The sequence below is a fragment of the Microbacterium sp. JZ37 genome (assembly GCF_035188445.1).
Taxonomy (GTDB): domain Bacteria; phylum Actinomycetota; class Actinomycetes; order Actinomycetales; family Microbacteriaceae; genus Microbacterium; species Microbacterium barkeri.
The window spans coordinates 339,028-394,403 of record NZ_CP045253.1 but is presented as its reverse complement, the minus strand read 5'-3'; the positions used below and the strand labels follow the sequence as shown (position 1 = coordinate 394,403).

The 55,376-nt window shown below is 72.8% G+C and carries 55 protein-coding genes and 1 pseudogene (2 of these 56 only partly in view); 17 read left to right on the top strand and 39 right to left on the bottom strand.

The features are described 5' to 3' along the window. The 10 genes from hemL to hemE form a co-directional block, all read right to left on the bottom strand. On the bottom strand, positions 1-464 hold the 5' end (the start) of the coding sequence (gene hemL, locus GC092_RS01835; protein WP_324013764.1) for a glutamate-1-semialdehyde 2,1-aminomutase. It extends 859 nt beyond the left edge of the window; the window shows 464 of its 1,323 coding nt (coding positions 1-464); its start codon is at positions 462-464; the stop codon falls past the left edge of the window. Positions 465-657: 193 nt separating this feature from the next. Next, a complete protein-coding gene (gene hemB, locus GC092_RS01830) occupies positions 658-1,632 on the bottom strand; it encodes a porphobilinogen synthase (protein ID WP_324013761.1) in 975 nt (324 codons plus the stop codon). Continuing rightward, entirely contained in the window at positions 1,629-2,465 is an 837-nt protein-coding gene (locus tag GC092_RS01825) for a uroporphyrinogen-III synthase (protein WP_271172927.1), read from the bottom strand. Before GC092_RS01825 ends, hemB begins: the two co-directional genes overlap by 4 nt. Before the next feature lie 17 nt (positions 2,466-2,482). Then, entirely contained in the window at positions 2,483-3,475 is a 993-nt protein-coding gene (gene hemC, locus GC092_RS01820; protein ID WP_282978765.1) for a hydroxymethylbilane synthase, read from the bottom strand. After that, positions 3,472-4,149, bottom strand: coding sequence for a hydrogen peroxide-dependent heme synthase (gene hemQ, locus GC092_RS01815; RefSeq protein ID WP_271172929.1), 678 nt, complete (start codon positions 4,147-4,149; stop codon positions 3,472-3,474). The genes hemC and hemQ overlap by 4 nt, the downstream gene beginning before the upstream one ends. Before the next feature lie 80 nt (positions 4,150-4,229). Continuing rightward, positions 4,230-4,517, bottom strand: coding sequence for a hypothetical protein (locus GC092_RS01810; protein ID WP_271172930.1), 288 nt, complete (start codon positions 4,515-4,517; stop codon positions 4,230-4,232). Further along, complete coding sequence (locus GC092_RS01805) at positions 4,507-4,923, bottom strand: phage holin family protein (RefSeq protein WP_324013756.1); 417 nt, start codon at positions 4,921-4,923, stop codon at positions 4,507-4,509. The genes GC092_RS01810 and GC092_RS01805 overlap by 11 nt, the downstream gene beginning before the upstream one ends. Then, positions 4,923-5,252 (bottom strand): hypothetical protein, encoded by a 330-nt coding sequence (locus GC092_RS01800; RefSeq protein ID WP_271172932.1) that lies wholly within the window; start codon positions 5,250-5,252, stop codon positions 4,923-4,925. Before GC092_RS01800 ends, GC092_RS01805 begins: the two co-directional genes overlap by 1 nt. Before the next feature lie 112 nt (positions 5,253-5,364). Next, entirely contained in the window at positions 5,365-6,852 is a 1,488-nt protein-coding gene (hemG, locus tag GC092_RS01795) for a protoporphyrinogen oxidase (RefSeq protein WP_324013753.1), read from the bottom strand. A gap of 19 nt (positions 6,853-6,871) precedes the next feature. Further along, positions 6,872-7,906, bottom strand: a complete 1,035-nt coding sequence (hemE, locus tag GC092_RS01790; protein ID WP_324013752.1) for a uroporphyrinogen decarboxylase — start codon at positions 7,904-7,906, stop codon at positions 6,872-6,874. Positions 7,907-8,017: 111 nt separating this feature from the next. Here hemE and GC092_RS01785 point away from each other — a divergent pair, with 111 nt between their 5' ends. Continuing rightward, the gene (locus tag GC092_RS01785; RefSeq protein WP_416383302.1) at positions 8,018-9,313 is read left to right on the top strand and encodes a glutamyl-tRNA reductase; all 1,296 of its coding nucleotides are present in this window, start codon (positions 8,018-8,020) and stop codon (positions 9,311-9,313) included. A gap of 189 nt (positions 9,314-9,502) precedes the next feature. Then, positions 9,503-10,075: an HhH-GPD-type base excision DNA repair protein gene (locus tag GC092_RS01780; RefSeq protein WP_324013749.1), complete on the top strand. Its 573-nt coding sequence runs from the start codon at positions 9,503-9,505 to the stop codon at positions 10,073-10,075. A 99-nt stretch (positions 10,076-10,174) separates the two neighbouring features. On the opposite strand, the gene GC092_RS01775 is transcribed toward GC092_RS01780, so the two are convergent. From GC092_RS01775 to GC092_RS01760, 4 genes are read right to left on the bottom strand one after another with little or no spacing between them, the layout of a single operon-like run. Then, positions 10,175-11,530: an LLM class flavin-dependent oxidoreductase gene (locus GC092_RS01775; protein ID WP_324013747.1), complete on the bottom strand. Its 1,356-nt coding sequence runs from the start codon at positions 11,528-11,530 to the stop codon at positions 10,175-10,177. Further along, positions 11,527-12,288, bottom strand: a complete 762-nt coding sequence (locus tag GC092_RS01770; protein WP_416383285.1) for an ABC transporter ATP-binding protein — start codon at positions 12,286-12,288, stop codon at positions 11,527-11,529. The genes GC092_RS01775 and GC092_RS01770 overlap by 4 nt, the downstream gene beginning before the upstream one ends. After that, positions 12,264-13,127, bottom strand: a complete 864-nt coding sequence (locus GC092_RS01765; RefSeq protein ID WP_271172939.1) for an ABC transporter permease — start codon at positions 13,125-13,127, stop codon at positions 12,264-12,266. The genes GC092_RS01770 and GC092_RS01765 overlap by 25 nt, the downstream gene beginning before the upstream one ends. After that, positions 13,124-14,200, bottom strand: coding sequence for an ABC transporter substrate-binding protein (locus GC092_RS01760; RefSeq protein ID WP_324013744.1), 1,077 nt, complete (start codon positions 14,198-14,200; stop codon positions 13,124-13,126). The genes GC092_RS01765 and GC092_RS01760 overlap by 4 nt, the downstream gene beginning before the upstream one ends. 293 nt (positions 14,201-14,493) lie before the next feature. Here GC092_RS01760 and GC092_RS01755 point away from each other — a divergent pair, with 293 nt between their 5' ends. Then, positions 14,494-15,699 (top strand): MFS transporter, encoded by a 1,206-nt coding sequence (locus GC092_RS01755; protein ID WP_324013742.1) that lies wholly within the window; start codon positions 14,494-14,496, stop codon positions 15,697-15,699. Between the two features lie 72 nt (positions 15,700-15,771). On the opposite strand, the gene GC092_RS01750 is transcribed toward GC092_RS01755, so the two are convergent. Continuing rightward, positions 15,772-17,157, bottom strand: coding sequence for a glycine--tRNA ligase (locus GC092_RS01750; protein WP_324013740.1), 1,386 nt, complete (start codon positions 17,155-17,157; stop codon positions 15,772-15,774). Between the two features lie 76 nt (positions 17,158-17,233). Then, positions 17,234-17,911 (bottom strand): MerR family transcriptional regulator, encoded by a 678-nt coding sequence (locus tag GC092_RS01745; RefSeq protein ID WP_324013738.1) that lies wholly within the window; start codon positions 17,909-17,911, stop codon positions 17,234-17,236. 76 nt (positions 17,912-17,987) lie between these two features. On the opposite strand from GC092_RS01745, the gene GC092_RS01740 reads away from it, so the two are divergent. Further along, a complete protein-coding gene (locus GC092_RS01740) occupies positions 17,988-18,485 on the top strand; it encodes a DUF2306 domain-containing protein (RefSeq protein ID WP_324013736.1) in 498 nt (165 codons plus the stop codon). 12 nt (positions 18,486-18,497) lie between these two features. On the opposite strand, the gene GC092_RS01735 is transcribed toward GC092_RS01740, so the two are convergent. Beyond that, complete coding sequence (locus GC092_RS01735) at positions 18,498-19,166, bottom strand: YdeI/OmpD-associated family protein (RefSeq protein ID WP_324013734.1); 669 nt, start codon at positions 19,164-19,166, stop codon at positions 18,498-18,500. Positions 19,167-19,175: 9 nt separating this feature from the next. On the opposite strand from GC092_RS01735, the gene GC092_RS01730 reads away from it, so the two are divergent. Next, positions 19,176-20,081 carry an LLM class flavin-dependent oxidoreductase gene (locus tag GC092_RS01730; protein ID WP_324013732.1) on the top strand — a complete coding sequence of 302 codons (906 nt, stop codon included), beginning with the start codon at positions 19,176-19,178 and terminating at the stop codon, positions 20,079-20,081. Between the two features lie 10 nt (positions 20,082-20,091). Here GC092_RS01730 and GC092_RS01725 read toward each other — a convergent pair whose 3' ends face one another. Further along, complete coding sequence (locus GC092_RS01725; RefSeq protein WP_282978781.1) at positions 20,092-20,499, bottom strand: hypothetical protein; 408 nt, start codon at positions 20,497-20,499, stop codon at positions 20,092-20,094. A 52-nt stretch (positions 20,500-20,551) separates the two neighbouring features. On the opposite strand from GC092_RS01725, the gene GC092_RS01720 reads away from it, so the two are divergent. Continuing rightward, positions 20,552-21,985 carry an MFS transporter gene (locus GC092_RS01720; RefSeq protein WP_324013731.1) on the top strand — a complete coding sequence of 478 codons (1,434 nt, stop codon included), beginning with the start codon at positions 20,552-20,554 and terminating at the stop codon, positions 21,983-21,985. Between the two features lie 12 nt (positions 21,986-21,997). On the opposite strand, the gene GC092_RS01715 is transcribed toward GC092_RS01720, so the two are convergent. The 5 genes from GC092_RS01715 to GC092_RS01695 form a co-directional block, all read right to left on the bottom strand. Further along, positions 21,998-22,939: an alpha/beta hydrolase gene (locus tag GC092_RS01715; RefSeq protein ID WP_324013729.1), complete on the bottom strand. Its 942-nt coding sequence runs from the start codon at positions 22,937-22,939 to the stop codon at positions 21,998-22,000. A 101-nt stretch (positions 22,940-23,040) separates the two neighbouring features. Next, entirely contained in the window at positions 23,041-23,823 is a 783-nt protein-coding gene (locus GC092_RS01710) for an IclR family transcriptional regulator domain-containing protein (protein WP_324013727.1), read from the bottom strand. A gap of 268 nt (positions 23,824-24,091) precedes the next feature. Beyond that, on the bottom strand, positions 24,092-25,258 hold the full coding sequence (locus GC092_RS01705) for a thiolase family protein (protein WP_324013726.1): 1,167 nt from the start codon (positions 25,256-25,258) through the stop codon (positions 24,092-24,094). Then, on the bottom strand, positions 25,255-25,902 hold the full coding sequence (locus GC092_RS01700; protein WP_324013724.1) for a 3-oxoacid CoA-transferase subunit B: 648 nt from the start codon (positions 25,900-25,902) through the stop codon (positions 25,255-25,257). Before GC092_RS01700 ends, GC092_RS01705 begins: the two co-directional genes overlap by 4 nt. Further along, positions 25,899-26,642, bottom strand: coding sequence for a 3-oxoacid CoA-transferase subunit A (locus GC092_RS01695; RefSeq protein WP_324013722.1), 744 nt, complete (start codon positions 26,640-26,642; stop codon positions 25,899-25,901). The genes GC092_RS01700 and GC092_RS01695 overlap by 4 nt, the downstream gene beginning before the upstream one ends. Positions 26,643-26,940: 298 nt before the next feature. Here GC092_RS01695 and GC092_RS01690 point away from each other — a divergent pair, with 298 nt between their 5' ends. Further along, positions 26,941-28,149 (top strand): cobalamin-independent methionine synthase II family protein, encoded by a 1,209-nt coding sequence (locus GC092_RS01690; RefSeq protein WP_324013720.1) that lies wholly within the window; start codon positions 26,941-26,943, stop codon positions 28,147-28,149. Positions 28,150-28,200: 51 nt separating this feature from the next. Here the strand turns inward: GC092_RS01690 and GC092_RS01685 are convergent, their stop codons facing one another. The 6 genes and pseudogenes from GC092_RS01685 to GC092_RS01660 form a co-directional block, all read right to left on the bottom strand. After that, positions 28,201-29,151, bottom strand: a complete 951-nt coding sequence (locus GC092_RS01685) for a fumarylacetoacetate hydrolase family protein (protein WP_324013718.1) — start codon at positions 29,149-29,151, stop codon at positions 28,201-28,203. After that, positions 29,148-30,187: pseudogene (locus GC092_RS01680) on the bottom strand (amidohydrolase family protein). The gene GC092_RS01685 and the pseudogene GC092_RS01680 overlap by 4 nt, the downstream one beginning before the upstream one ends. Beyond that, a complete protein-coding gene (locus GC092_RS01675; protein WP_271172957.1) occupies positions 30,184-31,317 on the bottom strand; it encodes an FAD-dependent monooxygenase in 1,134 nt (377 codons plus the stop codon). The pseudogene GC092_RS01680 and the gene GC092_RS01675 overlap by 4 nt, the downstream one beginning before the upstream one ends. 59 nt (positions 31,318-31,376) lie before the next feature. After that, complete coding sequence (locus tag GC092_RS01670) at positions 31,377-32,369, bottom strand: cyclase family protein (RefSeq protein ID WP_324013716.1); 993 nt, start codon at positions 32,367-32,369, stop codon at positions 31,377-31,379. Further along, positions 32,366-33,346, bottom strand: coding sequence for a fumarylacetoacetate hydrolase family protein (locus GC092_RS01665; protein ID WP_324013715.1), 981 nt, complete (start codon positions 33,344-33,346; stop codon positions 32,366-32,368). The genes GC092_RS01670 and GC092_RS01665 overlap by 4 nt, the downstream gene beginning before the upstream one ends. A gap of 85 nt (positions 33,347-33,431) precedes the next feature. Next, the gene (locus GC092_RS01660; protein WP_324013713.1) at positions 33,432-34,448 is read right to left on the bottom strand and encodes a VOC family protein; all 1,017 of its coding nucleotides are present in this window, start codon (positions 34,446-34,448) and stop codon (positions 33,432-33,434) included. A gap of 254 nt (positions 34,449-34,702) precedes the next feature. On the opposite strand from GC092_RS01660, the gene GC092_RS01655 reads away from it, so the two are divergent. From GC092_RS01655 to GC092_RS01630, 6 genes are all read left to right on the top strand, one after another. Further along, positions 34,703-35,464, top strand: coding sequence for a CoA transferase subunit A (locus GC092_RS01655; RefSeq protein ID WP_271172961.1), 762 nt, complete (start codon positions 34,703-34,705; stop codon positions 35,462-35,464). 1 nt (position 35,465) lies between these two features. After that, the gene (locus GC092_RS01650) at positions 35,466-36,116 is read left to right on the top strand and encodes a CoA transferase subunit B (protein WP_271172962.1); all 651 of its coding nucleotides are present in this window, start codon (positions 35,466-35,468) and stop codon (positions 36,114-36,116) included. Next, positions 36,113-37,297, top strand: a complete 1,185-nt coding sequence (locus tag GC092_RS01645; protein WP_324013710.1) for an acetyl-CoA C-acetyltransferase — start codon at positions 36,113-36,115, stop codon at positions 37,295-37,297. The genes GC092_RS01650 and GC092_RS01645 overlap by 4 nt, the downstream gene beginning before the upstream one ends. Before the next feature lie 109 nt (positions 37,298-37,406). Next, entirely contained in the window at positions 37,407-38,354 is a 948-nt protein-coding gene (locus GC092_RS01640) for a LysR family transcriptional regulator (protein ID WP_324013709.1), read from the top strand. 52 nt (positions 38,355-38,406) lie between these two features. Next, on the top strand, positions 38,407-39,054 hold the full coding sequence (locus GC092_RS01635; RefSeq protein ID WP_324013707.1) for a Pr6Pr family membrane protein: 648 nt from the start codon (positions 38,407-38,409) through the stop codon (positions 39,052-39,054). Between the two features lie 85 nt (positions 39,055-39,139). Continuing rightward, positions 39,140-40,888, top strand: coding sequence for a glycoside hydrolase family 35 protein (locus GC092_RS01630; RefSeq protein WP_324013706.1), 1,749 nt, complete (start codon positions 39,140-39,142; stop codon positions 40,886-40,888). 7 nt (positions 40,889-40,895) lie between these two features. Here GC092_RS01630 and GC092_RS01625 read toward each other — a convergent pair whose 3' ends face one another. The 8 genes from GC092_RS01625 to GC092_RS01590 form a co-directional block, all read right to left on the bottom strand. After that, positions 40,896-42,329, bottom strand: coding sequence for a flavin monoamine oxidase family protein (locus GC092_RS01625; protein WP_324013704.1), 1,434 nt, complete (start codon positions 42,327-42,329; stop codon positions 40,896-40,898). 12 nt (positions 42,330-42,341) lie between these two features. Further along, entirely contained in the window at positions 42,342-42,956 is a 615-nt protein-coding gene (locus GC092_RS01620) for a DUF4166 domain-containing protein (protein WP_324013703.1), read from the bottom strand. A 9-nt stretch (positions 42,957-42,965) separates the two neighbouring features. Next, positions 42,966-43,367 carry a 4-carboxymuconolactone decarboxylase gene (gene pcaC, locus GC092_RS01615; protein ID WP_324013701.1) on the bottom strand — a complete coding sequence of 134 codons (402 nt, stop codon included), beginning with the start codon at positions 43,365-43,367 and terminating at the stop codon, positions 42,966-42,968. Then, a complete protein-coding gene (locus tag GC092_RS01610) occupies positions 43,364-44,119 on the bottom strand; it encodes an alpha/beta fold hydrolase (RefSeq protein WP_324013699.1) in 756 nt (251 codons plus the stop codon). The genes pcaC and GC092_RS01610 overlap by 4 nt, the downstream gene beginning before the upstream one ends. Next, complete coding sequence (locus GC092_RS01605) at positions 44,116-45,474, bottom strand: lyase family protein (protein ID WP_282978807.1); 1,359 nt, start codon at positions 45,472-45,474, stop codon at positions 44,116-44,118. The genes GC092_RS01610 and GC092_RS01605 overlap by 4 nt, the downstream gene beginning before the upstream one ends. Next, positions 45,464-46,033 carry a protocatechuate 3,4-dioxygenase subunit alpha gene (pcaG, locus tag GC092_RS01600; RefSeq protein ID WP_282978808.1) on the bottom strand — a complete coding sequence of 190 codons (570 nt, stop codon included), beginning with the start codon at positions 46,031-46,033 and terminating at the stop codon, positions 45,464-45,466. Before pcaG ends, GC092_RS01605 begins: the two co-directional genes overlap by 11 nt. Next, on the bottom strand, positions 46,033-46,851 hold the full coding sequence (gene pcaH, locus GC092_RS01595; protein WP_271172973.1) for a protocatechuate 3,4-dioxygenase subunit beta: 819 nt from the start codon (positions 46,849-46,851) through the stop codon (positions 46,033-46,035). Before pcaH ends, pcaG begins: the two co-directional genes overlap by 1 nt. A 270-nt stretch (positions 46,852-47,121) precedes the next feature. Continuing rightward, positions 47,122-47,892: an IclR family transcriptional regulator gene (locus tag GC092_RS01590; RefSeq protein WP_324013694.1), complete on the bottom strand. Its 771-nt coding sequence runs from the start codon at positions 47,890-47,892 to the stop codon at positions 47,122-47,124. Between the two features lie 204 nt (positions 47,893-48,096). On the opposite strand from GC092_RS01590, the gene GC092_RS01585 reads away from it, so the two are divergent. Further along, positions 48,097-48,852, top strand: coding sequence for an IclR family transcriptional regulator (locus tag GC092_RS01585; RefSeq protein ID WP_324013693.1), 756 nt, complete (start codon positions 48,097-48,099; stop codon positions 48,850-48,852). Positions 48,853-48,954: 102 nt separating this feature from the next. Next, positions 48,955-50,148 carry a 4-hydroxybenzoate 3-monooxygenase gene (locus tag GC092_RS01580; RefSeq protein ID WP_324013692.1) on the top strand — a complete coding sequence of 398 codons (1,194 nt, stop codon included), beginning with the start codon at positions 48,955-48,957 and terminating at the stop codon, positions 50,146-50,148. Between the two features lie 410 nt (positions 50,149-50,558). On the opposite strand, the gene GC092_RS01575 is transcribed toward GC092_RS01580, so the two are convergent. After that, complete coding sequence (locus GC092_RS01575) at positions 50,559-51,803, bottom strand: glycoside hydrolase family 1 protein (protein ID WP_324013691.1); 1,245 nt, start codon at positions 51,801-51,803, stop codon at positions 50,559-50,561. 69 nt (positions 51,804-51,872) lie between these two features. Further along, positions 51,873-53,204, bottom strand: a complete 1,332-nt coding sequence (locus tag GC092_RS01570) for an MFS transporter (RefSeq protein WP_324013690.1) — start codon at positions 53,202-53,204, stop codon at positions 51,873-51,875. 137 nt (positions 53,205-53,341) lie between these two features. On the opposite strand from GC092_RS01570, the gene GC092_RS01565 reads away from it, so the two are divergent. Next, positions 53,342-53,932, top strand: a complete 591-nt coding sequence (locus GC092_RS01565) for a TetR/AcrR family transcriptional regulator (RefSeq protein WP_282978821.1) — start codon at positions 53,342-53,344, stop codon at positions 53,930-53,932. Between the two features lie 52 nt (positions 53,933-53,984). Next, positions 53,985-55,376, top strand: the 5' portion of a protein-coding gene (locus GC092_RS01560) for a family 78 glycoside hydrolase catalytic domain (RefSeq protein ID WP_324013689.1). It continues 1,221 nt past the right edge of the window; 1,392 of the gene's 2,613 nt are visible here — the first part of the coding sequence; its start codon is at positions 53,985-53,987; the stop codon falls past the right edge of the window.

Below are 55,376 nucleotides of genomic sequence, written 5' to 3'. Positions count from 1 at the left end.
AGCCCGTCGGAGTGCCCGTGGTAGTTGCCGTCGAACTTGAGCACGAGGTCGCGGCCCGTGACGCCGCGCGCGAGACGGATGGCGGTCATGGTCGCCTCGGTGCCCGTCGAGACGAGTCGAACCTGCTCGACCGGACGGAGGCCGCCCGCCTGCACCCGGTCCACGATGAGATCGGCCAGCTCGACCTCGCCCTCGGTCGGAGCGCCGAACGACAGACCGCGCGCCGCCGCCTCCTGCACCGCGGCGACGACCTCGGGATGCGCATGACCGAGCAGAGCCGGGCCCCACGAGGCGACCAGGTCGACGTACTCGCGGCCAGCGGCATCCGTCACGTACGCCCCGCGCGCCGACGCGAGGAACCGGGGCGTCCCGCCGACCGAACCGTACGCCCGCACGGGCGAGTTCACGCCGCCCGGGATCACTTCGCGGGCGTGCTCGAACAGGACGTCGTTGCGATCGGTCATGCGTCTATTCTCCCGCGCCGCGGGTGGGCGAAGCGTGCGAGGACGTCCGCCGCGAAGCGCGGCGAACCCGGGCCGAATGGACGCGATTCGCGGCAGCGCTCACGGCGTGCTTCCCCGTAACGCGGCGAACCCGCCCCCGTCCGCCCCGAACGCGGCGAACCCGCCGCGCCCGGACGACGCCGCGGTTACCGGATCAGCGCCGCCAGCGCGCGGCTTCGACGGCCCAGTACGTGAGGATGGCGTCGGCGCCGGCGCGGCGGATGCCGAGGAGCGACTCCTCGATCGCGCCGCGGCGGTCGATCCAGCCGTTCGCGCTCGCGGCCTCGATCATCGCGTACTCGCCCGACACCTGGTACGCCCAGACGGGCACGTCGACGGCGGCACGCACGTCGGCGAGCACGTCGAGGTACGGCAGCGCGGGCTTCACCATGACGATGTCGGCGCCCTCCTCGACGTCGATCACCGCCTCGCGAACTCCCTCGCGCGCGTTGCCGGGGTCCATCTGGTAGGTGCGCCGGTCGCCCTTCAGCTGCGAGTCGACCGCCTCGCGGAACGGCCCGTAGAACGCGCCCGCGTACTTCGCCGAGTACGCCATCACGATCGTGTCGACGAAGCCCTCGGACTCGAGCGCCTCGCGGACGGCCGCGACCTGGCCATCCATCATCCCCGAGAGCCCGAGCAGCGTCGCACCCGCGCGCGCCTGCGCGAGGGCCATCGCGGCGTACCGCTCGAGCGTCGCGTCGTTGTCGACACCGCCCTCGGGCGTCAGCACGCCGCAGTGCCCGTGGTCCGTGAACTCGTCGAGGCACAGGTCGGCCTGCACGACGAGGGCGTCGCCGACCTCCGATGCGAGCGCCGACACGGCGACGTTGAGGATGCCCTCGGGATCGTCGGCGCCCGAGCCCACCGCGTCGCGCACGGCCGGCACGCCGAAGAGCATGATGCCGCCGACTCCGGCCTCCGCCGCCTCGACGGCGGCCCGGCGGAGGGAGTCGAGCGTGTGCTGGCGCACCCCGGGCATCGACGAGATCTCGACGGGCTCGGCGATGCCCTCCCGCACGAAGGCGGGCAGCACGAGCTGGGATGGCGCGAGGTGCGTCTCGCGCATGAGCCGGCGGACCGCCGGCGACTGGCGGAGGCGCCGCGGCCGGTGCACGGGGAAGGTCATCGGCGCGCCTTCATCCCGGGGATCCGGACGACGTCCGTCGGCGTCGTGGGCGGGATGGCCCTGGCCTCCTCGGTCGGCTCGGGCACCGGGATCTTCGCGAGGGAGTCGATGAGCGACTCGATGGTCTGCCGCGGTGCCACGAGGTGGATCGGCAGCCCCACGGCGTCGGCGTCGCGCGCGGTGCGCGGGCCGATCGCGGCGATGATCGTCTGGTCGGGGATGTCGGGGAACTGCTCGCGCACCTGCTCGGCGACCGAGCCGCTCGTCACGAGGATGGCGTTGATGCGGCCGTTGAGCACGTCGCGGTGCGCGCGCTCCGGGGCGGGCACGCCCACCGTGCGGTACGCGACGACGCTGTGCACGTCGTGCCCCGCGGCGATGAGGGCGTCGGTGAGGACGGGCTTGGCGATCTCGCTGCGCAGGGTCAGGATGCGGCGGGGCTCCGACTCCCGGGCGAGGAGCTGCCGCGCGAGTCCGGCTGCGGAGTTGTCGGTGTCGGGAACGAGGTCCACGCCGTACCCGACGGCCTGCAGCGCGGTCGCGGTCGTCTCGCCGACCGCCGCGACCTTCGTGCTCTCGGGGATGGTCGCGCCGTAGGAGTAGAGGACGTCGACGGTCGTCGCGCTCGTCACGGTGAGCCAGTCGAACATGCCGTCGGCGAGGTCGCGCAGCGCCTGCTCGAGAGCGGCCTTGTCCTCCGTCGGGGCGAAGTTGATGAGCGGCGCGATGACCGGCGTCGCGCCGTCGGCACGCAGACGCGCCGCGACGCCATCGCCCCACGGGCCGCCGCGAGGCACGAGCACCCGCCATCCGGCGAGAGGCTTTCCGGTCATGTGTTCCACTGGCTTCGTCATGGTGTGGTCGAGGGGGAGACGAGGTCGGACGCCCCTCGGTCGAGAAGCCGACCGGCGACAGCGGTGCCGATCTCGCTCGCTCGTCGGGGGACGACGCGCCGGGCGGAGTCCGCACCGTCGCTTCCGCCCTCAGGACGAATATACTCCTGCGCCACGGCCTCGGCGTGCTCGACGGCGATCTCCTCGCCCGGCTCGCGGCCGTACGCGACCGCGGTGACCGAGAGCTGCTCGCCCCGGAGGACGGCGTGGATCCCGAGGGGCGCATGGCACCCGGCTTCGACCCCCGCGAGGATCGCGCGCTCGACCGTCACGGCGAAGCGGGTCGCGGGGTCGTCGAGGGCGCGGATGGCCGCGAAGAGCTCCTCGTCGATGTCGCTGCGGGTCTCGACGGCGAGAGCTCCCTGCCCCGCGGCCGTCGGCCATCCGCCCAGGTCCTGCGGCTCGAGAGCGAGGTCGATGTCGGCTCCGAGGCGCGACAGGCCCGCCGCGGCCAGCACGATCGCGTCGAGCTCGCCGTCGCGCACGCGCTGCATGCGGGAGTCGACGTTGCCGCGGATGTCGTGGAGCTCGACACCCGCGTTCGCACGCCGGACCTGGGCGATGCGGCGAGGCGAGCCCGTGCCGATCCGCGCACCGGGGGCGAGGTCGCCCAGCCGCACGCCGTCGCGCGTGAGCACGACGTCGCGCGCGTCCGCGCGCGCGGGGGTCGCCGCGATGACGAGGCCGGGGGCGTCGGCGGTCGGGAGGTCCTTCAGGGAGTGCACGAGGAGATCGCACTCGTCGCGCAGCAGCGCCTCGCGCAGGCGCGTCGCGAAGACGCCCGTCCCGCCGAGCTGCGACAGCGACGCGCGCGACGTGTCGCCCTCCGAGACGATCGGCACGAGCTCGACGGGCCTCCCCGCCTGCTGCTCGAGAGCGCGGGCGATCTGCGACGACTGCGCCGTCGCGAGAGCGCTCCGGCGCGTGCCGAGACGGATGGGCGTGGTCACTGGAGCACCTCGGGCACGGCCGACGCGGGGATGCGTCGACCCGTGAAGAACGGCACCTCCTCGCGCACGTGGCGACGGGCCTCGGTGTAGCGCAGCTCGCGCATCATGTCGACGAGCTCGTTGAGCTCGTCCGACTCCATCGGGAGCATCCACTCGTAGTCGCCCAGGGCGAACGACGCCATCGTGTTCGCGACGACTCCCGAGAACGCGGCGCCCTTGCGGCCGTGGTCGGCGAGCATCGTGCGGCGCTCGTCCTCGGGCAGCAGGTACCACTCGTGGCTGCGCACGAACGGGTACACCGTGAGCCAGCCCTTTGCGGGGATGCCGCGGAGGTAGCCCGGGATGTGCCGCTTGTTGAACTCCGCGTCGCGGTGGACGGCCATCGCGTTCCACGTCGGCAGGAGGTCCTTGAGCAGCTCGGTGCGACGCAGTCGGCGCACGGCCCGCTGCAGGTCCTCGGCGACGGCGCCGTGCAGCCAGACCATGAGGTCGGCATCGGCGCGCAGGCCGCTGACGTCGTAGAAGCCGCGGATCGTCACGCCCTCGCCCTCGAGCAGGGCGACGATGTCCTCGAGCTCGGTCGCGTCGGGCTCCGTCACGGGGCGGTCGGGGTTCCGCCGCCACACCGCCCAGAGGCTGTAGTTGTCGCCGGTCGTCTCGGGTGCTGCAGACATGACTCCATCATGCTCCCGCGTCGCGAGAAGGCGAAAACGAGGCCCTCCCCCTTGACGGGAGCGGAGGGCCTCGCCACCGATCAGCGCGCGATGATCCGCGCGACGCCCCAGATCGCGAGCCCGACGGCCGCGGCGACGCCCGCCGCGGCGGCCGCTGCCGCCACGGGGCTGCGCTGCGCGAACGCCCGCGCCTTCACGGCGCCGCGCTGGCTGGCCTCGGCCGCTCGACGCGGCAGGTTGCCCTTGACCTCGATCGCGGCGAGCGCGGCCTTGAGCTCCGCCCGCGCGAGCTCGACCGGGTCGGAGATCCCGCTGGGCACGACCGTCTTCGCGAGCCGCTCCTCGGCGCGTGCACGGTCAGAACTCATCTGCGACCTCCTTGACGATGGCGACGTCCGTCTGCACGGCGCGGGCGGGGTTCTCGCTCTTCGCGAGGTGCTTGAACCGGAGCAGGCCGAGCAGCGCGAACACCGCGGCGAGCACGAGGCCGACGCCGAACACGATGAGGGCCGACGCCCACACCGGCAGCCACAGCGACAGGAGCGCGATGACGAACGCGAGGAAGGCCGGGATCGCCCAGAACACGAAGAACAGCGCGACGATCATCCAGCCGGTGCCGAAGCCCGCGTCCTTCGCGGCGGCGATCGCCCACTTCTTCGCCGCGTTGACCTCGGCGACGACGAGGTTGCGGACGAGCTCCGGCAGGTCGCCGATCAGCGAGAAGAGACTGTCGTCGGCGCGGTCCCGCACCGGCGACGGCGGAAGATGCGCCATCAGCCGGCAGCCTTCCGCTGCGCCTCCTGCTTGACGTCGTCGGCGGCGTCCTCCGCCTCGCCGAGCGCCGCATCGAGACGCTGCCCCGGGGTGCCGGGCGTCGTGGCCGCCTTGACGACCTTGATCGCGCCGTTCCAGGCGGCGCGGGGGATCGCGAGCGCGCTCGACTTGGCGAGCTTCGTCGCCTTCTCGGCCTGCGCCTGGACGATGGGGAGCTCCCACACCTCCTGCGCCTTCTCCTTGATCTGCTCGTAGCGCTCGCGGCCGGCTCGCGTGCCGAGCACGTAGCCCACTCCGAGGCCGATCACGAGTCCCAGCTTCCCCCGCATCGGGTTCTCCTCACGTCGTTTCGGGTGCTGCCCTGGTGTCCCACAGTAACCGTGTATGCCGCTTTCGGCATCCGCCTTGCGCGAGAGCGCCCGCGGGTGTACCCGGGTCAGGTCACGAGAAGAGCGCGCGGCGTCGCACGCGCTCCGCCTCCGCGATCGCGTCGGGCACGACCTGAGCGAGTCCCGTCCCGGCGAGCCAGGCGCCGACGGCGCCGATCCCGGGAGCGGTCTGGATGGCCGCGCGCGCCTGCGCGGTCGCGGCCTTGAGTCCGACGGTCGCGGCCGGCTGCGCCTGGAGGAAGCGCTCGCGACGGGCACCCGCGAGCTGATGCGGTGCGAGGGCGACGCCGAGCAGCGCGCTCGCCTCCTCCAGCGCGAGGGCTGCCGCCTCGTCGTCGTCGAGGCCCGCGGTCGCCGGCTCCTCGTTCTGGGTGCCGAACGAGACCCGGACGACGTGACGGTGCGCGCCGGCGGCCTCCGCGACCCACTGCCATTTCGCGGTCGCGTGGGTGAGGGCCTTCGCACGGTGCGATCCCGGGACGGTGAGCACGCCCGTCCCCCGCGGCTTCGCGTCGAGCTCGGGGGCGTCGAGGACGAGTGTGACGATCTCGACGACCGGGCCGGGCCGTGCCGGCTCGGCGGCCAGGCCGGTCACGTGCGGCGCGAGGAGGCGACGTGCGCCCGCCTCGCCGATCGCGACGACGACCACGTCCGCCTCGATCGGCCCGTCGTCGACAGCGGCGTCGCTCACGTCCTCGTAGCGCTCCTCGCGCGCCGCGAGGCGGATGGTCCAGGTCGCACCCGCGCGCTCGAGCCCGTCGACGGCGGCGCGGGTCCTGACCTCGGCGCCGAGCACCTCGAGACGCTCGACGAGCGCGTCCGCGAGCCGCGCCATCCCGCCGCGCAGACCGAGCACGGCACCTCCGGGAGCGGACGTGCGCGCGCCCGCGAGGTCGGCGACGGCGCCGGTGAGCGATCCGGTGCGGGTCAGTGCCGCGTTGAGCCCCGGCGCCGCGACGTCGGGATCGATGTCGTCGGGATGCGCGGAGTACACCCCGGTCGTGACGGGCGCGACGAGCCGATCGAGGGCCTTCTCGCCGAGCCGCGACCGCACGAGGCGCCCCAGGCTGTGCTCGTGGCCGATCGTGAGCACGGGCTTCAGCCGGTCGAGGTAGGCGCGCCAGGCGCCGCCCCAGCCGAGGATCCGTCGGACGTCGTCCGCGAAGGGGTTGGCGGGGATGCCGAGCACGCCGCCCTTCGGCAGCGGGGCCGCCCCCACGCCGGGCACGCCGGCGACCCACGCGCCGCCTGCGCCCGTGCCCGGCGCCACGACGTCGTCCGACAGCCCGAGCTCGTCGATCAGCGCGCGGACGTGCCCGCCGCGGGTCGCGAAGCTCTCCGCGCCGAGGTCGAGGACGACACCGCCCACCTCGGCCGAGCGCAGCACGCCGCCCAGGCGCTCGCCGGCCTCGAGCACGGTCACGCGCATGCCCACCTTGGCGCACTCCCACGCGGCGATCAGACCCGCGACGCCGCCGCCCACGACGACGACGTGCTTCTCATGAGCGTGGGCGTAGAGCTCGTCGAGCTGCTCCGTCACGGTGTGCCTCCTCCGACGATCAGACCGAGTGGACGAGCTCGACGATGCGCGTCAGCACCGTCGGGTCGGTCTCCGGCGGGACGCCGTGGCCGAGGTTGACGATGTGCGCACGGGCAGCGCGCCCGCGTTCGAGCACGTCGCGGACGTGCGCCTCGAGCACCTCCCAGGGCGCGGCGAGCAGGGCCGGGTCGATGTTGCCCTGCAGGGTCGTCTCGCCGCCGACGGTGCGCGCGGCCTCGTCGAGCGGCACGCGCCAGTCGACGCCGACCGCGGACGCGATGCCCCCGAGGCGCATGTCGGCGAGCACGGGGCCCGTGCCGACGCCGAAGTGGATGACCGGCACGTCGAGCCCCTCGACGGCGGCCGTCGAGTGCGGGAGCACGAATGCGCGCAGATCGGATGGCGCGAGCGAGCCCGCCCACGAGTCGAACAGCTGCACGGCCGCAGCCCCCGACTCGATCTGCGCCTGGAGGAACGCGCGCGAGACCTGCGCGAGCCATCCGGCGAGCGCGTGCCATGCGCCGGGGTCGGCGTGCATCAGGGCGCGGGCGCGCAGGTGCTCCTTCGACGGCCCGCCCTCGACGAGATAGGCCGCGAGCGTGAAGGGCGCCCCCGCGAAGCCGATGAGCGGCGTGCCGGCGCCGTCGAGCTCCGAGACGACGGCGCGCACCGCGGCGCGCACGGGCTCGGCGGCCGCCGCGACCTCCGCGGGGTCGATGGCCGTCACGCGGTCGACGTCGGCGCGCGTGCGCACGGGCTCGGCGAAGACGGGCCCGCGCCCGGGGACGATCTCGACCTCGATGCCGGCGAGCCGGAGCGGCACGACGATGTCGCTGAAGAAGATGCCCGCGTCGACCCCGTGCCGCCGCACGGGCTGCAGCGTGATCTCCGCCGCGAGGTCGGGCGTGAGGCAGGCGTCGAGCATGCGCGTGCCGACGCGGAGCTCGCGGTACTCGGGAAGCGAGCGGCCCGCCTGTCGCATGAACCAGATCGGAGCGGTATCGGGGCGCTCGCCGCGCAGGGCGCGCAGCAGCGGCGCATCGGGGGAAGGCATGCCCCCATCCTCCCATCCGCGCCTTCGGAGTCGCGGAAAGCGCCGGTTAGGCAACCCTTCCTTTTCATGAATCATTCAGAAGAGACTTTTACGCGGGGTAGAATGGCTGTCGTGCTGTTCTGCCTGTCTGCGAGTCACAAGACCGCGCCGTTCGATCTCCTCGAGCGCCTGAGCACGCACACGACCGCCGTCGCCCCGCTCATCGCGGGCCACAGCGAGGACGTCAAGGGCACCGTCGTGCTCTCGACCTGCAACCGCTTCGAGGCGTACATCGACCTCGACGTGCCGTCCGGCGCGGCGCGCGAGGCCGGCCTCGCCGCCGCGCATGAGGCCATCCGCACGGCCACGGGCGTGACCCCCGAGGACCTCGAGGGCGCCTGCGAGGTGACGGCGGGCACGAAGGTCGCCGAGCACCTCTTCTCCGTCGCCTCAGGACTCGAGTCGGTCATCGTCGGCGAGGGCGAGATCGGCGGCCAGGTGCGCCGCGCCCTCGACGAGGCGCGCGAGCACGGCACCACCTCGAGCGAGCTCGAGCGCCTCTTCCAGCGCGCGACCGAGACGCAGAAGGGCGTCAAGAACGGCACCGCCCTCGGCCGAGCAGGCCGCTCGCTCGTGCGGCTGGCGCTCGACCTCGCGGGCAGCCGCATCGCCGACTGGACCACCCAGCGCACGCTGCTCGTCGGAACCGGCTCCTACGCGGCTGCGACGCTCGCCGCCCTGCGCGACCACGGCGTGACCGACATCACGGTCCACTCGCCCTCCGGCCGGGGCGCGCGCTTCGCCGCGAAGCACGGCCTGCTCAGCGTCGCGAGCGACGAGTTCGCCGCGGTGGCCGCGTCGTCCGACCTCATCATCACCTGCACGTCGCGCGAGGAGCCGGTCATCGACGCGGCTCTCCTGCAGGGCGCCGGGTTCGACGGCGCCGCGATGATCATCGATCTCGGGATGCCGCGCAACGTCGCCCCCGATGTCGCGACCGTGCCGGGCGTCACGCTGCTCGACCTCGAGACCATCCGCCTCCACGCGCCGCTCGAGGAGCTCCAGGCGACCGAGGCGGCGCGCGCAATCGTGCAGGATGCCGCGGCGCGCTTCCACCTCGCGAGCCGCCAGCAGAGCGCGCAGCCCGCGATCGTCGCGCTGCGCCAGCACGTGTTCGAGCTCACCCAGGCCGAGGTCGACCGTGCCCGACGTCGCGGCGACGGCGAGCAGGTCGAGCAGGCGCTGCGCCACCTCGTGGGCGTCCTGCTGCACACGCCGACCGCGCGTGCGGGTCAGCTCGCGGCCGAGGGACGCTCCGACGAGGTCTTCGACGCGCTCGAGACCCTCTTCGGCATCGACGCGCGCCCCGCTGCGGCCGCGGCCGAGGCGCCGGTCTGCCCGTTCACGGGCGACGCGCAGGCCTCCTGACCCCTTCCGGGACTTCCTGACCCCTCCCCTGGACTTCCTGTCCCCGCCCCCGGGACACATTGCAGGAGATCCGCGGGCCGCTCCGTCGGCCATCCGCGCGATCCCGCGCACGAGGCGCAGCCATCCGCTCGATTCTCCTGCGCTCTGTCCCGCCCCGCGCGCCCGGCCGGGGCCTGAGACCATAGGAGCATGGCTCTCACGATCACGGGCGACGACGCCGCAGACACGCTCCTCAGCGAGAACCCCCTCGCGCTCCTCATCGGCATGCTCCTCGACCAGCAGGTCGCGATGGAGACGGCGTTCGCGGGGCCCGAGAAGATCCGCGAGCGGATCGGCGCGGTCGACGCCGCGACCATCGCGTCGCATGACCCCGAGGCCCTCGTCGAGGCGTTCCGCCAGACGCCGGCCGTGCACCGCTACCCGGGCTCGATGGCCGAGCGCGTGCAGCAGCTGTGCCGCGCGATCGTCGAGGACTGGGACGGCGACGCCGCGCAGCTCTGGACCCGCGGTGACCCTTCGGGCGCCGAGGTCCTGAAGCGGCTGAAGGCCCTGCCCGGATTCGGCGACCAGAAGGCGCGCATCTTCCTCGCGCTCCTCGGCAAGCAGTGCGGCTTCAACGGCTCCGGATGGCGCGAGGCCGCGGGCGCGTACGGCGAGGAGAGCTCGTTCCGCTCGGTCGCCGACATCACGAGCCCCGAGTCGCTCGCCAAGGTGCGCGAGCACAAGCGGGCGATGAAGGCCGCCGCGAAGGCGAAGGCCTGACGGGCCGCGACGCCGTCGAGCAGCTCGACGGCGTCGCGGCCCGCGCGGAGGCGCTCGCTCAGCTCGGACCGGGCGGGAGCGAGGGGATGGCCCCGGAGGTCACGAGCTGAGGACCGCGTCGCGCGACGCAACCTCGGCGGAGAGGCGGTTCGCCGGGCGCGGCAGGCCGTAGTGCTCGCGCAGGGTGCGCCCCGTGTACTCGGTGCGGAACAGCCCGCGCTCCTGCAGGATCGGCACGACCTTCTCCGCGAACGCCTCGAGCCCGGACGGCAGCACGGCGGGCATGATGTTGAACCCGTCCGCCGCGCCGGTCTCGAACCACTCCTGGATCGTGTCGGCGACCTGAACGGGGGTGCCGGTGAAGGTCCGGTGCCCGCGGCCCCCGCCCAGTCGCCCGATCAGCTCGCGGACGGTCAGGCTCTCGCGCCGGGCGAGCTGGACGATGAGTGTGTAGCGGCTCTTCGCCCCCTCGATCTCGTCCTCGTCAGGGAGGTCGTCGGGCAGCGGGCGGTCGAACGCGAGCGACTCGGGGTCGACGCGGAGGGTCCTCGCGAGCTGCTCGCGCGCATACTCCGGCCGGATGAGCCGATCGAGCTCGGCCTCCAGCTCACGGGCCTCCTCCTCCGTGTCGCCGAGGATCGGGACGATGCCCGGGAGGATCTTCACGTGGTCGGGGTCGCGGCCGTTCTCGACGGCCCGCCGCTTGACGTCGTCCGCGAAGGCCCGCGCCTCCTCGATCGTGGGCTGGGCGGTGAAGACCGCCTCGGCCCAGCGCCCCGCGAACGCCTTGCCGTCCTCGCTCGATCCGGCCTGGACGAGCACGGGGTACGCCTGGGGGCTCCGCGGCGCGTTGAGCGGGCCGTCCACACGGAAGTGCGGACCGCGATGGTCGATCGCGCGGACCCGGTCGGCGAGCGTGTGGACGCCCGCCGCCTTGTCGGCCACGACCGCGTCGTCCTCCCACGAGTCCCAGAGCTTCGTCGCGACGTCGAGGAACTCCGAGGCGCGCGCGTAGCGGTCGCGGTGCAGCGGCTGGTCCTCCAGGCCGAAGTTCCGAGCGGCCGCCTCCCCCGCGGTGGTGACGATGTTCCATCCCGCCCGGCCATCCGAGATCCAGTCGACCGACGAGAGGCGCCGGGCGAGATTGAACGGCTCGTTGTACGACGTCGACGCCGTCGCGATGAGCCCGATGCGCGAGGTCGTCACGGCGAGGGCCGCGAGCAGGACGGTCGGCTCGATGCGCCCTTGCGGCCGGCGCCCGACGTCCCCGAAGAGCACGGGCGAGTCCGCGAGGAACAGCGAGTCGAAGCGCGCGTCCTCCGCGATCCTGGCGAGCCGCTGATGATAGGCGAGGTCGAGCAGCGCGTGCGGATCCGCATCGGGCAGCCGCCAGGACGCCTCGTGGTGCCCCGTGTCGTGCAGGAACAGGTTCAGGTGCAGCTGTCGCGTGGTCATCTTTCCTCCTTGTCGGCCGCGGTGGCGGCACCGGGTTGCGGGGAGACCCCCAGAGACGCGAGCAGCTGCTCGCGGTAGCGCGCGAACGCAGGATCGTGCGGACTCCGGTCGCGCGGGAGCTCGATCGGGACGTCGAGGGCGAAGCGGCCCTTCTCGATGACGAGGACGCGGTCGGCGAGCAGGACCGCCTCATCGACGTCGTGCGTGACGAGGAGCACCGCGGGATGGTGGACATCGAGGAGGTTCCGCAGGAGGGCGTGCATCCGGATGCGCGTGAGCGCGTCGAGCGCGCCGAACGGCTCGTCTGCGAGGAGCAGCTGCGGCTCGCTCACGAGCGACCGCGCGAGCGCCGCGCGCTGCTGCTCGCCGCCGGACAGCTCGTGCGGCCAGGCGCGCTCGCGCCCCGCCAGCCCGACCTCGGCGAGGACGCCGCGTCCGCGTTCGGCGGCGCCCGCCCCGCTCTGCCCGAGGGTCACGTTCTCGAGCACGCGGAGCCACGGCAGCAGCCGGGAGTCCTGGAACACGAGCGACACGCGCTCGGGGACGAGGACCTCCCCGCCGCCGTCCACCCCGTCGTCGAGGCCGGCCACGGCGCGCAGGAGGGTGCTCTTCCCCGACCCGCTGCGCCCGATGAGGGCGACGAACTCGCCCCGCCCGATGCGCAGGTCGATGCCGCCGAGGACGGTCCGGCCGTCGAACCTCCGCGTCAGGCTCGAGATCTCGACCGCCGCGGTCAGCTGCCCAGGGTGCGTCGCCACGAGAGCGCCCTCCTCTCGAGCAGGCGGACGAGCGCATCCGAGGCGAAGCCGAATGCGCCGTACACGACGAGGCCGACCAGGATGATGTCGGACTGCGCGTACAGCTGCGCCTGAGACATCATGTAGCCGATTCCCGACGTGGCGTTGATGGTCTCGACGACGATGAGCGCCGTCCACGAGCCGACGACGGCGAGCCGGAATCCGACGAAGAACCCGGGGAGGGCGCCCGGCAGGAGGACCGAGCGCACGTACTGGCGTCGGCTCAGCCCGAGGGATTCCGCGAGCTCGATGTAGCGCCGGTCGATGCCGGTCAGCCCGCTGTAGGTGTTGATGTAGACCGGAACGAGGACCCCGAGCGCGACGACGACGACCTTGAACTCCTCGCCGATGCCGAGCCACAGGATGAGGAGCGGGATCAGCGCGAGATTCGGGACCGCCCGCTTCACCTGCAGCGTCCCGTCGATGAGGGAGTCGCCGAGCCTGCTCAGACCCGCGAGCACGGCGAGCACGACGCCCGTGACGGTCCCCACCGCGAGTCCGAGCAGCGCGCGCCCCAGCGAGGTGGCGATGCTCTCCCCCAGCCGGCCGTCGGCGATGAGCTCGCCGGCCGTGCGGAGCACGGCATCCGGCCCGGTCAGCAGACGCGGATCGAGGAGGCCCGCCCACGCGGCGGCCTGCCAGACGATGAGCACGAGCAGAGGCCCCAGCAGGCGCGCGCCGGGGAGGCCGGGGCGGCGACCGAGTCGACGGCGACGGCCCTGGCGGACGAGCCCGGGCGCCGCGCCGACGGGCGCGGGGGCGATCGCGATGCGCCCCACGGGGCGGGCGATGGTGGTCATCGTGCGCCTCCTCGGTACTCGGCGGCCACGGCCGCGGCCGCGTCGCCCTCGAACCGGCGGTCGAACAGCACCTCGGCGTCGAAGGTCTCGATGAAACCGCCCTCAGCGAGGAGATCGATCGACGACTGCGCCCAGTCGACGGCGACATCCCAGTCCTCGGGGAACAGCGGGCGGTTGGCCGTCGCCCAGATGCGGTCGGCGTCCGCGGCCGTCACCCCCTCGGTGTCGACGTAGTAGAACTGCTTCCACGCGTCGGCGTTCTCCCAGGCCCAGACCTGGCCCTGCGCCCAGACGCGGATGTAGTCGCGCACCGCGCGCACGTTCTCCTCGTCGGCGAGCAGCTCGGTCGGCACCCAGAGGACGCTGAGCAGGTCCGGTTCCTCCGACGGGATGGCGATGGCGCCATCCGCCCCGTACTGATCGATGTACTTCGTGACGGCCGGCTCGCTGAGCGGCGCGACGTCGACCTGCCCCGACTGCAGCGCGGTGAGGAACTGCGTGCTCGGGAGGGGGACGAGCTCGACCTCGTCGTTCGCGATCCCCGCTGTCCGGAGAGTGCGGAGCACCGTGTCGCCCTGCGACTGCCCCTGCGAGAACGCGATCTTCTTGCCGCGGAAGTCGTCGAAGCCGTCGATGGAGGAGCCGGCGGCCGTCGCGTAGACGTACGACGGCTCGGGGCGCTCGAGCACCGCGACGATCGTCGCGTCGAACCCGATCGCGTGCGCCTGGATCGGCGGGATGATGGCGTTCTGCGCGATGTCTGCGGCGCCCGCCCGGAACGCCTGGATGACGTCGGGCCCGGCAGAGACGTTGACCCACTCGCCGACCGTGAACGCGGGGCCCTCGAGGTCGGCGCCCGCCGCCTCGAGCTGGAGCTGCGTCGTGCGGCCGGCGACGCGCAGCGTCGTGTCCGCTTCGGGCGCGCCGGACGGCAGGGCGGTCGTGTCGCGCTCGGCGCCGGCCGTCGCCCCCTGGCTGGCCGTCGCGCAGCCCGTCAGGGCCACGAGCGCCGCCGCGGTCATCATCACGACCGCCCGTCGGCTGATCGTCGATGTGCGGAGTGTCCCGTTCATTGCTGTCCTTCCCGTGCCTGTCGTCGAGTGCGTTGGGAGAGATCCTGGAAGCCGCGTCAGCCGCCGTCCAATGCCGTGAAGTCGGGAGACGCCTCATGAAGTCGCGTGTCTGCGCATTGCGGCATGTGACGCGCTGCCGAAGGGCCCGTCGACGGCGGGCGAGCGCTCACCGGGCGGCTGAATCCCACTCACCGGGAGAACGGCCCGGCTCCGTGCCGGGGCTCTGACAGCATGTCCCGGTGCATCGTCGCGCACGGGGGCGCGGCGAGACGACCCGAGGAGACGACGACGTCATGACCGAGACCGCCGCGCCATCCGCGCGCACCCGCAGCCGCACCTGGATCGGCATCCTCTGCTTCCTCATCGTGGTGTTCGAGGGGTACGACATCGTCGCCCTGGGCGCCACGATCCCGGTGCTGACCGATCCCGCCATCGGGGGCTTCTCGGTCGGCGAGATGAACCTCGTGAACACGGTCTCGCTCGTCGGGGTCGGGCTCGGCGCGGCGATGATGGGGCGCATCGCAGACCGCTTCGGCCGCCGCACGCCGCTTCTCATCGCGGTCGCCGTCTTCTCCGTCTTCACGATCGCGTTCCCGCTCATGCCCGATGCGGTGTGGATGGGCGCGAGCCGCCTCATCGCGGGCCTCGGTCTCGGCGGCTGCATGCCCGTGGCCCTCGCGATGATGCAGGAGGTCGCTCCGACGGGGCGGCGCGCGCTCGCGAACAACATCCCCATGATCGGCTACCACCTCGGGGCAGTGCTCGCCTCACTCGCGGGGCGGTTCGCCGGCGCGGAGTGGTCGCTCCTCTACTACCTCGGCGGTGGGCTCGGCGTCGTCCTCTTCGCCGTGCTCTGGCTGCGACTGCCCGAGACGGCCCCCGCCGAGCTGCGCGCGCAGGCCGAGCGCACGTCGATCGCCGACGTCCTGAAGCCGCGCTACGTGCGCTCCTCGATCGGACTCTGGGTCGCGACGTTCATGGGCCTCGTGCTCGTGTACGGCCTGAACGCGTGGCTGCCGAAGATCATGGGCGCAGCGGGCTACCCGGTCGCCGACTCGCTCATCATGCTGTTCGTGCTGAACCTCGGGGCCATCGCCGGGCTCGTCATCAGCGCCTTCGCGGCCGACGCCCGCGGCATCAAGGGCGTCGGCATGATCTGGTTCGGCGCCGCGGCGGTGCTCCTCGTCGTGCTGTCGATCCCGTTCGACTCGCAGCTCGTACTCACGACGGCGATCTTCGTCACGGGGGTCTTCGTCTTCAGCGCCCAGACCCTCATGTACGCGTTCGCGGGGCACGTCTATCCGCGCACCCTCGTCGCAACCGGCATCGGGCTCACCTCGGGCATCGGCCGTTTCGGCGCGATCGTGGGCCCCTGGGCGACCGGGCTCATGGTCGCGGCCGGAACCGCCTACCCCGGGGCGTTCTACCTCTACGCCGGCGCCGCGGTGCTCGCCGTGCTCGCCGTGCTGCAGATCCCGAGGCCCGGCGCCCGCGCCTGAGGGCGGACGCGCAGAAGCGCCCCGTCCGGCTCCGGATGACCCGCTCGGCCGGACGGGGCGCTTCTGCGCCGATCAGGCGCCGCGGAGGCGCTCGGCGAGGTAGGCGTGCAGGCCCTCGAGCGGGATGCGCTCCTGGCCCATCGTGTCGCGGTCGCGGACCGTGACCGCGCGGTCCTCGAGCGAGTCGAAGTCGACCGTGACGCAGAACGGCGTGCCGATCTCGTCCTGACGGCGGTAGCGGCGGCCGATCGCACCGGCGTCGTCGAAGTCGACGTTCCACGAGACCCGCAGCTGATCGGCGACCTCGCGGGCGAGCGGCGAGAGGCGCTCGTTGCGCGACAGCGGGAGGACGGCGACCTTGACCGGAGCGAGGCGCGGGTCGAGACGGAGCACGGTGCGGGTGTCGGTGCCGCCCTTCGCGTTCGGCACCTCCTCCTCGCGGTACGCGTCGACGAGGAACGCCATCATCGAGCGGGTGAGGCCGAACGACGGCTCGATGACGTACGGCACGTACTTCTCACCCGAGGCCTGGTCGAAGAACGAGAGGTTCGAGCCGGAGTGCTCGATGTGGTTCGACAGGTCGAAGTCGGTGCGGTTGGCGATGCCCATGAGCTCGCCCCAGCCCTTGCCCGCGAAGCCGAACTCGTACTCGACGTCGATCGTGCGGTCGGAGTAGTGCGCGCGCTCGCCGTCCGGGACGTCGAACTTGCGCATGTGCGCCGGGTCGATGCCGAGGTCGACGAACCAGTTCCAACATGCGTCGACCCAGTGCTCGAACCACTCGCCGGCCTCGGCCGGGGGCACGAAGAACTCGATCTCCATCTGCTCGAACTCGCGGGTGCGGAAGATGAAGTTGCCGGGCGTGATTTCGTTGCGGAACGCCTTGCCGACCTGGCCGACGCCGAACGGGGGCTTCTTGCGCGCGGCCGTCACGACGTTCGCGAAGTTCACGAAGATGCCCTGGGCCGTCTCGGGGCGCAGGTAGTGCAGACCCGACTCGTCGTCGACGACGCCCACGTAGGTCTTCATGAGGCCCGAGAACGAGCGCGGCTCGGTCCACTGGCCGCGCGTGCCGCAGTCGGGGCACACGATGTCGGCCATCCCGTTCTCGGGGGCACGGCCCTTCTTGGCCTCGTACGCCTCGATGAGGTGGTCCTCGCGGTGGCGCTTGTGGCACTGGAGGCACTCGACGAGCGGGTCGGTGAAGGTCGCGACGTGGCCGGACGCCTGCCAGACCTTGGTCGGCAGGATGATCGACGAGTCGAGGCCCACCATGTCGCCGCGGCCGCGCACGAACGTCTGCCACCACTGACGGCGGATGTTCTCCTTGAGCTCGGTGCCGAGGGGGCCGTAGTCCCACGCGGACCTCGAACCGCCGTAGATCTCGCCCGCTTGGAACACGAACCCGCGATGACGGGCGAGGGCGATGACTTTGTCGAGGCGGGACTGCTCGGCCACGGTGGCTCCAATGGTCGGAAAGGGGGCGAGGGCGCCGTGAGAGGTTCCGCGACGGGATCCGGGCACCCCCTCAATCCTAGTCCGCGGGTCCGGCGGGGTCGGCCTCCGCCGGGCCCGCGCCGAGCGCCGTGCCGCCGGCCTGCGCGCGGGCGAGCGCGTCCGAGATCGCAGCGGACGTGTGCGCGAGCTGGTTCAGGGCGACGAGGACGCGCGTCTGCGCCGCCGCGCCCTGCAGCAGCGCCCGCGCGACGGCATCCCGGGTGCCGTCCGTGCGGATGGACGCGATGTCCTCGCGGGCGAACTCGGCGAGCATCCGCGCGTACCGGGCGAGGGTCTCCCGCCCGAACGTGACGCCGACCGCCTCCGCATCGCGCAGGGCCGCGGAGAGCGCGTCGCGCGCGACGCTCGTCGCGTCGGGCCATCCGACATCGGCGAGCAGCCTCGGCACGCGCGCGTCCTGCCCGGCGTCGCCCGCGCGCAGCCCCGTCGCGATGAGCTGGCACTCCTCCATGATGTCCAGGAGCGGGACGCCGGGGTCGTCGATGCGCACGACGAGCGCCCGGATCCGCGCGATCGGCAGGTCGAACTCCTCCCGCAGCGTGCGCACGAGCGCGATCCGCTCGACGTGCCCCTCGCCGTAGACGGCGGTGGTCTGGTTGCGGAGCTCGCCGGGCGGCAGGATCCCTTCCCGGATCCAGAACTTGAGCGTCGCGGTCGATGTGCGGGTGCGCGCGGCCAGTTCGCTGAGCTTCATGCCCCTCCTCGGATAGCGCGGCGGCGCGGCGCTATCCAGGATGCGCCGCGTTGGATAGTGACTCTATCTTGTGAGCATGGACCCGCACGCGCTCCTCATCCCGATCCACGCGATCGCGGCATCGCTCGTCATCCTCCTCGCGCCGGTCAACATCCTCCGTCGTCGCAAGGACCGCGCCCACAAGACCCTCGGCCGCACGTGGGTCATCGCCATGTACCTCGTCTGCGTCTCGGGGATGTTCATCTACACGATCGGCGGCTTCACCGTCTTCCACGCGCTCGCGATCTTCACGTTCGCCACCACGACCTTCGGCGTGATCGCCATCCGCCGCGGCAATGTGCGCTCGCACATCGGCAACATGGTGGGCTCCTGGCTGGGCGCACTCGCCGCCGGCGCGTTCGCGGCATTCGTCCCCGGCCGCTTCATCCCCACGCTCGCCGTGTCGGACCCCGCGGTGCTCTGGTCGGCCGTCGCCGCGATCGTCATCGCCGCGACGGCGTGGGTCGCGTTCGTCCTCGCGCGCTTCGGCGCCCCGGCCCGCCGTCGCGTGCCGCGCGCAGCGCTCATCCGCTGACGGCGGGAGGCGTCACCGGGCCGCCTGCGCCGCTGCCGCGGCGCGCGCGAGCCACGCGGGCGTCGCGCCGGGCCGCTGCGGCGGCACGAGCCGCCCCGCCTCGCAGTCCTCGACGAGCTGACGCGCCCGGCGCTCGCGCGTGATCTCCTGCTTCGCCGACATGATCCAGTGGCGGACGGCCTTGCGATACCCCGGCGTCGCCTCGGCGAGGAAGGCGACCGCGCCCGGCGAGGCGTCGACGATCGCCTGGAGCGGGGCCGTGAGCTCGGCCTCGGGATTCTCGTGCGAGTACGTCCCGCTGCGCGCCTCGGTGCGGCGCTCGAACGCCGCGATGCCCGCGGGGTGCATCCGCCCCTCCGCGAGCAGCCGCTCGACGTGCGCGATGTTGACGCGCGACCAGGTGCTCCCGCGCTTGCGCGGGGTCCAGCGCTGCCGCCTCGAGTCGTCGTCGATCCTCTGCGAGACCGAGTCGATCCATCCGAAGCACAGCGCCTCGATCACGGCATCGCCCCACGTGAGCCCGCGGTCGGGCACATGCGCGAGCCGCAGGCCCATCCACAGCTCGGTCGCGGTGTCGTGGTTCCGCTCGAGCCACGCGCGGAACTCCGCGGCGTCGCGGAAGAACACGGCGGGCCGCTCGGGGGTCCCTCCCGGAGTGCCGGGCTCGGGGGAAGTGCTCACGCGAACAGGATGGCACGCGGCACCGACACCGACGCGACGGTGCGGATGGCGGGTGCCGATGGAGGGCGGATGGCGGGCGCCGATGTCCGGGACGGATGGCACGATGGGGGCATGGCAGCGGCTGCGGCGTCCTCTCCCCCGATCGGCATCGTGTTCCGTCCCCAGTCCCCGCCCGAGGAGCTCGTCGCCGTCGCGCGTGCCGCCGACGCCGCGGGGGTCGCGGAGCTGTGGCTCTGGGAGGACTGCTTCCTCGAAGGCGGCCTCGCGACCGCGACGGCGGCGCTCGTCGCGACCGAGCGGCTGAAGGTCGGCATCGGCCTGCTTCCCGTGCCGCTGCGGAACCCCGCGCTCGCGGCGATGGAGGTCGCCACGATCGAGCGACTCGCGCCGGGCCGGGTCATCGCCGGCTTCGGCCACGGCGTGCTCCCGTGGATGGGCCAGGTCGGCGCGAGGGTCGCGTCGCCCCTGACGCTGCTGCGCGAGTACGTCGGCGCCGTGCGCTCGCTCCTCGACGGGGATACCGTCGACGTGGCCGGGCGGTATGTGAAGCTCGACGGCATCTCGCTCGGATGGCCGCCCGCCACCGCGCCCGAGATCACGATCGGCGGGAGCGGGCCGAAGACCCTGCGCCTGGCCGGAGAGATCGGCGACTCGGTCCTGCTCGACGCCTCGATCGACGTCGAAGGCCTGCGTCGCGCACGGGCGATCATCGACGAGGGACGCGAGGCCTCGGGGCGCGGAGGCCGCGCCCGCGTGCGCGTCTACACGGAGATCGACCCTCGCGCCGATGCGCTCGAGAACCGCATCGCCGACCGCATCGCCGAGCTCGTCGACGCCGGGGCCGACGCCGTCGCGTTCCAGGGAACGGATGAGGCGCCCGACCCGAGGCCCCTGCTCGACGCGCTCCCGGGCTGAGCCGCGCTGGTCAGCCCCAGGGACTTCCGCCCTCGCCCGTCGTGAGCGGGCGGAGGTCGCGCGGCGGCGGCCACGGCAGCTCGATGAGCTCATAGGGCACGTCGATCGCGCCGAAGTCGTCGGTCTTCACGACGACGCGTCCGGGAGCGACGACGCCGCCCTCGAGCCGATCGGGAGAGAACTCGACCAGGCGGACGCGCACGTCGCGGCCATCCGGCCGGCGCAGCATCCACACATCCGCCATCCACGACAGACCCTGGCGCTCGAGCGCCTCCTCCGCCTCGAGCCAGTCGACCGAGCTCGTGACATCGGCGCCGAAGAGCGACACGGCGACCCAGCCGTCGCCATCCGGACGCACCCAGCCCACGAGCTCGCCGTCCGAGGCGCGGCGGTGCGGGATCCAGTCGGGCGTGATCATGTCCTCACCCTAGGCGGAGCCCGTGTCCGGAGCGGAGCCTAGGGTGGAGAAGGTGCGCGACGACGACAGACCCCGAAGCAGGCTCGCCCACCCGCCGCGCTGGCTCACGGTCGCCGTGCTCGCGTTCGCGGGCCTGTGCTCCGCGTTCATGTTCACGCTCGTCGTGCCGCTCCAGGCCGAGCTGCCGACGCTCCTCGACGCGTCGCGCGAGGACACCTCGTGGGTCATCACGATCACCCTGCTCGTCGCCGCCGTCGCGACGCCCATCTCCGGGCGTCTCGGCGACATGTACGGGAAGCGGCGGGTGATCGTCGTCCTGCTCGCGCTGCTCATCGTGGGCTCCCTCGTCGCGGCCCTCTCGAGCTCGATCGTCGGGGTGATCATCGGCCGCGCCCTGCAGGGAGCGGTGACCGGCGTCGTGCCGCTCGGCATCGCGATCATGCGCGATGTTCTGCCTCCCGACCGCCTCGGGACCTCCGTTGCGCTCATGAGCGCGACGATGGGAGTCGGCGGAGCCGTCGGCATGCCGGTCGCGGCGTACCTCGCGCTCAACGCCGACTGGCACTCCCTGTTCTGGCTCGCGGCCGCTCTCGGCGTCGTCGGGCTCGCGCTCGTCCTGGTCTACGTGCCGGAGGACATCCTGCGAGCGCCGGGCCGCCTCGACGTGGTGGGCGCGATCGGCCTCGCCCTCGGGCTCACCGGGCTGCTGCTGTTCGTCTCCCGCGGCGCGGAATGGGGATGGACGTCGCCCGCCGCGCTCACCAGTGTCATCGGCGGGCTCGTGGTGCTCGGCGTGTGGGGCGCGTACCAGCTGCGCACGCGCGACCCGCTCCTCGACCTGCGCGTCGCGGCTCGTCCAGCGGTGCTGTTCACGAACATCGCCGCGATCGGGATGGGCTTCGCGCTGTTCTCGTCGAACGTGACGTTCCCGCAGATGCTCGAGCTGCCGACGGAGACCGGGTCCGGTTTCGGGATGGACATGGTCGGCGCCGCGCTCATCGTCATGCCCGCGGGCCTCGTGATGATGGTGATCTCGCCGCTGTCCGGATGGCTCGAGCGCACGATCGGGCCGCGGCCGCTGTTCACGGGCGGCGCGTCGTTCATCGTGCTGGCCTACGTGTTCGTGCTGCTGTGGTCGAGCGAGATCTGGCACATCTTCGTGGCGAACCTCCTCATCGGCGTCGGGATCGGGTTCACGTTCGCCGCCATGCCGATGATCATCATGCGCGCCGTGCCCGCCGACGAGACCGGGGCGTCGAACGGCCTCAACGCGCTCTTCCGCTCGGTGGGAACGTCGAGCGCGTCCGCCGTCATGGGCGGCGTGCTCGCGGCCATGAGCGTCGAGGTCGGGGGCGCGACCATCCCCACGCGCGAGGCGTTCGAAGTCTGCTACTGGCTCGCGATCATCGCGGCCGCGGTCGCGGTGGCGCTGTCGCTCTTCATCCCGCGCCACCCGACCTCAGCCCATCCGTCGCTGCCGAGCTGACGGCCGTCCGGCTCACTCCCAGGGCATCGCCGCGGGGAGCTCGACGGAGAAGCGCTTGGCCAGCCACGCGGCCGCGAGCGGCACCCAGTGCGCAGCATCGTCGTCGATCATCGGCTCGGCAGGGGCGGTGGCGCGCGTCGCGAGCGAGAGGCCGTGCTGGCCCGCCTCGAAGGCGTGGAGCTCGAAGGGCACGCCGTGCGCGGCGCATGCCGACGCGAACTGGAGGGAATGCTCGACGGGCACGAGCGCGTCGGCGACCGTGTGCCATAGGAAGGTCGGCGGGGTCTGCGCGCTCACGTGCAGCGCGGGGCTCGCCGCGTCGAGCAGCTCGGGCGCCGGGTCGATCTCGCCGAAGTACGCGACGGCGGCCATCTCGCGGACGGCGCGCTCCGCGGGCGGCATGGCATCCAGACGGGCGTGCTGGAAGCGGTAGTCGCTGAGCGCGTAGCCCATGATGAGCGCGGCGGGCCGCAGCTCGTCCGGGGTCGCGTCGACCGCCTCGGTGACGAGGGCGTCATGCCATCGCGTGCCGTACATGCCGGCGTTGTGGCCGCCGGCGGAGAACCCCGCGATCGCGATGCGGTCGGCGTCGACGAGCCACTCCGCCGCCCGCGACCGGATGTGCTTCATCGCGAGGGCGACGTCGATGAGCGGGTTCGGGAAGACGCTGTGCGCGCGGGGCTCCATCGCGCGAGCATCGACGTTCCAGTCGAGCGGCCCGCCCGCGCCGTACACCGAGTAGCGCAGCACGAACGCGTGATACCCGAGCGCGGCGAACGCGAGGGCGACCGGCTCGGCCTCGCGATCGGAGCAGCCCATGTACGCTCCCCCGGGCAGGATCAGCACGGCGGGGCGGGCGCGGCCGTCGAGCAGCTCCGGGGAGTCGTCGAGAACGTACGTCGTGAGAGTCACGTCGTCGCGTCCGTCGTGGAGGGCGATGCGCTCGTGCTTCATGGTGCTCCTTCGCAGTCATGCCGCGGGTGCGGCGTCTCCAGCATCGCGTTCCCGCGCGATCGGCGCCATTCGCCTCTCCCGCATGCGCATGAGGCGACGGCTCACACGAGACGCAGATCGGCCTCGATCGCCTGCGTCGCCGCGATCAGACGCGGGAGGTGCTCGGCCCGGAGGCGCTCGATCGGAATGCGCGCGGCGCTCGCGGACACGTTCACCGCTGCGACAACCCGGCCATCCCGGCCGCGCACGGGAGCCGCGACCGATCGCACGCCCGACTCGAGCTCGCCATCCGTGATCGCGAATCCCGCGGCCGCGACCTCGTCGAGCCGGCGCGCGAGGGCCGATCGGTCGGTGATCGTGCGCTCGGTGAGGGGCTCGAGAGCGGATGCCGCGAGCAGGGCATCGCGCTCATCCTGCGGCAGGTGCGCGAGCAGCACGCGGCCCATGCTCGTGGCGTAGGCCGGGAAGCGGGTGCCGATCGTGATCGCGACGCTCATGATCCGACGCGTCGGAACGCGCGCGACGTAGACGATGTCGCCGCCGTCGAGGACGGCCGCCGAGACGCTCTCGTCGACCTCGCGCGAGAGCCGCTCGAGGTGGGGCTGGACGATCTCGGGCAGCGACAGCGCGGAGAGGTAGCTGAAGCCGAGCTCGAGGACGCGCGGGGTGAGCGCGAACTCCCGCCCCGTGCTGCGGACGTACCCGAGGGTCTCGAGGGTGAGCAGGAACCGCCGGGCGGCTGCGCGGGTCATCTCCGTCCGGGCGGCGACCTCGCTCAGAGTGAGGCTCGGGTGCTCCGCGTCGAACGAGCGGATGACCGCGAGACCGCGCGCGAAGGACTGGACGAAGTCGCCGCGGCCCTCTTCGACGTCGTTCGTGCTCATCCTCGCGACCCTATCGCCCTCCGGACCACCCCATGTCTCACGCGGTGCGGCCATCCGGGCCCGAAACCCGCGTGGAATGAGACATGAGGGTGGTGGCGGCGCTTCCGTGTCTCACGCGGTGCGGCCATCCGGGCCCGAAACCCGCGTGGAATGAGACATGGGGGTGGTGGCGGGGCTTCCGTGTCTCACGCGGTGCGGCCATCCGGGCTCCATTCCCACGCCAACCGAGACATGCACGACCCCCGGTCCCGCGCACGTCGGCTGCGGCTCAGCGCTCGAGGACGACGGCCAGCCCCTGCCCGACGCCGATGCAGAGAGCGGCGACCGCCACTCCCCCGCCCCGGCGCTTGAGCTCATGCGCGGCGTGCCCGATGATGCGTCCGCCCGAGGCGCCGAGCGGATGCCCGATCGCGATCGCACCGCCGTGGATGTTCACGCGCTCGGGGTCGATATCCCACTGACGGATGCACGCGAGGCTCTGCGAGGCGAACGCCTCGTTGAGCTCGACGAGGTCGACGTCGGCCCACGTCTTCCCCGCTCGGCGGAGGGCGATGTTCGCCGCCTCGACCGGCGCGACGCCGAAGAGGTGCGGCTCGTTTCCGAAGGCGCCTCGGCCGGCGATGCGCGCGAGCGGCTCGGCGTCGATGGCCCCCTCGGCGCCGAGGAGCACGGCCGACGCCCCGTCGTTGATCGACGAGGAGTTGCCCGCGGTGACCGTGCCGCCCTGCTTGAACAGCGCCTTGAGGCCGCCGAGCTTCTCAACGGTCGAGCCGTCGCGGATGCCCTCGTCGCGGGCGAGCTCATGCCCGTCGACCTGCACGATCTCCGCGTCGTAGCGACCCTCGGCCCACGCGCGGGCCGCGAGCTCGTGGCTGCGCACGGAGAAGGCATCCTGGTCATCACGCGAGATGCCGTAGGTCTCGGCCAGCAGCTCGGCGCTCTCGCCGTTCGAGATCGTCCATTCCCGCGGCAGAGCGGGGTTGATCATCCGCCATCCGATCGACGTGTTCCACATCGTCTGGTTTCCGACCGCCGGGAACGGCTTGGCCGACTTCTCCACGACGAACGGCGCGCGGCTCATCGACTCGACCCCGCCCGCGAGCACGATCCGGTCATCGCCGGCCTCGATCGCGCGCGAGCCCTGGATGACCGCCTCGACCGACGAGCCGCAGAGGCGGTTCACCGTCGCGCCGGGCACCGTCACGGGGAACCCCGCGAGCAGCGCGCCGAAGCGCGCGACGTTGCGGTTGTCCTCGCCGGCCTGATTCGCGTCGCCGAACACGACGTCGTCGATCCGTGCGGGGTCGAGACCCGTGCGGTCCACGGTCGCCCTCATGACGACGGCGGCGAGGTCGTCGGGCCGCACCCCCGACAGCGCTCCACCCGCGCGCCCGAACGGGGTGCGGACGGCGTCGTAGACGAAGCTCGCGGTCATGCCGCCACCTCCTGCAGAGAGAGCCCGGTGAGGGACTCGAGGCCCTCGATCGTGTTGTCGCCGAAGGGCTCCCGCACGCGGAAGCCCTCGTCGGTCACATCGAACACCGCGTGATCGGTGTAGACCCGCGTGACGCAGCCGACGCCGGTGAGGGGATACGTGCAGGCGGCCACGAGCTTCGACTCGCCCTGCTTCGTGAGCAGGTCGGTCATGACGAACACCTGCTTCGCGCCGATCGCGAGGTCCATCGCGCCGCCCACGGCGGGGATGGCCCCGGGCGCGCCGGTCGACCAGTTCGCGAGGTCGCCGCGCTCGGACACCTGGAACGCGCCGAGCACGCAGATGTCGAGGTGCCCGCCCCGCATCATCGCGAACGAGTCGGCGTGGTGGAAGTAGGCCGCCCCCGGCAGCGCGGTCACGGGCTGCTTGCCGGCGTTGATGAGGTCGGGGTCCACCCGGTCGGCGGCAGGGGCCTCGCCCATGCCGAGCAGGCCGTTCTCTGTGTGCAGGATGATCTCCTGATCGGATGGCAGGAAGTTCGCCACGAGGGTGGGCGCGCCGATTCCGAGGTTCACGTAGGAGCCCTCGGGGATGTCGGCGGCGATCCGTGCCGCGAGATCGTCGCGGCTGATGCGGGTGGTCATCGTGCGGCCTCCTCGGCGAGCGGGCGTCCCTCGATGTCGACGCCTCCGACGAAGACGCCGTCGCGCAGCCACGCGCGCTCGCCGACCGCCACGACGCGGTCCACGAAGAGACCTGGGGTCACGACCGTCTCGGGGTCGAGCGCTCCGAGCTCGACGACCTCGTCGACCTGGACGATCGTCGTCGTGGCGGCCGTCGCCATGATCGGCCCGAAGTTGCGCGCTGTCTCGCGGTAGACGAGGTTGCCCCAGCGGTCGGCGCGGTGCGCGCTGATGAGGGCGACGTCGGCTCTGATCGGATACTCCAGGACGTACGTGCGCCCGTCGATGTCGCGGTGCTCCTTGCCCTCCGCCAGCTGCGTGCCCACGCCCGTGGGCGAGAAGAAGGCGCCGATCCCCGCGCCGGCGGCGCGGATCCGCTCGGCGAGATTGCCCTGGGGCACGAGCTCGAGCTCGATCTCGCCCGCGCGGTACAGGCCGTCGAAGACCCAGGAGTCGCTCTGACGAGGGAAGGAGCAGACGATCCGGCGCACGCGTCCCGCCGCCAGGAGCGCCGCAAGGCCGGTGTCCCCGTTGCCGGCGTTGTTGTTCACGATCGTGAGGTCGCGGGCTCCGTGCGCGATGAGCGCGTCGATGAGCTCGACGGGCTGTCCGGCGCGCCCGAAGCCGCCGATCATGACGGTCGCGCCGTCCGCGATCCCCGCGACGGCGTCCTCGACGCTCGCGACGGTCTTGTCGATCACCGGTTCCTCCTCGATCGGTTCGCTGTGCGAACGCATGTTCGCTATACGGCCAGTGTAGCGAGCGGATGTCCGCCGCGCGAGCCCCGGGCGCACGCCGCGTCGGACCCGTGGTGCGGATGTCGCCTGCCGGGGACGACACGCGCACGCGAGCCCCAGCCATCCGATTGCGCGTACGGGGCCGGGGCCGGGGGCCGACGGCCGACCATCCGTCACTCTTCGACATGCGATGCGGAAGTCGCACCGTGCTCGCGATACCGTCGCGACGGCGGGCACGCCCGCAGAAGGAGCGAGGAGCAGCATGACGACCATCGAGACGACGACCGCCGGCAGCCTGCCGCGCACGAAGGCCCTCATCGAGGCCAACGCCGCGCGCACGTTCGAGGAGGACGGCTTCACGCTCACGTCGACGCCCGAGTACGAGGCGCTCGTCGCGGAGGCCGTGCGCGATGTCGTCGAGCGCCAGCGCGCGGTCGGGATCACGCAGCCGGGAGACGGCGAGTTCGGCAAGGCGATGTCGAGCCCCGTCGACTACGGCGCGTGGTGGGGCTACTCGTTCCAGCGCGTCGACGGCCTCTCGCTCACCGAGGTGAACGCGTTCAACGAGCCGCCCCGCCGCTCCGAGCCGGGCAACATCGTGCTCACGTCGTTCCTCGACCGCCGCGACCGCCAGGCCTTCGCCGAGGTGTACCAGGACCCGGAGAACGGCGTCGAGACCGGACGGACGGCCACGGCGTTCCCCACGACGACGGGCCCGATCTCGTACCGCGGGCAGGCCGCGACCGCGGCGGATGTCCGCCACCTCGCCGACGCGCTCGGCGAGGGCGAGACCGGATTCCTCACGGCGATCGCGCCGGGTTCCGCCGCACGCGTGCGCAACGACTACTACGCGACCGAGCTCGAGCACATCCGCGCGTGGACGGACGCGCTGAAGGAGGAGTACCGGGCGATCACGGACGCCGGTCTCATCCTGCAGCTCGACGATCCGTCGCTCGCGGAGAACTGGGACCAGATCAACCCCGAGCCGAGCGTCGAGGACTACCTCGCGTTCACCCAGATCCGCATCGACGCGATCAACGAGGCCATCGCCGGGCTGCCCAGGGAGCAGGTGCGCCTGCACCTGTGCTGGGGCTCATGGCATGGGCCTCACACGACCGACATCGAGCTCAAGCACATCCTCCGCACCGTGCTCGGCGCGAAGGTCGGCCAGATCTCGTTCGAGGCGGCCAACGTGCGCCACGAGCACGAATGGGCGGTGTGGGAGGAGAACAGCGATCTCATCCCCGACGACCTCGTCCTCGTGCCGGGCGTCGTGGGTCACTCGACGAACCTCGTCGAGCATCCGGACCTCGTCGCGCAGCGCATCGAGCGCTTCGCGCGCATCGTCGGCCCCGACCGCGTGATCGCCGCGACCGACTGCGGCCTGGGCGGCCGCGTCCACGAGCAGATCGCGTGGGCCAAGCTCGAGGCGCTCGGCGAGGGCGCGCGCCGCGCCGCGAAGCGGGTCTGACGGCCCCGGGTTCGCCGCGAAACGCGGCGAACACGCGACCGGCCCCGCCCGTCAGCGCGCCCGGGCTCGCGACCGAGGACGCGCGGGCGGGATCGGCGGGGCCGGGACGGGGGCGCCGACGTGCCCGACGAGCTCGCCGATGCCCTCGACCGTCATCCGCACCTCGTCGCCCTCGCGCAGCGGCGGCAGGGTGCTGCCGCGCCCCCAGAGCTCGCCGAGGCAGCCGCCGTTGCCGACGGTGCCCGAGCCGAGCACGTCCCCCGGGACGACGCGCGCATTGCGCGAGGCGTACGCGACGAGCTCGGCGAAGGGCCATCCCATGTTCGACACGAGATCCTCGCCGTACCGCTCGCCGTTGACGGACACCTCGGCGCGCAGGGCGAGGAAGCCGTCCTCGTCGCGGAAGCGCTCGAGCTCGTCGGCCGTGACGATCCACGGGCCGAGGCTCGTGGCGAAGTCCTTGCCCTTGCACGGCCCGAGGCGCACCTTCATCTCCCGCGACTGCAGGTCGCGGGCCGACCAGTCGTTCATGATCGTGTAGCCGAAGATCACGGCGTCCGCCTCGACCGGCGAGAGGTTGGCACCTGCGCCGCCGAGCACCGCGGCGACCTCGAGCTCGAAGTCGAGGCGCTGCGTCTCGGGCGGGGCGATCGTCTCGCCCGGACCGGCGATCGTGTGCGGGTTCGTGAAGTAGAACGTCGGCGCCTGGTACCACTCGGGCACGACCTCGCTCTTGCCGTCGACCGACGCGCTGACCCCCTCGACGTGCTCCTCGAACGCGACGAAGTCCCGCACGGAGGCCGGCGACAGCGGCGCGCGCAGCGTCACGTCGGCGAGGGGCGCGACCGGATGGCCCGCGCGCTCGCGAAGCGCGGGGAGCGCCCCGAGCCCTGCGGCGAGCACGTCGCCCACCGTGAGCGCGTCGGGGAACGGGATGACCCCCGCGTCCTCGATGAAGCCGTCCTCCTCGCGGCCGGCGCGCGTCCACCGCCCGATCCTCATGCCCGCGCCTCCGCGACCGGAGAGCTCGCGGCATCCGCCCCGCGCACGCCCGCGGCGAGCGCGTCCGCCGTGCGGGAGAGCACGGCATCGGCATCCGCGAGCCCGGCCCCCTGCACGAAGCCGACGGGGTCGTCGAGCCCCATGTCGAACGGGAAGTCGCTGCCGAGCACGACACGGTCGGCCCCCGCGACCTCGACGAGCGCGCGCAGCGTGCGCTCGTCGTGCACGACCGTGTCGAACCAGAGCCGGCGCAGGTACGTCGACGGCGGCTCGGCGCAGCCCCGCGCCTCGGGGCGCACCGCCCACGCGCGATCCGAGCGGCCGATCACCGTCGGCAGGTAGCCCCCGCCGTGCGCGGCCACGATCCGCAGCTCCGGATGGCGGTCGAGCACGCCCGCGAAGATGAGGTGCGAGAGCGCGACGGCGTTCTCGGTCGGCTGCCCCACGGTGTTCGAGAGGTAGAACCGGTCGAGGCGCTCGTCGAGCGAGCATCCGAACGGGTGCAGGAACACGATCGCGCCGAGCTCGGCGGCGCGGGCCCAGAACGGCTCGAGCCGCTCGTCCGACAGCTCGACGTCTCCCGCGAACGAGGAGATCTCGACCCCGAGCAGCTCGTGCGCGAGAACCGCGTCGTCGAGGCACTCGACGAGACGCGACGGGTGCTGCAGCGGCACGGCGCCGAGCCCGCGGAGGCGGTCGGGGCGGTCGCGATGTGCGCCGCGATCTGCCGGTTCGCCTCCTTCGCGATCCACACGCCGAGCTCCTCGTCGGCCCACGGATGGAAGTGGTTCGGCGACGGGCTCACCCACTGCTGCGCGACCCCCTGCTCGTCCATGGCCACGATGCGCGCGGCCGGGTCGGTGAGCAGCGGGATGCGCGCGCCGATCATGCGGCCGGATGCGGCCAGGCTCTCCGGCCCGTTGCGGCGCGCGTCGAGCGCGTTCGCGGCCGCGAAGCCGTCGGGGTCGCGGCGCGCGACCTCCTCCTGCAGTGCGGGCAGAAGGAGGTGCGCGTGGACGTCGATCGCGCCGCTCATGCGGGCTGCGCCATCTGCTGCGCGACGCCGAAGATGAGGCCGGCCGCGTCGGCGTCGCGGTTGTGCTCGAGCTGCCAGCGTCCGAGCTGCACCGACGCCTCGACGACCGCGGTCGCACGCGGCACGCGGCGCGCATGGAACGCGTCCCAGAGGCCCTGGTCCACGGCGTCGGCGGCGATGAGGAGCTCAGCGAGCACGATCCCGTCCTCCATCGCCTGCGCGGCGCCCTGGGCGACCGTGGGCGGGCAGCTGTGCGCCGCGTCGCCGATGACGACCGTGCGGCCGCGGTTCCACGCGCCGTCGAGGATGTGCGCCGTGAACCACGTGTAGTTGATGCGGCTCGACTCGGACAGGCTCTCGCGGATGGCGTTCCACGGGCCGCCGTAGGCCGCCGAGAGCCCCTTCATGATCTCCACGGCCTCCGCCGGGGCGACGCCGAAGCGATCCTGCGCGTCCTCGACGAGGAACGCGTACATCGTGTCCTCGCCCGTGGGCGTGTAGCCGGCGATGTACGCGGGGCCGCCGTAGTACAGCTGGCTCTGCGTGACCTCGGCCGGCCGCGGGACGAAGGCGCGCCAGATGCCCATGCCCGTGTGCTCGGGCTGGGTCTCGATGCCGATCAGCTCGCGCACGGTCGAGTGGATGCCGTCGGCCCCGATGAGCAGGTCGTACTCGCCGACCGGCGCGCCGCCGACGTCGACGAGCACCCCGCCCTCGGTCTCGCGCACGCCGGTGACCTTCGCGCCGTAGTGCACGCGCACGCCGAGCGACTCGGCGCGCTCGACGAGGATGCGCGCGAGGTCGGGCCGGTACATGCCCATGCAGGCGGGGAAGTCGGGGCCGCCGGTCTTCACCTCGGGAAGCTCGGCGATGACGGGCGCGTCCGGGCCGGGCGCGCGCAGGGTGAGCCCCTCGAACGGGTAGCCCTGGGCTGCGGCCTGCTCCCACACCCCCAGGCGGCCGAGAGCGCGCAGCGCATTGCCCTGCAGCGTGATCCCGGAGCCGAGCGCCGACAGCTCGGGCTTGAGCTCGTACACGTCGACGGAGACGCCGGCCTCGGCGAGCGGGATCGCGGCGGCCATGCTGGCGGCGCCGCACCCGGCGATCGCGACCTTCGTCACTGCGGTCATGGAAGAACCTCCTCGTTCTCGGATGTGTCTGATGCGGATGGCCCGCGGATGTCGGATGGTCAGAGGATCGCGAGCGGGTTGACCGGCGACCCGACCGCGCCCGTGATCGGGATCGTCGCCGCGGTGAGCAGGAACTCCCATCGTCCCCGTTCCCGGCACGCGTCGGCCAGCCGGTCGAGATCCCACATCTCGCCGACCGTGAGCCCCATGTTGGGGATGACGACCTGGTGCAGGGGCTGGAAGGCCGCGTCGAACTCGTTCGGGCGCACCTCGAAGCCCCACGTGTCGGTCGCGATCGCCGCGATCTCCGAGCGGTGCAGCCATCCGGCCGTCGTGAACGACAGCCCGGCCGAAGGGCCGCCCGCGTAGTCTCCCCAGCCCTCGCGCCGCGCGCGTGCGAGCCGGCCGGTGCGCACGAGCACGATGTCGCCGCGGCCCACGCCGCTCGTCGGGCCCTGCGCGGCGATGCACGCGTCGAGCTCGACGGCCGTGATCGCGTAGCCGTCCTCGAGCTCGCCCGTCTCGGGGCGCAGGAACGCCCCCAGGTCGAGCAGCACCCCGCGGCTCACGAGCCGGTCGGCCGTGTGCTCGATGCCCGTGACGAGGTCGCCGTCGCTCGTGACGACATCGCCCGCGCGGCGCCCGTTCCACGCGAAACCGCGGTCGAAGATGTGGCCGAGGCCGTCCCACTGCGTCGAGCACTGCAGCGGCATCGCGATCACGTCGTCGGCGCCCCCGATCCCGTGCGGGAAGCCCTGGGCGCCGCGCTCGGCGTCGGTGCCGGTGTCGAGCATCGTGTGCACGGGGTTCGTGCGGCGCCGCCATCCCTTCTGCGGTCCGTCCATGTCGAACGACTGCGCGAGCGAGACGACGAGGCCGTCCTGCACGAGGCCGGCGGCCGTCCGCCGCTTGGCGTCGTCGATGAAGTTCAGCGTGCCGACGACGTCGTCCTCGCCCCAGCGCCCCCAGTTCCGGTACGCCTCGGCCGCCGCCGCGATGTGGCCGGCGGGGTCGGCGCGGTCGAGCTCCTGCGGATCCTCGGTGGGCGTCATCGCGCGGTCCCCTCGGCGACGCAGCGCACGACCTGGGCGCCCAGGCCCGAGATCGCGCCGGTCATGACGTCGCCGTCGCGCAGGAACCTCTTCCAGTGCTGGCCGTTGCCCGCGGGGCTGCCCGTGAGGAGCAGGTCGCCCGGGAGCAGCGGCATCGTCTGGCTCGCCGCCGAGACGAGCGCGGGGATGTCGAAGAGGAGATCGCTCGTCGAGGAGTCCTGCATCGTCTGCCCGTTGAGCTCGAGGCGCACGCGCGCGTCCTTCTCGTCGACGAGGCCGGCCGGCACGAGGAACGGCCCGGTCGGCAGGAAGCCGGGCGCGTTCTTCGACCGGTACCAGTCGGTGCCGATCTCCTTCATGTCCTTGCGGAACACGAGGTCGCGCGTCGTGATGTCGTTGACGATCGTGTAGCCCGCGACGTGCTCCATCGCGTCCTCCCGCGAGACGCGGAACGCCTCGCGGCCGATGACGACGGCGAGCTCGAGCTCCCAGTCGTGCACCTCGCTGTAGGGCGGCAGCGCGAGCGGCACGTCGTCCCCGACGACGCACGCGGGCAGGCCGATGAAGAAGTACGGCTCGCCGCTCGCCGCGCGCTCGTCCATCATGTCGGCCGCGAACGCGCGCGCCTCCTCGGGCGTGCGGTCGGTGTTGTTCGTGAGCCCCGCCGCGACGAGCTCGATGACGTGCTGACGGTAGTTCGCCCCCGTCTGCAGCACCTGGCGCGGCTCGACCGGCGCCGTGAGCACGACCTCGTCCAGCGGCCGCCATGGGCCGTCGGCCTCGGCGAGCGCGGCCATCCGCTCCCAGCCGGCGAAGGCGTCCGCGAGGAACGCGTTGAGGTCGGGGGCGCCGAGCTCATCGGGCCCCACGGGCCGGATGCGATCCCCGGCCACGAGGCCGAGGCGCACCTCCGCGCCGTCACGGTAGCGCGCGAGCGCGAAGCGGTTGTCGAGCCGCGAGTGCGACGTCATCGTCATCTCCTCATCATGAAGCGGATGGCCGGAGTCCGGCCCTGGGGACGCGGGAACGCGGGTCGCGTACGCGACCCGCGTTCCGTCGGCGTCAGCCCCGGCCCTGGACGGCGTAGGGGTTGAGCAGGGCTTCCTTGATCTCGTCGGGCACGCCCTCCTCGGTGGCGGACGGGCCGTTCGCGGGCGGGAACGACTCCGTCATCGACATCGGCATCGCGCCGTTGCGGTAGAAGTTGTTCGAGCCCTGCGAGGGGCGCCACGTGTTCGCCTCCCAGTCCGGCACGTAGTTGCGGTAGCCGCCCGTGTTGAGCTCGATGCGCAGGCTCGAGGGCTCGCGGTAGTAGAGGAACGTCTGCTCGCCGATGCCGTGGATGTTGGGGCCGTACTCGATCGGCGTGCCGTTCTCCATGAGCACGTCGGCGGCGATGAGCAGCTCCTCGCGGGTGTCGACCCAGAAGGCGTAGTGGTTGATGCGGCCGTCGCGGTCGGAGCCGTCGAGCACGACGCCGAGGTCGTGCGACTTCTCGTTGGTCGTCAGCACGCTGAACACCGAGATGGGCGCCTCGTCGAGCACGGTGCGCGCCATGAAGCGGAAGCCGAGGACGCGGACGTACCACTCGACGAACGCGTCGACGTCGCGCGCCGCGATCGTGACGTGGTCGAGCTGGCGCGGGGCGCCCGCGTGAGACGAGCGGCGCGCCGGGCGGTCGGGGTAGATCGACGCCTGGTCTGCGCCCGAGACGTAGTGCTCGACGTCCCAGTGCAGCGTCATGCGGTGCCCCTGCGGGCCGACGAAGCGGTAGGCGCGGCCGATCGCGTGCCCCTCGAACCACTCGCCATCGACGCCCTCGGCCTCGAGCCGGCGGACGGCCTCCTCGAGCGCCTCGGGGCTCGTCGTGCGCCATGCGGCGGTCTCGAGCGCGGGCTCGTCGCCCGGGACGACGACGACGCTGTAGCGGTAGTAGTCGCCCCAGCAGCGCAGGTAGACGGCGCCGCCGATGCGGTCGACGACCTGCAGGCCGACCTGCTCCTCGTAGAACTTCACCGACGCCTCGACGTCGGGCGTCGTGATGGCGACGTAGGACAGATGCGAAAGCAGTTTGATCATCTTCGATCCCTTCTCGGGTAGGTCTGCATCCACTCTCGGGCCATCGGGACTATCAGGGAACCCGAATTCTTCGATCCTCGGCATCACTCTGATTTATGACTCGGTGGGCCGCGTGCGCGCTCTTCAGCGCGGCCGATGACCGGCATTCGGATCGCTGATATCGCCCCCTCCCGCTCCCCCGCCGCGCGCTAGATTCGAAGGGACGACAGCGGCGAAGGCGCCGCGCGCGACGGTGGACGAGGGAGTGACACGACGTGATCGACAAGCAGATCCCGACGGCGGCCGAGGCGGTCGCCGACATCCCGGATGGCGCGAGCATCGCGGTCGGCGGCTTCGGGCTCTCGGGCAACCCCATCGCCCTCATCGAGGCCCTGCTCGCGCAGGGGACCACCGACCTCTCGATCGTCTCGAACAACTGCGGCGTCGACGACTGGGGGCTCGGCGTGCTCCTCGGCGCTCGCCGCATCCGCAAGATGACGTCGTCGTACGTCGGCGAGAACAGGGAGTTCGAGCGGCAGTTCCTCTCCGGCGAGCTCGAGCTCGAGCTCACTCCGCAGGGCACGCTCGCGGAGAAGCTGCGGGCGGGCGGCGCGGGGATCGCGGCGTTCTACACGCAGACGGGCGTGGGCACGCAGGTGGCCGACGGCGGCCTGCCGCGCCGGTACGCCGCCGACGGCTCGGTCGCTGTCGCCTCGCCCGCGAAGGACGTCCGCACCTTCGGCGAGCGCGAGTACGTGCTCGAGGAGGCCATCACGACCGACTTCGCGCTCGTCCACGCCTGGAAGGGCGACCGACACGGCAACCTCGTCTTCCGCAAGGCGGCCCGGAACTTCAACCCGCTCGCCGCGATGGCGGGCCGCGTGTGCATCGCGCAGGTCGAGGAACTCGTCGAGCCCGGCGCCCTCGACCCCGACGCCGTGCACCTGCCCGGCGTGTTCGTGCACCGGGTCGTCGAGGTGGGCACCGACATCGAGAAGCGCATCGAGAAGCGCACCGTCGCGACCGAGGGGAACTGACATGGCACTCACCCGCTTCCAGATGGCCGCGCGCGCCGCACGCGAGCTCCACGACGGCGAGTACGTGAACCTCGGCATCGGTCTTCCCACGCTCGTCCCGAACTTCGTGCCCGACGGCGTGACGCTCGTGCTCCAGTCCGAGAACGGCATCCTGGGGGTCGGGCCCTACCCGGCCGAGGACGCCGTCGATCCCGATCTCATCAACGCGGGCAAGGAGACCGTCACGACGCTCCCGGGCGCGGCCTTCTTCGACTCGAGCCTGAGCTTCGGGATGATCCGCGGCGGCAAGATCGACGCGGCCATCCTCGGCGCCATGCAGGTGTCGGCGTCGGGCGACCTCGCGAACTGGATGATCCCCGGCAAGATGGTCAAGGGCCCCGGCGGCGCGATGGATCTCGTGCACGGCGCCGGCCGCGTCATCGTCCTCATGGAGCACGTCGCCAAGGACGGGTCGCCCAAGATCGTCGACGCGTGCTCGCTCCCGCTCACGGGGCGGGGCGTCGTCGACCGGATCATCACCGACCTCGCCGTCATCGACGTGACCGCGGACGGGCTCGTCCTCCGCGAGCTCGCGCCGGACGTGACCCTCGACGAGGTCGTCGCGGCCACCCAGCCGGCCCTGATCGTCGCCCTCGAGGAGGAGGCAGCATGAACCCGCAGGACATCGTCATCGTCGCCGCAGCCCGGACCCCGCAGGGGCGGCTGAGCGGGCAGCTCTCGTCGCTGACCGCTCCGCAGCTCGGCAGCGCGGCCATCCGCGGCGCACTCGAGCGCGGGGGCATCGCGCCCGGCGCGGTCGACGCCGTCATCGTGGGCCAGGTGCTCGCGGCCGGATCGGGCCAGAACGCCGCCCGCCAGGCCGCGGTCGGCGCGGGCATCGGCTGGGACGTCCCGTCGCACTCCGTGAACAAGGTCTGCCTCTCGGGGCTGACGGCCGTGATCGACGCCGCGCGGATGATCGCCGTCGGCGACGCCGAGGTCGTCGTCGCGGCCGGCATGGAGTCGATGTCGCGCGCCCCGCATCTGCTCATGGGGTCGCGCACGGGCTGGACCTACGGCTCGGTCGAGGTGCTCGACCACATGGCGCACGACGGACTCACCGACGCGTACGACGGCGTGAGCATGGGGCTCTCGACCGAGAACCACAACCCGCGCTACGGGGTCGAGCGCGCGGCGCAGGACGAGGTCGCCGCGCTGTCGCATCAGCGTGCCGCCGCGGCGACCGAGGCAGGGGTCTTCGACGACGAGATCGTGCCCGTCGAGATCCCGCAGCGTCGGGGCGAGCCCGTCGTCGTGACGCGGGACGAGGGGATCCGCCCCGACACGACGGTCGAGACCCTCGCGCGGCTGCGCCCCGCGTTCGCCGAGGGCGGGAGCATCACGGCCGGCAACTCGTCGCAGATCTCCGACGGCGCGTCGGCCGTGGTCGTGACGACGCGCGAGCGGGCCGAGCGCGAGGGATGGCGCGCGCTCGCGACGATCGGAGCATCGGGCCAGACCGCGGGCCCCGACAACTCCCTCCAGGCGCAGCCGGCCGCGGCCATCCGCCGTGCCCTCGAGAAGCAGGGCATCGACGTCGCCGACCTCGATCTCGTGGAGATCAACGAGGCGTTCGGCGCCGTCGTCGCGCACTCGGCACGCGAGCTCGGCCTGTCGTCCGACATCGTGAACATCCACGGCGGCGGGATCGCGATCGGGCACCCGATCGGCGCCTCCGGCAACCGCCTCGTCGTGCACGCCGCCCACGAGCTCGCGCGCCGCGGCGGAGGGACCGCCGTGGTCGCACTGTGCGGTGGAGGAGGCCAGGGCGACGCCCTCGTCCTCACGGCGTGATCGAGGCGTTATCGACCGGCGCTATGGTGATGGCGCCGGTGATCGACGGCGGTGATACGATCCGGGTACGCTCATCGCCGAGCGGACCCGACCCGAGGACCACGCCGCCGTGCCCGATCAGCCGCTGCTCTCACGACTCGACCTGAACCTGCTCGTCTCGCTCGACGCGCTGCTCACCGAGCGCAGCGTGACGCGCGCCGCCGAGCGCCTCCACCTGAGCCAGCCCGCGCTGAGCGCGTCGCTCTCGCGGCTCCGCGCGCACTTCGACGACCCCATCCTGGCGCGACGCGGCAACGCGTACGAGCTCACGCCGCTCGCGATGCGCCTGACCGAGCACACGACGACGGCGCTCGAGGCCGCGCGTCGGGTCTTCGAGAGCCAGGCCGCGTGGAACCCCGAGCAGTCCACGCGCGAGTTCGCGATCTTCGGTTCGGACTACGGCTTCGCGACGGTCGGGCGGACGGTGAGCCGCATCGCCCGCGAGCGGGCGCCGGGCGTGCGCTTCCGGTTCATGCTCCACAACCAGACCATCGTCGAGGACGCCGCCACGCGCCTGCGGGCCGCCGACGCCATGCTCATCCCGCACGGCTTCCTCACCGACCTGCCGTACGCCGATCTGTGGCAGGACGACTGGGTCGGCATCGCGAGCGCCGACGACGCGCGCATCGGCACGCAGGCCACGATGAAGGACCTCGCCGAGCGCCCGTGGGTGTTCACCTACCAGTCGCGCGAGGCGTTCACGTCGGCGAGCCGCCAGCTGCAGCAGCTCGGCATCGAGCCCCGCGTCGAGGCGGTCGTCGAGAGCTTCCTCGCCCTCGGCCACTTCGTCGAGGGCACCGACCGGCTCGGCATCGTGCAGTCGGCGCTCGCGCCGATCGTGGAGCGCTCGGCGGCGGTGCGCACGTTCGCCCTCCCGTTCGACGCGACGCCCGTGCTGAACGCCATGTGGTGGCATCCCGTGCACGACCGCGACCCCGAGCACCAGTGGATGCGCGAGCTCTTCGTCGACGCCGCCGCCGAGCTCGGCGCGCGCGCCGACCCGAAGCGGCTTCCGTAGACTCGGGCCGTGGCGCGCGCACGCCGCGCCGCAGCGGGAGGACGACGCGAGGGTGACGGCACGGACGGCTTTCGGCTGGTCTCGCCTGGCGGCGGCGGCCCTGTGCCTGGTCGCGCTCGTCCACCGGCTCGCCTGGGGCCTCAGCTCGCAGACGATCGCCGGCGAGAACTTCCTCGCCTACCTCACGATCCAGTCGAACATCGCCTTCACGGTGCTCGCGACGATCGCCGGGGTGATCGCCCTCCGACACGACGAGGACCCGCCCTGGCTGACCACGGCGCGCGCCCTCATCCTCAGCTGGACGATCACGGCCGGTCTCGCCTTCGCGCTCATCGTCTGGCAGGCGGGGCTGCGCGGCATCCGGATCGACGTGCCCTGGTCGGACGTCGTGCTGCACTTCGTGCTCCCGATCTGGACCATCCTCGCGTGGCTCTTCGGGCCCGGCCGCCGCGCGGCGTCCTGGCGCGTCGTGCCGTTCGTGCTCGTGTACCCGCTCGTGTGGGGCGGCTTCACGATGTGGCGCGGCGCGATCGTCGGATGGTTCCCGTACTACTTCCTCGACCTGCGGCAGGTGTCGGGCTTCGCGGAGTTCGCGGTCACGTGCGCGATCGCGCTCGCGATCTTCGCGGGCGTGGCATCGGGGCTCGTGCTGCTCAGCCGCATCCGGCCGACCGTCCGCGACGCGGACGGGCGCCCCTGACGCGCGCAGGGCCATCCGCTCGATACGCTCGGAGTTCGCCCCCGATGACGGATGTCGGCGGCGCGATCGACGAGGAGGACCCCCGATGAGCCGGTTCGCGATCGGGGAGCACGACTTCCTGCTCGACGGAGAGCCGTTCCGCATGCTCGCGGGCGCGCTGCACTACTTCCGCGTGCACCCCGACCAGTGGCGCGACCGCATCCGCAAGGCGCGGGCCATGGGGCTGAACACGATCGAGACGTACATCGCGTGGAACGCGCACGCGCCGCGGCGCGGCGAGTTCCGCCTCGACGGGGGCCTCGACCTCGGCCGCTTCCTCGACGACGTCGCGGCCGAGGGCATGCACGCGATCGTGCGGCCGGGGCCGTACATCTGCGCCGAGTGGGACAACGGCGGCCTGCCGGCCTGGCTCTTCCGCGACGGCGCCGGGGTGCGCCGCTCCGAGCCCCGGTATCTCGACGCCGTGCGCGAGTACTACGCGCAGATCGCGCCCGTTCTCGTGCCGCGGCAGATCGACGCGGGCGGGCCGATCATCCTCATGCAGGTCGAGAACGAGTACGGCGCGTTCGGCGACGATGCGGCCTATCTGCGCGAGGTCGCCGACCTCACGCGCGCGATCGGAATCACCGTGCCGCTCACGACCGTCGACCAGCCCACCGACGAGATGCTCGCCGCGGGCGGCCTGCCCGACCTGCACCGCACCGGCTCGTTCGGCTCGCGGGCGACCGAGCGGCTCGCCACGCTGCGCCGTCACCAGCCCACGGGGCCGCTCATGTGCTCGGAGTTCTGGTGCGGATGGTTCGACAGCTGGGGCGAGCACCACCACACGACCTCGGCGGAGGACTCGGCCCGCGAGCTCGACGACCTGCTCGCGGCGGGCGCCTCGGTGAACATCTACATGTTCCACGGCGGCACGAACTTCGGATTCACGAACGGAGCGAACGACAAGGGGCGGTACATCCCCATCGTCACGAGCTACGACTACGACGCGCCGCTCGACGAGACGGGCCACCCGACCGCGAAGTACCGCGCGTTCCGCGACGTCATCGCGAAGTACGCGCCGGTCCCCGACGAGGAGCCAGCGGCCGTCCGGCCCGACGCGCCCGTCTTCGACGTCGCGCTCGACCGCGCGCTCTCGCTGTGGGATGGTCTCGAGCTGCTCGGCGTGGAGACCTCGGTCGACCACCTGCCGACGATCGACGAGCTCGACCACTTCGGCGGGTTCACGCTGTACCGCGCCACGCGCCCGATCGAGGCGCCGGGCGTGCTCGCATTCGACGAGGTCCGCGATCGCGCCCAGGTCTTCCTCGACCGGAAGCCGGTCGGGGTCCTCAGCCGCGATCACGGCGAGCGGCGCATCGCGCTGCCCCAGGGCGGCGTGCTCGAGCTGCTCGTCGAGGACCAGGGGCGGGTGAACTACGGCCCGCGCCTCGGCGAGCCCACGGGGCTCATCGGTCCCGCGACGCTCGACGGCGCGCCGATCGACGCGTGGGAGGCGGCACCGCTCACGTGGGAGCGCCTCGACGAGCTGGCCGACCGCGCGAGCGCACACGGATCCGCCGCGCACGCGGGCCCCGGCGTCGCGTTCGGGATGTTCGACGCGCCCGCGGGCCGCGACCTGCTGCTCGACACATCCGGATGGGGCAAGGGCGCCGTGTGGGTGAACGGGTTCTGCCTCGGCCGGTTCTGGTCGCGGGGCCCGCAGCGCACGATGTACGTGCCCGGCCCGGTCGTGCGCGAGACGGGCAACCGGATCGCCGTGCTCGAGCTGCACGCGGGCGAGGCGGTCGCGCGGTTCGTCGCGCAGCCCGACCTCGGCCACACCGAGCTCTGAGACCGCGCTACCCCGCGGACGGGGTCGGCTCGGGCGGCGTCGGCTCGGATGGGGTCGGCTCCGGCGTGGGCGACGCCGGCGCGAAGAACCCGAGCGATTCGAGAGCAGCGGACTGCGCGTCGCCGTCGTCGAGCGCCGCGAACGCCTCGGCCTCGTCGCCGCCCACGAGGCCGACGAGCACGGGCTCGCCGGTCGCGGGCGCGAGATTGAACCAGGTGCGGATGGCGCCCGTCCCGCCGACGAGGTGCCAGATCGCGGCGTCCGTCGCCCAGAACCGCTCCTCGAAGCGGAGCCACACGGTCTCGATCGCGCCCATCCCGAGCGCCGCCACCGCTCCCCGCTGAGCGGCCGGCAGCTCGGGCGAGAACTCGATCCCCTGGTGCTTGAGCACGCCGAGCGGCACTGTGACGACGACCCGATCGTACGACAGGGCCTCGCCCGTCGCGAGGCGCAGGCTCACGCCGCGGTCGTCGTGCGCGATGCGGACGACGGGCGACGAGAGCGTCACCTGGATGTCGTCGAGCGGCCCCTCGACGAGGCCGGCGACATCGCCCGCCGCCGCGCGCAGCGTGTCGGCGGGCAGCGGCGGCGGGAACCAGCACGAGGCATCAGCTGCACTCGCGCCCGTCGTCGCCGCGAGCCAGGCGAGCGACGCGGCGAGCGCAGGATCGTCGAGGTCGGCGCCCGTCGCGAGCAGTGCGGCCTCGAGCGGCACGTCCGCGGCGCCCGCGCTGCCGCGTTCGACCGCCTCGCGCACCGCGTCGAACGCGAGCGTCGCCGTCTCGCCCTGCTCCGACCATCCGGTGGCCGTGTCGAGGTCGATGTCGGGGATCCCGAGCAGCCGCAGGCGCCCGAGGAGCGCCTCGTCGTCGTCGCCGAAGGTCCACGCGCCGAGCTGGGCCGGGATCGGCCACGGGTCGTCGGGCACCGAGTGGAGGCGCCCGCCCACGCGGTCGCGGGCCTCGAACACCGTGACGTCGTGACCGGCGTCGGCGAGCGCGCGCGCCGCGACCGCGCCGGCGATGCCCGCTCCCACGACCGCGAGGCGCTCCCCCGAGCCGGCGGCCGCGAGCACCTCGTCGGCCGCGCGTGAGCCCGAGCGGTGCGCGCCCATGACCGTCGCCGGCTGATCGGTGGCGGTCGCCTCGCCCGCGAAGAACACCCGGTCGCCGACCGGCTGCGCGAGCGCCTCCCGGTGCTGCGGCGTCGCGCCGACCGCGATGAAGCTGCGCGCTCCGCGAGCGTACGGGTCGGCCGACCACGTGCTGCGCAGCCAGGCGGAGGGCACCGGCACGCCGTTCGACGGCGTCGGGATCGGGGCCGGCGTCGACGGCGCGGGCGTCGACGGCCCCGGCTGCGGATCGCCCGTGCACGACGCGAGAAGCATCGCGACGGCGCCCGTGCCGGCGCCGACGAGCAGGGTGCGGCGCGTGATCCTCATCGTGTCGCCAGACTACCCGCCGGCGTCGGGTTCGATCCGGTACCGGAACGTCCCCCGGTACGCGTACACGCGGCCCACGACGGGCGCGTCGACCGTCAGCTCCACGCGCTGGCGGCCGACCGCGTCGTCCCAGCTCTCGCGGAGGCGCACGACGGGCGCCACGCGACGCGGGAGGCGCACCCGCAGGCGCCCCCAGCGCAGTCCGACCGACCGGCTCACGAGCACGAGCGCCCCGTCGTCCACCCGCACGTCGAACACCGCCGCGAGCGTCGGGGGCTCCCCGAGCCGATCGACGACGCGCCCTGTCTCGGCGAGCGCGACAGCATCGACCATCGTCCAGTCGCCGCCCGGGAGCCGCAGCTCCCTGCGGGCGAGCGCGCGGCCATCCGCCGTCCGGTTGACGATCCGGAACGGCACGTCGCGCGCCCAGCCGGCCCACACGACGCCGCGCGCCTCGAGCACGCGCAGCAGGGGATGCAGCCAGCGGCGCGGCGTGCCCACCGTGTCGAACACGCCCTCCCCGACGCCGACGCTCCCCTCGGGGATCGTCGAGAAGTACCGCCGCAGGGTCGGATGGAGCTCGTCGATCCGCGCCCCGAGCGCCCGCGCGTACGGCGATCCGGTCACGCCGCGAGCCTACGCGTCGTCGGAGAGGACCTCGTTCGCGATCCGGAACGCCGTGTTCGCGGCGGGCACGCCCGAGTAGATCGCGGACTGCAGGATGACCTCGCGGATCTCGTCGACCGTGAGGCCGTTGCGGAGGGCAGCGCGCAGGTGCATCGCGAGTTCCTCGTGATGCCCGTGCGCGATGAGCGAGCTGAGCACGGCGACCGAGCGCGACCGGCGATCGAGGCCGGGGCGCGACCAGATGTCCCCCCACGCGTAGCGGGTGATGAGGTCCTGGAAGTCCGCGCTCAACGGCGTCTGATTCGCCGTCGCGCGATCGACGTGCGCGTCGGAGAGCACCGCGCGGCGCACGGCCATCCCCTGGTCGTAGCGCTCCTCGTCGGTGAGCCCCTTGCCGTCGGGTCGGGTCATCGTGCGATCCCCTCGAAGTGGCGGATGAGCTGCTCGGCGACCGCCGCCGGCTGCTCGGCGGGCGCGAGGTGGCTCGCGTCGGGGATCACGACGGAGCGGCCGTCCTGCACCCCCTGCGCGATCGCCTCGGCGTGGGCGGGCGGCGACACGGGATCGTGCGCGCCCGCGACCGCGAGCACGGGCACCGCGATCTCGCTGAGGCGATCGGCGACGTCGTACTGCGCGAGGGCCTCGCAGCACAGCGCGTAGCTCTCGTCGTCGGCGTCGCTCAGCGCGTGGAGCAGCCGCCCGCTGAGCACCGGCACGCGGGCGATCGAGCCCGGCGCGAACCACCGCTCGGCCGAGCCGCTCACGAGCACGGGCGTGCCCTGCGCGCGCACCTGCGCTGCACGGTCATGCCACGCCTGCGGCTGGCCGAAGCGCGGCGACGCGCACACGATCGCGGCGCGGGACACGAGGCCCGGGTGCCGCAGCAGGAGCTCGAGCCCCGTCGCGCCGCCCAGCGAGACGCCCGCATAGAGGAAGGGCTCGCCGACCGCCTCGGCCACCGCGTCGGCGAGGTCGCCGACCGTGAAGGGCTCCGCGACCGGCTTCGCGGCGCCGTGCCCCGGGAGGTCCCACAGGGCGACACGGAAGCGCGCGGCGAGGAGCGGGGCGACGCTCTCCCAGAGGATGGTCGAGGTGCCGAGCGAGGGCCCGAGCACGACGAGCGGGGCGTCGGCGGGGCCGACGGGGGCGGTGAGGGCGATCATGCGCTCTCCTCCTCGGTCAGGGGCGAGTGGTCGGCGGCATCCTCGGTCGCGCGGTCGACGGAGGCCCCCGCGAGCCCCGTGTACCGCGCGGGGTCGAGGAGGTCGTCGACGTCGACGCCGTCGACGCCGGCCTCGGCGAGGGCCGTCGCGACGAGCGCACGCAGGTCGCCGCCCGCTCCCGCGGCCGAGACGATGTCCTTCACGCGATCGCGCCCGAGCACGGGGCCCAGCGCGACGGACAGGCGCTCGGCGACGATGAGCCCTCCGGTCGCGGCGAGGTTCCGCTCCACCGCGTCGCGGTTGACGCGGAGCCCCGAGACGAGGTCGACCGCGTGCGCCGAGGCGCCGAGGGCGAGCCGCAGGAGCTCGCGCAGCGTCGGCCACTCGGCATGCCATGCGCCGTCGGGGCGCTCGTCGACGGCGAGGCCGGCCGCCGAGTGCAGCGTCGCAGCGAGGTGCGGGGCGCGGATGGCGGCGGAGCGGATGAGCACCGACCGCGCGGGATTCTGCTTCTGCGGCATGGCGGACGAGCCGCCGCCCGTGCCCTCGGCGAGCTCGCCGATCTCGGTGCGCGACAGCGTCGCCACGTCGGCGGCGATGAGGCCGAGCGCGTCGAGCGCCTGCGCGAACGCGTCTCCGGCCTCGGTCACGGGCCAGCGGGTGACGTGCCAGACGCCGTCGGGAGCCGCGAGGCCGAGCGCCGTCGCGAAGGCGGCCGGCAGCTCGCTCGCGCGGGCGCGCCCCGCGACCTCGACGAACGAGGCGAGCGTGCCGCCTGCTCCGCCGAGCTGCGCGGGGAACTCCAGCGCGGCGAGCCGCGCTCGCGCCCGGCGGACGGCCCGCAGCCAGTTCGCGGCGCGGAGGCCGACCGTCGTGGGCACCGCGTGCTGGGTGAGCGTGCGCGCGGCGGCCGGCACGTCGCGGTACTCCTGCGCGAAGTGCTCGAGCGACCCGACGACCGCGTCGAGCGAGGCGAGCACGTGCGCCGCGGCATCCTTCGCGACGAGCATGAGCGCCGTGTCGAGGATGTCCTGGCTCGTCGCGCCCCGGTGGATCCACGGCTTGACGTGCGGCCCCGCGAAGATCCGCAGCTCGTTCGCGAGCGGGATCACCGGGTTCCCGCCGGCGACCGCGGCCAGCGCGAGCGCGTGCACGTCGGCCACGCCGAGAGCGTCGGCCTCGGCGCGCACGGCGTCGACGTCCTTCACCGCCCCGACCGCGATGTAGGCCTCGATGAGCGCGCGCTCGGCGAGCACGAGAGCCGACAGCACCGCGGCGTCCGACACCCGATCCTCGCGCCCGGCGGTCACCGGCGAGAGGAGTCCGGCGTCGAAGCGGTCGGGGTCAGTATGCAAGGAAGACGGTCTCCTCATCCCCCTGCAGCCGGATGTCATGGTGCAGGTAGCCATCGGACGTGCGTGTCGCGATGAGCGTAGCGCGCTCGCCCTCGTCGAGGGAGGCGAGGAGCGGGTCCTGCGCGAGGCGCTCGGGCTCCTCCGGCAGGTAGATGCGCGTGTGCAGCTTGTTGGGAAGACCGCGCGCCCACAGCACCACCGCGAAGAACGGCGCCTTGCCCTCGATCGGGCCGGGGTTGCGTGTCCAGAACTCGTAGTGGCCCTCGTCATCCGTGAACGAGCGGCCGTAGCCCGTGAACGAATGCCCGTCGCGGCGGAGCGTTCCGCGCGCACGCGGCACCGTGCCATCCGTGTCGGCGCCGAAGATCTCGACGACGGCGTCGGGGATGGGGTGCCCGTTGCCGTCGCGCACGGTGCCGCCGAGCACGATCGCGCCGGGGCTGTGCGGGAAGGCGACCTGCGCCATCCCGTCGAACTCGAGACCGAACTTGAAGAACGGTCCGACGGTCTGGCCGGCGGTGGGGGCGAGCGTCTTCTCGCCGAGGTCGCTGCGGGTCATCAGTGCTCGTCTCCCTCGGGCTCGAACCACGTCGCGTCGGGGCCGTCGACGACGATGTCCCAGCGGTAGCCCATCGAGAACTCGGGCACCGTGAGGTCGTGGTCGTAGGTCGCGATGAGCCGCTCGCGGTCCTTCTGGTCGCGGATCGTGTTGTAGATCGGGTCGAGCGCGAACAGCGGGTCGCTCGGGAAGTACATCTGCGTCACGAGGCGCTGCGTGAAGCCGCGGCCGAAGACGGAGAAGTGGATGTGCGCAGGGCGCCACGCGTTGACGTGGTTCTTCCACGGGTACGGGCCCGGCTTGATCGTCGTGAAGGAGTACTCGCCGTTGGCGTTGGTGATCGTGCGGCCGGCGCCCGTGAAGTTCGGGTCGAGCGGAGCGGGGTGCTGGTCGCGCTGGTGGATGTAGCGGCCAGCGGCGTTGGCCTGCCACAGCTCGATGAGCTGGTTCGCGATCGGACGCCCCCAGCCGTCGAGCAGACGGCCGCTCACGGTCATCCGCTCGCCCTGCGGCTCGCCCGCGTGCTGCAGCGTCAGGTCGGACTCGATCGCCGCGACATCCCGCTCGCCGTAGGCGGGCGACCACAGCTCGATCGTCTCGGGGTCGACGAGCTTCGGGTTCTTCGTCGGGTGACGCAGGATGCTCGACCGGTACGGGGGGAAGTCGTAGAGCGTGCTGGGCACGTTCTCCCCCGCGGCCACGCGCGCGGCGGCGTCGGCGTGGATCTGCCGGATCTCCTCGGTGATCTCGGCCTGGCTCACCTGATCGGGCGAGGCGAGCAGCGACTCGGGGGCCGCCGCGGTCTGCTCTGGCGTCATGGTGTCTCCTTCGACGAGCTGCCGGTCCAGTGTGGCGCGACCGCCGCACCGGCGGGCGGGATTCTCCCGGTGAGTGGGAGGAGCGGCCGGGAGGGGCGGCGAGGGCGGCGTTCGGGCGGCGGAGCGCGGCGAGGGGCGGCGTTCGCGGGACACAGCGCAGGAGTTCCGGGCGCGACGCGGATGGCGAGCCGCGTGATTCCGGGGGAGGGCAGCCGCGAAGGCGCGGGAACTCCTGCGTTGTGTCCCGGACGGATGGCCGGAGCGAGCTCGTCAGCTCGCGTCGCGGAGCTCGCGCGTCAGAGCGGCGGCCGTCTGCCGCACGAGAGCCGCGAGGCGCCGCTCATCCGCCGTGTCGATATGCGCGACGACGCCGATCGCCGTGGGCGGGAGCCCGCGCACATGCCCGAGCATCGCGGCGATCGAGATGTTGCCGAGGGTCATCTCCTCGCGCGCGACCGCGTAGCCACGGGCCTTGGTGGCGGCGAGGTCGGCGCGCACGGCCTCCTCGGACGTGAGGGAGTGCACGGTCTCGCGCTCGAGCGGCGCCCGGAAGAACTGCCGCAGCCACTCCTCGCCCTGCTGCGCGAGCATGGCCTTGCCGACGCCGACGGTGTGGAGCGGGTGGCGACCGCCCATGCGCGACAGGGTCGGGATGGATCCGTGGCCCGTGACGCGTCCGACGTAGAGCGCGGATGCGCGTTCGGGCGTCGGCGCGTCGAGCACCGCGAGGTGGACGTTCTCGCCGGTCGCCTCGTAGAGCCGCTGCATGTGCGGCAGCGCGGTCTCGCGCAGCCGGAGGGACAGCGGCGAGAGCTCGCCCAGCTCCCACAGCCGCGGTCCGACGATGTAGCGCCGCCCCGGAGCGCGGGCGAGCAGGCCGTGATCGACGAGCTGGGCGAGGATGCGGTGGAGCGTCGACGACGACAGCCCCGTCTGCTCCGACAGCCGCGTCGCGCTGAGATCGGGCTCGTCGGCCGTGAAGCACGCGAGGATCCGCATCGCCCGCGTGAGGACCCCTTCGCCCTCCCCCTCCACTCCCATGTCTCGATTGTCGCGCCTCTGGGCCATCCGAACCCGCACGACGCGAGACATGGAGACCTGGCCGGATGGCCTCCCGCGTCCCCGAATCGGATCCGTGCGACAGGAGTCGCCCCCTGCGCACGACACGCTCACACGCGCCCCGGCCATCCGATTCCGGTCACGCACGAAGCGAGACATGCCAGGGCGGCGGGCGACAATGGCCCCATGGCGAACTCCCCGTCGGGCGACTCGGTCACCGAGCGGATCGTGCGCGTGCTCGAGACGTTCACGACCGACCGCACGGTGCAGACGACGGCCGAGATCGGCCGACGCGCCGGCCTGCCGTCGTCGACGGCGCATCGGATGGTCGCCGACCTCGTCGCGTCGGGGCTGCTGGAGCGGGATGGCGAGCGCCGCATCCGCCTCGGCCTGCGCCTGTGGGAGCTCGCCGAGCGCGGTTCCCTCGCCCTGCGGCTGCGACAGGTCGCCCTGCCGTTCATGGAGCGCGTGCAGAGCCGGATCCGCGAGCACACCCAGCTCGCGGTGCTCGAGCGGGGCGAGGCGCTCTTCCTCGAGCGCCTGTCGTCGCCGACGTCGGGCGCCAACATCACGCGCGTCGCCGGGCGGCTGCCCCTGCACGCGTCGTCGTCGGGTCTCATCCTCCTCGCGTTCGCACCAGAGGAGGAGCGCGAGCGGGTGCTCGCCGAGCCGCTCGCCGCGGTCTCACCGGAGACCGTCGTCGACCCGGTCGAGCTGCGGCGCCGCCTCGGCGCCATCCGGCGCGACGGATTCGTCGTCGCGGAGGGCTCGATCGAGTCGGTGTCGACGGGCGTCGCCGTTCCGGTGCGGGATGGCCGGGGCCCGGTGATCGCGGCCCTGTCGGTCGTCCTGCCGCGCGACGCGCCGACCGCCGGCGCGGTCGAGGAGCTCCGTGCGGCGGCGGCGGGGATCTCCGCCTCGCTCGGCGCGTCCCGGCGCTGACGCCGCGCGGGACGCGATTCCCGTTGAACGGGAACAATCGCGCAGGCGGGCCGTCCCGCCCGGGAGACTCGTGCCATCCCGACCACGTCGAAGGAGACGGACATGACCGAGCGCACGCGCGTCGCCATCATCGGAGCCGGCCCGGCGGGCCTCCTCCTCTCGCACCTGCTGGGCCGTCAGGGGATCGAGTCGATCGTCATCGACCAGCGCTCGCGCGAGCAGATCGAGACGACCATCCGCGCCGGCATCCTCGAGCAGGGCACGGTCGAGATCCTCAGCGAGACCGGGGCATCCGACCGCGTGCACACCGTCGGGCGGCGCCACGAGGGCATCGAGCTCGCGTTCGCCGGCGAGCACCATCGCATCGACTTCGCTGCGACCGCGGGCAGGGCCGTGTGGCTCTACCCCCAGCACGAGGCGCTCAAGGACCTCATCGCGGCGCGACTCGCCGCCGGCCAGGACCTCCGCTTCGAGGTCACGGCAGAGCGCGTCGAGGACGCCGAGTCGGATCGGCCCCGCCTCATCGCGCGCGACGCGTCCGGCGCGCCGGTCGAGATCGAGGCCGATTGGATCATTGGCGCGGATGGCTCGCGCTCGGTCGCGCGGTCATCGGTCAGCGGGCAGCGAGCGGGGTACTTCCGCGAGTACCCGTTCGCGTGGTTCGGCATCCTCTGCGAGGCGCCGCCGAGCGCCGAGGAGCTCATCTACTCCAACTCGGTCGAGGGCTTCGCGCTCATCAGCCAGCGCAGCCCCGACGTGCAGCGGATGTACTTCCAGTGCGACCCAGAGGCCGACCCGGATGCGCTCAGCGAGGCCGAGCTGTGGGAGACGCTGCAGGCGCGCGTTCCCGGCACGACGCTCAAGGAGGGTCGCATCTTCCAGCGCGACATCCTGCGGTTCCGCAGCTTCGTGGCCCACGAGCTGCGCCGAGGCCGCGTCGTGCTCGTCGGCGACGCCGCGCACACGGTCCCGCCGACGGGCGCAAAGGGGATGAACCTCGCCGTCGCCGACGTCGTGCTCCTCAGCGAGGCGCTGCGCAGCGCGCTGGCCGACGGCGACGACGCACTCGTCGACGCCTATCCCGAGACCGCGCTCGAGCGGATCTGGAAGGCGCAGCACTTCTCCTGGTGGATGACGAGCATGCTGCACCTGCAGCCGGAGGCGAGCGACTTCGACCGCCGGCGCCAGCTCGGGGAGCTCCGCACGGTCGTCGAGTCGGAGGCCGGGCGCACCTACCTCGCCGAGGCGTACACCGGATGGCCGATGCCCGGCATCGAGGCCGTGCTCGGCCGGTAGGCACCCCGGGAGGGACGCGCGACCGCCGGTGCGTGCGGCGTGCGGCGGCGCGTGCGTGCGGCCGCCGGTGCGTGCGGCGGCGCGGGCGTGCGTGTCTCACCCGCTGCGGGAATCCAGCCCGCTAACCCGCCAAAACCGAGACATCAACACCCCACCCAACGCACATGTGCGGCGGCGCGGGCGTGCGTGTCTCACCCGCTGCGGGAATCCAGCCCGCTAACCCGCCACAACTGAGACACGAACGCCCAGGCCCCTACCAACCCGCCCGCGCCCGCCGCCGGAGAAAGACCGAAAGACCGCGCGCAGGAGAAAAGACCGAGAGCAGGACGATCGGGCGAAGATCGTCCTGCTCTCGGCGGATTGTCCTACTCCCGGGGCGGGACAATCCATCGCCCCAGGTCGGAAGCAGCTCAGCCGGCCGCCGGCACCGCCCGCGCCGCGCGCACCGCATCCGCGTACACCGCGGCACTCGGCTTGGGCGTCCGCGCGAACGTGTCGCGGTCGACCGACACGAGGCCGAGCTTGGGGCCGTAGCCGAAGATCCACTCGAAGTTGTCCATGAGCGTCCAGTGGCAGTAGCCGAGCACGGGCGTGCCCGCCGCGATCTCCTCGCCGAGGGCCTCGAGCGCCGCCGGGATGAACGCCGCGCGCTGCGTGTCGTCGTCGGTCTGGATGCCGTGCTCGGTCACGAACACGGGCACTCCCGACACCTCGTGCGCGTAGCGGACGGCGCCCGCGAGCGACGCCGGCTCGATGACCGTGCCCATCCCGTTGCGCGGCCCGTCGGGGACGACCTCGCCCGAGGGGGCGTGATAGGTCCGCTCGTAGTTCTGCACGCCGATGAAGTCGTCGTCGCGGGCGACCTCGAGCCAGTGGTCGTAGACCGCCGCACGGCGCGCGTCGCGACGCGCCTCGCCGCCGGGCAGCGCGACCTCGTCGGAGATCGCGATCGAGACGCCGACGGGGAGGTCCGCCCGCCGCGCCTGGACGGCGGCCTTCGCGGCGCGGTGAGCGACGGTGAACGCCTCCTGGAAGTCGGCCTGCGCCTCGGCCGGCAGCACGTTCGACGCGAAGTAGCGCTCGGCGCCGGCCGCCCGCGCGGCCGCGGCGAGCATGTCGCGCTTGAGCTGCTCGGCGACCGGAGGCAGCTTGCCGCCCGCCTGCAGCAGCTGCTCGAGGTTCGGCTCGTTGAGCGTCACGACCGCCTCAAGGCGGTCCCCGAAGCGCGCCATGACGCGGTCGGCCTGCTCAGCGAACAGAGCCGCGGCGTCGGAGGCGAGCCAGGACCCCGCGGCCGAGAACCAGTGCGGCGACGCGAAGTGGTTGAGGGTCACGAGGGGGGCGAGGCCGCGCTCGAGCGCGGCGTCCACGACCCGCTCGTAGTGGTCGAGCTCCTTCTGCGACACGACGCCGCGCTCGGGCTCGATGCGCGCCCATTCGACCGAGAAGCGGAAGGCGCTGAGCCCGAGCCCCGCGACGAGGTCGAGGTCGCTCTCGAAGAGGTCGTATGCGCGGCAGGCCTCACCCGAGCGCTCCCGGAACAGCGTCGGCGTCACGTTCTCGAGGAACCAGATGTCGCTGTGGACGTTGCCGCCCTCGTTCTGGTGGCCGGCCGTCGCGACGCCCCAGAGGAAGCCGTCGGGGAAGGAGGTCATGTCGTCACTGCTTTCTTCGGGATTCGATCGAGGAGGGATGGCCACCCCGCGCGGGGCGGCCATCCGAGGTCAGCGCGCTCCGCGCACGAAGAGGATCACGAGGCCGCCGATCACCGCGGCGATCGCCCCGGCGATGAAGAGCGCGGCGAAGTTCGGGCCGGCGGGCCCCGCGCCGATCGCGAGGAGGGCGGGCGCCGCCGCGGCGACGATCGTCACGGGCAGGTTGTCGGCGATCTTGAGGATGCCGAGGTCCTTCGCGGGGTTGTCGGGGTCGGGGAGCACCTGCGTCGCGAGCACGAGCTCGACCGCGAAGTACACGCCCTGGCCGAGGCCGACGACCGTGCACGCCACGAGGTAGAAGCCGAAGTCGGGCGCGAGCGAGGCGAGCACGAGGCCGACGGCGAGGATGACCGCGGCGACGAGGATGAAGGGCTTGCGGACGCCGAGGCGGTCGCTGAGCTTGCCGACGAGGGGAGCGACGAGCATCGTGATGCCGAGGTTCACGACGACGGTGAGCAGGATGGCCGTGCCGAGTCCCGCAGGCTCCATGTGCAGCTTCTGCAGCAGGTAGATCGCCTGGTACCCGTTCAGCGCGGCGACGCCCGAGAACACGAGCATGCGGCTCGTGAAGACCCACGTGAAAGCGGAGTGCTTGAGCGGGTTCACCCAGAACACGCGCAGCGCGGCTCGCAGGTCGAAGGGCGGCTGCGGGAACTCCCACCTCGGGTCGCGGACGACCACCGCGAGCACGAGCATCCCGATGACGGCGAGAGCGGTCGGGATGCCCACGAGCGGGAGGAGCTGCTGCCCGAACGGCACCGCCACGGCCATCCCGAACAGCGCGCCGATCGGCGTGCTCATGCTCACGAGCGCCGTGGCGACGCCGCGCTGGTCGGCGGGCAGCTGGTCGGTGAGGAGCGCCATGACCGTGACGTTGGCCGCGACGAACCCCGTCGTGATGAGGAGGTGCGCCGCGACGAACACGGGCACGTTCGGTGCCGTCACGAGCAGGATGGCCCCGAGCACGAACGCGATCGCCCCCACGACGAGATACGGGCGGCGCCGGCCGAAGCGCGACCGCGTGCGGTCGCTCAGCGTGCCGACGATGGGCAGCGCGAACAGCGTGAGGATGCCCGCGACGGCGCTCGAGATCGAGATCGTCGTCGTCGCGGTCGCGGCGTCGATCTCCGTCGCCTTGAGCGTGAGGGTGAGGAGCGCCGCCGACATCTGAGCGGCGGCCGCGCCCACCATCGCGAGGACGAGGAAGAACGTGAAGCCGCGGGGGCGCTTCACGCTCTGGCGGAACGCCTCGGTCGGGGTGAGCTCGCGGAGGGTGTCGGTCGTGATCGCGGGGGTCGCGCCGAACGGCGTGGCCGCGGGGACGTCTTTGGGGATGGTCATGGTGGCTTCCTTGCCGATGGGGGCCGTCGGGTCGGCCGTCTCTTCGTCGATGGGTCCCGTCGCCGGGATCCGGGAGACGCTAACACGAAAAGTTAAAGGGTTCAATGTTTTTGCGCGGATCCTGGTACGGTGCTGACATGGCAGGGCCCCGAGGCGAGTACCGGAAGAGCGCGGAACGGCGCGCGCAGATCCTCGACGCCGCGTTCGCGGTGTTCGCGAAGAACGGGTACACCGCGAGCTCGGTGAACGAGATCGCGCGCGCCGTGGGCATCACCCAGACGGGCGTCCTCCACCACTTCGCGGGCGGCAAGATCGCCCTCCTGCGCGCCGTTCTCGAGCAGCGCGACGCGCGCGCCGAGGGCGTCCTCGAGGCGCGGCGCGGCCGCGACTTCCTCCTCGGCCTCGTCGAGATCTCCCGCGCGCAGGCCGCCCAGCGCGGCGTCGTGCAGCTCTACCGCAACCTCTCGGCCGAGGCGGTCGACCCGGACCATCCCGCGCACGAGTACTTCCACGCCCGCCTCGAGCGCATCGCCGACGCCGTCACCCGCGCGTTCGCCGAGGTGCGCGACGACGGAGGGCTCCGCGACGGCGTCGACCCGCGCACCGCCGCGCTGCGCACGATCGCGATGACGGAGGGCCTCGAGCTCCTCTGGCTGAACGGCTTCGACGTCGACATGGCCGACGACATCCGCGACGTCATCGACGGCTATCTCGTCGATCCCCTCTGACCCGACCACGACCATCCGCGGACGCCGTCGTCCGCCATCCGTCAGGAGCCCCATGAGCATCGCCGCCCGCCCTGTGACCGTCGAGCACCACCGCGAGCCGATCGGCATCGGCGAGACGCGTCCGCGCCTGTCGTGGATCGTCGACGCCGACCAGCCCGGATGGGCGCAGCGCGCCTACGAGATCGAGATCGTCTCCGACGCGGGCGCGTTCACGACCGGACGCGTCGAGTCGGTCGATCAGGTGCTCGTGCCCTGGCCTGCCGAGGCGCTCGGCAGCCGGGCGCGCCGCTCGGTGCGGGTGCGCGTGTGGGGCGCCGAGGGCGACGCGTCGGACTGGAGCGCGCCGACCGTCCTCGAGACGGGGCTGCTCGACTCCGCACTGTGGGAGGCGCGGATGGTCGCTCCCGCGCTGCCCGAGACGGGGGACGGCGGCGAGCCGGCCGCGCTGCTGCGCGGCGAGGCCGAGCTCCGCGGCGGGATCGTGCGCGCCCGCGTCCGCGCCACGGCCCGGGGCGTCATGACGCTGCGGATCAACGGGCGCCCCGTCGGCGACGACGTGCTCCACCCCGGATGGACGAGCTACGCGCGGCGGCTGCGCTATCGCACGTGGGATGTCACCGAGCTCGTGCACGAGGGACGCAACGCCCTCGGAGTGCACCTTGCGGACGGCTGGTACCGCGGGTACCTCGGGTTCGGCGGCCTCCGCGACCTCTACGGAGACCGGACGGCCGCGCTCGTGCAGCTCGAGGTCGAGCACGCCGATGGCACCCTCACGGTGGTCGGGAGCGATGAGACCTGGCGTTCGACCCTCGGGCCCGTGACGCGCGCCGACCTGTACATGGGCGAGACCTACGATGCGCGGCGCGCCATCGCCGGATGGGACGAGCCCGGCTTCGACGACGCCGCGTGGGATGCCGTGTCGACGGCCGCGTTCGACCCCGCGACCCTCGTCGCGCCCGACGGTCCCGCCATCCGCCGCACCGAGACCATCCGCCCCGTCGAGGTGCGCACCTCGCCGACCGGCCGGACGATCCTCGACTTCGGGCAGAACCTCGTCGGCCGCCTCCGCGTGCGCGTCCCGGCCGACGCAGGCGAGATCGTGCTGCGGCACGCCGAGGTGCTCGAGCACGGCGAACTCGGCACCCGACCGCTGAGGCGCGCCCGTGCGACCGATGTGATCCTCGGCGATGGCGCAGCGTTCACGTGGGAGGCCGCTTTCACGTTCCACGGCTTCCGGTACGCAGAGGTGGGCGGATGGCCGGGCGACGTCGATCCGTCGGCGTTCGAGGCCGTCGTGCTGCACACCGACATGCGCCGCGTCGGCACCTTCTCGTGCTCGGATCCGCTGCTCGACCGCCTGCACGAGAACGTCGTGTGGGGCATGCGAGGCAACTTCCTCGACGTGCCGACCGACTGCCCGCAGCGCGACGAGCGCCTCGGCTGG

Coding starts and splice junctions, on each gene's coding strand:
- hemB (WP_324013761.1), bottom strand. CDS start 1,632: ATGACCTTCCCCGTGCACCGGCCGCGGCGCCTCCGCCAGTCGCCGGCG.
- GC092_RS01825 (WP_271172927.1), bottom strand. CDS start 2,465: ATGACCGGAAAGCCTCTCGCCGGATGGCGGGTGCTCGTGCCTCGCGGC.
- hemQ (WP_271172929.1), bottom strand. CDS start 4,149: ATGTCTGCAGCACCCGAGACGACCGGCGACAACTACAGCCTCTGGGCG.
- GC092_RS01810 (WP_271172930.1), bottom strand. CDS start 4,517: ATGAGTTCTGACCGTGCACGCGCCGAGGAGCGGCTCGCGAAGACGGTC.
- GC092_RS01805 (WP_324013756.1), bottom strand. CDS start 4,923: ATGGCGCATCTTCCGCCGTCGCCGGTGCGGGACCGCGCCGACGACAGT.
- GC092_RS01800 (WP_271172932.1), bottom strand. CDS start 5,252: ATGCGGGGGAAGCTGGGACTCGTGATCGGCCTCGGAGTGGGCTACGTG.
- hemE (WP_324013752.1), bottom strand. CDS start 7,906: ATGCCTTCCCCCGATGCGCCGCTGCTGCGCGCCCTGCGCGGCGAGCGC.
- GC092_RS01780 (WP_324013749.1), top strand. CDS start 9,503: ATGGCTCTCACGATCACGGGCGACGACGCCGCAGACACGCTCCTCAGC.
- GC092_RS01775 (WP_324013747.1), bottom strand. CDS start 11,530: ATGACCACGCGACAGCTGCACCTGAACCTGTTCCTGCACGACACGGGG.
- GC092_RS01765 (WP_271172939.1), bottom strand. CDS start 13,127: ATGACCACCATCGCCCGCCCCGTGGGGCGCATCGCGATCGCCCCCGCG.
- GC092_RS01760 (WP_324013744.1), bottom strand. CDS start 14,200: ATGAACGGGACACTCCGCACATCGACGATCAGCCGACGGGCGGTCGTG.
- GC092_RS01755 (WP_324013742.1), top strand. CDS start 14,494: ATGACCGAGACCGCCGCGCCATCCGCGCGCACCCGCAGCCGCACCTGG.
- GC092_RS01745 (WP_324013738.1), bottom strand. CDS start 17,911: ATGAAGCTCAGCGAACTGGCCGCGCGCACCCGCACATCGACCGCGACG.
- GC092_RS01740 (WP_324013736.1), top strand. CDS start 17,988: ATGGACCCGCACGCGCTCCTCATCCCGATCCACGCGATCGCGGCATCG.
- GC092_RS01730 (WP_324013732.1), top strand. CDS start 19,176: ATGGCACGCGGCACCGACACCGACGCGACGGTGCGGATGGCGGGTGCC.
- GC092_RS01725 (WP_282978781.1), bottom strand. CDS start 20,499: ATGATCACGCCCGACTGGATCCCGCACCGCCGCGCCTCGGACGGCGAG.
- GC092_RS01715 (WP_324013729.1), bottom strand. CDS start 22,939: ATGAAGCACGAGCGCATCGCCCTCCACGACGGACGCGACGACGTGACT.
- GC092_RS01710 (WP_324013727.1), bottom strand. CDS start 23,823: ATGAGCACGAACGACGTCGAAGAGGGCCGCGGCGACTTCGTCCAGTCC.
- GC092_RS01705 (WP_324013726.1), bottom strand. CDS start 25,258: ATGACCGCGAGCTTCGTCTACGACGCCGTCCGCACCCCGTTCGGGCGC.
- GC092_RS01700 (WP_324013724.1), bottom strand. CDS start 25,902: ATGACCACCCGCATCAGCCGCGACGATCTCGCGGCACGGATCGCCGCC.
- GC092_RS01690 (WP_324013720.1), top strand. CDS start 26,941: ATGACGACCATCGAGACGACGACCGCCGGCAGCCTGCCGCGCACGAAG.
- GC092_RS01685 (WP_324013718.1), bottom strand. CDS start 29,151: ATGAGGATCGGGCGGTGGACGCGCGCCGGCCGCGAGGAGGACGGCTTC.
- GC092_RS01675 (WP_271172957.1), bottom strand. CDS start 31,317: ATGACCGCAGTGACGAAGGTCGCGATCGCCGGGTGCGGCGCCGCCAGC.
- GC092_RS01670 (WP_324013716.1), bottom strand. CDS start 32,369: ATGACGCCCACCGAGGATCCGCAGGAGCTCGACCGCGCCGACCCCGCC.
- GC092_RS01665 (WP_324013715.1), bottom strand. CDS start 33,346: ATGACGATGACGTCGCACTCGCGGCTCGACAACCGCTTCGCGCTCGCG.
- GC092_RS01660 (WP_324013713.1), bottom strand. CDS start 34,448: ATGATCAAACTGCTTTCGCATCTGTCCTACGTCGCCATCACGACGCCC.
- GC092_RS01650 (WP_271172962.1), top strand. CDS start 35,466: ATGGCACTCACCCGCTTCCAGATGGCCGCGCGCGCCGCACGCGAGCTC.
- GC092_RS01645 (WP_324013710.1), top strand. CDS start 36,113: ATGAACCCGCAGGACATCGTCATCGTCGCCGCAGCCCGGACCCCGCAG.
- GC092_RS01630 (WP_324013706.1), top strand. CDS start 39,140: ATGAGCCGGTTCGCGATCGGGGAGCACGACTTCCTGCTCGACGGAGAG.
- GC092_RS01625 (WP_324013704.1), bottom strand. CDS start 42,329: ATGAGGATCACGCGCCGCACCCTGCTCGTCGGCGCCGGCACGGGCGCC.
- pcaC (WP_324013701.1), bottom strand. CDS start 43,367: ATGACCCGACCCGACGGCAAGGGGCTCACCGACGAGGAGCGCTACGAC.
- GC092_RS01610 (WP_324013699.1), bottom strand. CDS start 44,119: ATGATCGCCCTCACCGCCCCCGTCGGCCCCGCCGACGCCCCGCTCGTC.
- pcaG (WP_282978808.1), bottom strand. CDS start 46,033: ATGACCCGCAGCGACCTCGGCGAGAAGACGCTCGCCCCCACCGCCGGC.
- pcaH (WP_271172973.1), bottom strand. CDS start 46,851: ATGACGCCAGAGCAGACCGCGGCGGCCCCCGAGTCGCTGCTCGCCTCG.
- GC092_RS01590 (WP_324013694.1), bottom strand. CDS start 47,892: ATGGGAGTGGAGGGGGAGGGCGAAGGGGTCCTCACGCGGGCGATGCGG.
- GC092_RS01585 (WP_324013693.1), top strand. CDS start 48,097: ATGGCGAACTCCCCGTCGGGCGACTCGGTCACCGAGCGGATCGTGCGC.
- GC092_RS01580 (WP_324013692.1), top strand. CDS start 48,955: ATGACCGAGCGCACGCGCGTCGCCATCATCGGAGCCGGCCCGGCGGGC.
- GC092_RS01575 (WP_324013691.1), bottom strand. CDS start 51,803: ATGACCTCCTTCCCCGACGGCTTCCTCTGGGGCGTCGCGACGGCCGGC.
- GC092_RS01570 (WP_324013690.1), bottom strand. CDS start 53,204: ATGACCATCCCCAAAGACGTCCCCGCGGCCACGCCGTTCGGCGCGACC.
- GC092_RS01565 (WP_282978821.1), top strand. CDS start 53,342: ATGGCAGGGCCCCGAGGCGAGTACCGGAAGAGCGCGGAACGGCGCGCG.